This is a genomic window from Amycolatopsis alba DSM 44262 (assembly GCF_000384215.1).
Classification (GTDB): domain Bacteria; phylum Actinomycetota; class Actinomycetes; order Mycobacteriales; family Pseudonocardiaceae; genus Amycolatopsis; species Amycolatopsis alba.
The window spans coordinates 1,306,998-1,364,668 of sequence record NZ_KB913032.1 but is presented as its reverse complement, the minus strand read 5'-3'; the positions used below and the strand labels follow the sequence as shown (position 1 = coordinate 1,364,668).

At 67.6% G+C, this 57,671-nt stretch carries 39 protein-coding genes and 3 rRNA genes (2 of these 42 cut by a window edge); 22 read left to right on the top strand and 20 right to left on the bottom strand.

Features of this window, described 5'->3' with window-relative positions; genetic code table 11:
• From dnaE to rrf, 6 genes are all read left to right on the top strand, one after another.
• Positions 1-3,468 carry the 3' portion of a DNA polymerase III subunit alpha gene (gene dnaE, locus AMYAL_RS0106225; protein ID WP_020630450.1) on the top strand. Its footprint begins 117 nt before the window's first position, so 3,468 of the gene's 3,585 nt are visible here — the last part of the coding sequence; its start codon lies off the left edge, out of view; it ends in the stop codon at positions 3,466-3,468.
• The gene (locus AMYAL_RS0106220) at positions 3,468-4,940 is read left to right on the top strand and encodes an MFS transporter (RefSeq protein WP_020630449.1); all 1,473 of its coding nucleotides are present in this window, start codon (positions 3,468-3,470) and stop codon (positions 4,938-4,940) included. Before dnaE ends, AMYAL_RS0106220 begins: the two co-directional genes overlap by 1 nt.
• A 455-nt stretch (positions 4,941-5,395) precedes the next feature.
• A complete protein-coding gene (locus AMYAL_RS0106215) occupies positions 5,396-6,640 on the top strand; it encodes a low temperature requirement protein A (RefSeq protein WP_020630448.1) in 1,245 nt (414 codons plus the stop codon).
• Positions 6,641-6,993: 353 nt separating this feature from the next.
• Positions 6,994-8,508, top strand: a 16S ribosomal RNA gene (locus AMYAL_RS0106210).
• Positions 8,509-8,826: 318 nt separating this feature from the next.
• Positions 8,827-11,963: ribosomal RNA gene (locus tag AMYAL_RS0106205) — 23S ribosomal RNA — on the top strand.
• Between the two features lie 84 nt (positions 11,964-12,047).
• A 5S ribosomal RNA gene (gene rrf / locus AMYAL_RS0106200) occupies positions 12,048-12,164 on the top strand.
• Together the 16S, 23S and 5S rRNA genes form the textbook arrangement of a ribosomal RNA operon.
• Before the next feature lie 183 nt (positions 12,165-12,347).
• On the opposite strand, the gene AMYAL_RS0106195 is transcribed toward rrf, so the two are convergent.
• The 7 genes from AMYAL_RS0106195 to AMYAL_RS0106165 form a co-directional block, all read right to left on the bottom strand.
• Positions 12,348-13,100, bottom strand: coding sequence for an SIR2 family NAD-dependent protein deacylase (locus tag AMYAL_RS0106195; RefSeq protein ID WP_020630447.1), 753 nt, complete (start codon positions 13,098-13,100; stop codon positions 12,348-12,350).
• Positions 13,101-13,116: 16 nt separating this feature from the next.
• Entirely contained in the window at positions 13,117-14,316 is a 1,200-nt protein-coding gene (locus AMYAL_RS0106190) for a L,D-transpeptidase (RefSeq protein ID WP_020630446.1), read from the bottom strand.
• Positions 14,317-14,408: 92 nt separating this feature from the next.
• A complete protein-coding gene (locus tag AMYAL_RS0106185) occupies positions 14,409-15,275 on the bottom strand; it encodes a patatin-like phospholipase family protein (RefSeq protein WP_020630445.1) in 867 nt (288 codons plus the stop codon).
• 9 nt (positions 15,276-15,284) lie between these two features.
• Positions 15,285-15,947: a DedA family protein gene (locus tag AMYAL_RS0106180; protein WP_020630444.1), complete on the bottom strand. Its 663-nt coding sequence runs from the start codon at positions 15,945-15,947 to the stop codon at positions 15,285-15,287.
• Positions 15,948-16,008: 61 nt separating this feature from the next.
• Positions 16,009-17,010, bottom strand: a complete 1,002-nt coding sequence (lipA, locus tag AMYAL_RS0106175; RefSeq protein ID WP_026466791.1) for a lipoyl synthase — start codon at positions 17,008-17,010, stop codon at positions 16,009-16,011.
• Between the two features lie 37 nt (positions 17,011-17,047).
• Positions 17,048-18,004, bottom strand: a complete 957-nt coding sequence (locus AMYAL_RS0106170) for an oxidoreductase (RefSeq protein WP_020630442.1) — start codon at positions 18,002-18,004, stop codon at positions 17,048-17,050.
• A gap of 43 nt (positions 18,005-18,047) precedes the next feature.
• A complete protein-coding gene (locus AMYAL_RS0106165; protein WP_020630441.1) occupies positions 18,048-18,578 on the bottom strand; it encodes a hypothetical protein in 531 nt (176 codons plus the stop codon).
• A 132-nt stretch (positions 18,579-18,710) separates the two neighbouring features.
• On the opposite strand from AMYAL_RS0106165, the gene AMYAL_RS0106160 reads away from it, so the two are divergent.
• Both AMYAL_RS0106160 and AMYAL_RS0106155 read left to right on the top strand, forming a co-directional pair.
• Positions 18,711-19,328 (top strand): TetR/AcrR family transcriptional regulator, encoded by a 618-nt coding sequence (locus AMYAL_RS0106160; RefSeq protein ID WP_026466790.1) that lies wholly within the window; start codon positions 18,711-18,713, stop codon positions 19,326-19,328.
• 24 nt (positions 19,329-19,352) lie between these two features.
• Positions 19,353-20,288 carry an LLM class F420-dependent oxidoreductase gene (locus AMYAL_RS0106155; RefSeq protein WP_020630439.1) on the top strand — a complete coding sequence of 312 codons (936 nt, stop codon included), beginning with the start codon at positions 19,353-19,355 and terminating at the stop codon, positions 20,286-20,288.
• Between the two features lie 305 nt (positions 20,289-20,593).
• On the opposite strand, the gene AMYAL_RS0106150 is transcribed toward AMYAL_RS0106155, so the two are convergent.
• From AMYAL_RS0106150 to lpdA, 7 genes are all read right to left on the bottom strand, one after another.
• A complete protein-coding gene (locus AMYAL_RS0106150) occupies positions 20,594-20,890 on the bottom strand; it encodes a hypothetical protein (RefSeq protein WP_020630438.1) in 297 nt (98 codons plus the stop codon).
• Positions 20,891-20,960: 70 nt separating this feature from the next.
• Positions 20,961-21,242 carry a hypothetical protein gene (locus AMYAL_RS0106145; protein ID WP_020630437.1) on the bottom strand — a complete coding sequence of 94 codons (282 nt, stop codon included), beginning with the start codon at positions 21,240-21,242 and terminating at the stop codon, positions 20,961-20,963.
• A gap of 62 nt (positions 21,243-21,304) precedes the next feature.
• Positions 21,305-22,048, bottom strand: coding sequence for a lipoyl(octanoyl) transferase LipB (lipB, locus tag AMYAL_RS0106140; protein ID WP_020630436.1), 744 nt, complete (start codon positions 22,046-22,048; stop codon positions 21,305-21,307).
• Between the two features lie 10 nt (positions 22,049-22,058).
• Complete coding sequence (locus AMYAL_RS0106135; RefSeq protein ID WP_020630435.1) at positions 22,059-22,673, bottom strand: phosphatase PAP2 family protein; 615 nt, start codon at positions 22,671-22,673, stop codon at positions 22,059-22,061.
• On the bottom strand, positions 22,670-23,554 hold the full coding sequence (locus AMYAL_RS0106130; RefSeq protein WP_020630434.1) for a TIGR01777 family oxidoreductase: 885 nt from the start codon (positions 23,552-23,554) through the stop codon (positions 22,670-22,672). Before AMYAL_RS0106130 ends, AMYAL_RS0106135 begins: the two co-directional genes overlap by 4 nt.
• A 112-nt stretch (positions 23,555-23,666) precedes the next feature.
• Positions 23,667-25,427, bottom strand: a complete 1,761-nt coding sequence (gene sucB / locus AMYAL_RS0106125; protein WP_020630433.1) for a 2-oxoglutarate dehydrogenase, E2 component, dihydrolipoamide succinyltransferase — start codon at positions 25,425-25,427, stop codon at positions 23,667-23,669.
• Between the two features lie 59 nt (positions 25,428-25,486).
• Positions 25,487-26,860 carry a dihydrolipoyl dehydrogenase gene (gene lpdA, locus AMYAL_RS0106120; RefSeq protein WP_020630432.1) on the bottom strand — a complete coding sequence of 458 codons (1,374 nt, stop codon included), beginning with the start codon at positions 26,858-26,860 and terminating at the stop codon, positions 25,487-25,489.
• Positions 26,861-27,074: 214 nt separating this feature from the next.
• Between lpdA and AMYAL_RS0106115 the strand changes: the two genes are divergently transcribed.
• Positions 27,075-27,419 carry a hypothetical protein gene (locus AMYAL_RS0106115; RefSeq protein WP_020630431.1) on the top strand — a complete coding sequence of 115 codons (345 nt, stop codon included), beginning with the start codon at positions 27,075-27,077 and terminating at the stop codon, positions 27,417-27,419.
• 235 nt (positions 27,420-27,654) lie between these two features.
• On the opposite strand, the gene AMYAL_RS0106110 is transcribed toward AMYAL_RS0106115, so the two are convergent.
• Complete coding sequence (locus tag AMYAL_RS0106110) at positions 27,655-28,638, bottom strand: SMI1/KNR4 family protein (RefSeq protein WP_020630430.1); 984 nt, start codon at positions 28,636-28,638, stop codon at positions 27,655-27,657.
• Positions 28,639-28,824: 186 nt separating this feature from the next.
• On the opposite strand from AMYAL_RS0106110, the gene AMYAL_RS0106105 reads away from it, so the two are divergent.
• The 6 genes from AMYAL_RS0106105 to AMYAL_RS0106080 are packed head-to-tail and all read left to right on the top strand — an operon-like array spanning position 28,825 to position 47,009.
• A complete protein-coding gene (locus AMYAL_RS0106105; RefSeq protein WP_020630429.1) occupies positions 28,825-31,383 on the top strand; it encodes a M64 family metallopeptidase in 2,559 nt (852 codons plus the stop codon).
• Between the two features lies 1 nt (position 31,384).
• Positions 31,385-36,076, top strand: a complete 4,692-nt coding sequence (locus AMYAL_RS0106100) for a DUF6603 domain-containing protein (RefSeq protein ID WP_020630428.1) — start codon at positions 31,385-31,387, stop codon at positions 36,074-36,076.
• A 20-nt stretch (positions 36,077-36,096) separates the two neighbouring features.
• The gene (locus AMYAL_RS45720; protein ID WP_039795314.1) at positions 36,097-37,251 is read left to right on the top strand and encodes a Kelch repeat-containing protein; all 1,155 of its coding nucleotides are present in this window, start codon (positions 36,097-36,099) and stop codon (positions 37,249-37,251) included.
• Positions 37,248-40,253 (top strand): hypothetical protein, encoded by a 3,006-nt coding sequence (locus AMYAL_RS0106090; protein WP_020630426.1) that lies wholly within the window; start codon positions 37,248-37,250, stop codon positions 40,251-40,253. The genes AMYAL_RS45720 and AMYAL_RS0106090 overlap by 4 nt, the downstream gene beginning before the upstream one ends.
• Positions 40,246-45,207 carry a hypothetical protein gene (locus tag AMYAL_RS45715; RefSeq protein WP_020630425.1) on the top strand — a complete coding sequence of 1,654 codons (4,962 nt, stop codon included), beginning with the start codon at positions 40,246-40,248 and terminating at the stop codon, positions 45,205-45,207. The genes AMYAL_RS0106090 and AMYAL_RS45715 overlap by 8 nt, the downstream gene beginning before the upstream one ends.
• Positions 45,204-47,009, top strand: a complete 1,806-nt coding sequence (locus AMYAL_RS0106080; RefSeq protein WP_020630424.1) for a hypothetical protein — start codon at positions 45,204-45,206, stop codon at positions 47,007-47,009. The genes AMYAL_RS45715 and AMYAL_RS0106080 overlap by 4 nt, the downstream gene beginning before the upstream one ends.
• Positions 47,010-47,431: 422 nt before the next feature.
• Here the strand turns inward: AMYAL_RS0106080 and AMYAL_RS0106075 are convergent, their stop codons facing one another.
• Entirely contained in the window at positions 47,432-48,934 is a 1,503-nt protein-coding gene (locus AMYAL_RS0106075) for a leucyl aminopeptidase (RefSeq protein ID WP_020630423.1), read from the bottom strand.
• Between the two features lie 132 nt (positions 48,935-49,066).
• Between AMYAL_RS0106075 and AMYAL_RS0106070 the strand changes: the two genes are divergently transcribed.
• Together AMYAL_RS0106070 and AMYAL_RS0106065 are read left to right on the top strand one after the other, a co-directional pair.
• Entirely contained in the window at positions 49,067-49,921 is an 855-nt protein-coding gene (locus AMYAL_RS0106070; protein ID WP_026466789.1) for a hypothetical protein, read from the top strand.
• A complete protein-coding gene (locus tag AMYAL_RS0106065) occupies positions 49,914-50,540 on the top strand; it encodes a ribonuclease FAU-1 family protein (RefSeq protein ID WP_020630421.1) in 627 nt (208 codons plus the stop codon). The genes AMYAL_RS0106070 and AMYAL_RS0106065 overlap by 8 nt, the downstream gene beginning before the upstream one ends.
• Here AMYAL_RS0106065 and AMYAL_RS0106060 read toward each other — a convergent pair.
• Entirely contained in the window at positions 50,537-50,848 is a 312-nt protein-coding gene (locus AMYAL_RS0106060; protein ID WP_020630420.1) for a hypothetical protein, read from the bottom strand. The genes AMYAL_RS0106065 and AMYAL_RS0106060 overlap by 4 nt on opposite strands.
• A gap of 117 nt (positions 50,849-50,965) precedes the next feature.
• On the opposite strand from AMYAL_RS0106060, the gene AMYAL_RS0106055 reads away from it, so the two are divergent.
• Positions 50,966-52,069, top strand: a complete 1,104-nt coding sequence (locus tag AMYAL_RS0106055) for a branched-chain amino acid aminotransferase (RefSeq protein WP_020630419.1) — start codon at positions 50,966-50,968, stop codon at positions 52,067-52,069.
• A 99-nt stretch (positions 52,070-52,168) separates the two neighbouring features.
• Here AMYAL_RS0106055 and cobT read toward each other — a convergent pair whose 3' ends face one another.
• A complete protein-coding gene (gene cobT / locus AMYAL_RS0106050; protein WP_020630418.1) occupies positions 52,169-53,245 on the bottom strand; it encodes a nicotinate-nucleotide--dimethylbenzimidazole phosphoribosyltransferase in 1,077 nt (358 codons plus the stop codon).
• Between the two features lie 93 nt (positions 53,246-53,338).
• Between cobT and AMYAL_RS0106045 the strand changes: the two genes are divergently transcribed.
• A complete protein-coding gene (locus tag AMYAL_RS0106045) occupies positions 53,339-54,007 on the top strand; it encodes an IspD/TarI family cytidylyltransferase (RefSeq protein ID WP_020630417.1) in 669 nt (222 codons plus the stop codon).
• On the opposite strand, the gene AMYAL_RS0106040 is transcribed toward AMYAL_RS0106045, so the two are convergent.
• Positions 54,004-54,408, bottom strand: coding sequence for a hypothetical protein (locus AMYAL_RS0106040; protein WP_020630416.1), 405 nt, complete (start codon positions 54,406-54,408; stop codon positions 54,004-54,006). The genes AMYAL_RS0106045 and AMYAL_RS0106040 overlap by 4 nt on opposite strands.
• 170 nt (positions 54,409-54,578) lie before the next feature.
• Between AMYAL_RS0106040 and AMYAL_RS0106035 the strand changes: the two genes are divergently transcribed.
• The 3 genes from AMYAL_RS0106035 to AMYAL_RS0106025 are packed head-to-tail and all read left to right on the top strand — an operon-like array spanning position 54,579 to position 56,396.
• Positions 54,579-55,328 (top strand): GntR family transcriptional regulator, encoded by a 750-nt coding sequence (locus tag AMYAL_RS0106035; protein ID WP_020630415.1) that lies wholly within the window; start codon positions 54,579-54,581, stop codon positions 55,326-55,328.
• On the top strand, positions 55,325-56,176 hold the full coding sequence (locus AMYAL_RS0106030; RefSeq protein ID WP_020630414.1) for a phosphoribosylaminoimidazolesuccinocarboxamide synthase: 852 nt from the start codon (positions 55,325-55,327) through the stop codon (positions 56,174-56,176). The genes AMYAL_RS0106035 and AMYAL_RS0106030 overlap by 4 nt, the downstream gene beginning before the upstream one ends.
• Positions 56,169-56,396 carry a hypothetical protein gene (locus AMYAL_RS0106025; protein ID WP_039795309.1) on the top strand — a complete coding sequence of 76 codons (228 nt, stop codon included), beginning with the start codon at positions 56,169-56,171 and terminating at the stop codon, positions 56,394-56,396. Before AMYAL_RS0106030 ends, AMYAL_RS0106025 begins: the two co-directional genes overlap by 8 nt.
• Positions 56,397-56,728: 332 nt before the next feature.
• Here the strand turns inward: AMYAL_RS0106025 and AMYAL_RS0106020 are convergent, their stop codons facing one another.
• Positions 56,729-57,671, bottom strand: the 3' portion of a protein-coding gene (locus tag AMYAL_RS0106020) for an aldo/keto reductase family protein (RefSeq protein ID WP_020630412.1). The gene runs 47 nt beyond the window's last position; only the last 943 of its 990 coding nucleotides appear in the window; the start codon falls outside the window, past its right edge — the gene reads right to left on this strand; the stop codon is at positions 56,729-56,731.

Here is a 57,671-nt window from a genome sequence, read left to right as displayed (position 1 = left end):
GGCATGACCGACCACGGCAACATGTACGGCGCGGACGAGTTCTACCAGCAGGCGGTCAAGCACGAGCTCAAGCCGATCATCGGCATCGAGGCCTACATCGCGCCGGAGAGCCGGTTCCACAAGAAGCCGGTCTTCTGGGGACAGGCCAACCAGCGTGGCTCGGACGAGTTCGGTGAAGGCGGTGACGTCTCCGGTAGCGGTTCCTACACCCACATGACGATGCTCGCCGAGAACTCCACCGGCCTGCGCAACCTCTTCAAGCTCTCCTCGCTCGCGAGCATGCAGGGCTACTACCGCAAGCCCCGGATGGACCGCGAGCTGATCGCGGAGAACCACCACGGCATCATCGCGACCACCGGCTGCCCATCCGGCGAGGTGCAGACCCGGCTGCGGCTGGGGCAGCGCACCGAAGCGATCCAGGCCGCGTCGGACTACAAGGACATCTTCGGCGGGGACAACTTCTTCCTCGAACTGATGGACCACGGCCTGCCGATCGAGCGGTCGGTCCGTGAGGGCCTGCTCGAGATCGGCAAGCTGCTCGATCTCCGGCCGCTGGCCACCAACGACTCGCACTACGTCACCAAGGACCAGGCCGACACCCACTCCGCGCTGCTGTGCGTGCAGGCGGGCAAGACGCTGAACGACCCGAACCGGTTCAAGTTCGACGGTGACGGTTACTACCTGAAGTCGGCCGCCGACATGCGGGAGTACTGGGACAAGGAGGTCCCCGGCGCCGCCGACTCGACGCTGCTGATCGCCGAGCGCGTCGAGTCCTACAAGGACGTCTACACGCACAAGGACCGGCTGCCGTTCTTCGAGGTCCCCGACGGCTACGACCAGGGCACCTGGCTGCGGGAGGAGGTCGCGCGCGGCCTCAAGTGGCGTTACCCGGAAGGCGTCCCGGACGAGTACTACAACGAGCGCATCGAGATCGAGCTCGACGTCATCATCGGGAAGGGCTTCCCCGCCTACTTCCTCATCGTCGCCGACCTCATCAACTACGCCCGCAAGGTCGGCATCCGGGTCGGCCCCGGCCGTGGTTCCGCCGCCGGTTCGCTGGTCGCGTACGTGCTCGGTATCACCAACCTGGACCCGATCCCGCAGAAGCTGCTGTTCGAGCGGTTCCTGAACCCCGAGCGCGTCTCCATGCCCGATATCGACATCGACTTCGACGACCGCCGCCGCGGCGAAATGATCCGCTACGCCACCGACAAGTACGGCGTCGACAAGGTCGCGCAGGTCATCACCTTCGGCACCATTAAGACCAAGGCGGCCATCAAGGACTCCGCCCGCGTCCACTTCGGGCAGCCTGGGTACGCGATCGCGGACCGGATCTCGAAGGCGCTGCCGCCGCCGATCATGGCGAAGGACATCCCGCTGTCGGGCATCGTCGACTCGAAGCACGAGCGCTACGGCGAGGCCGCCGAGGTCCGCGCGCTCGTCGAGACCGACGAAGAGTGCAAGACGATCTTCGAGACCGCTCGCGGTCTCGAAGGGCTGATCCGCAACGCCGGTGTCCACGCCTGCGCGGTCATCATGTCCTGCGACCCGCTGACCGACGCCATCCCGCTGTGGCAGCGTGACGACGGCTCGATCATCACCGGCTGGGACTACCCGTCGTGCGAGAACATCGGCCTGCTGAAGATGGACTTCCTGGGCCTGCGGAACCTCACCGTCATCGGTGACGCGATCGACAACATCAAGACCAACCGCGGGGTCGACATCGACCTCGACACCCTCGGCGTCGAAGACCCGGAGACGTACAAGCTGCTCTCCCGCGGTGACACGCTCGGCGTGTTCCAGCTGGACGGCGGGCCCATGCGTGACCTGCTGCGCCGCATGCAGCCGACCGTGTTCGACGACATCGTGGCGGTGGGCGCGCTGTACCGCCCCGGCCCGATGGGCATGAACGCGCACAACGACTACGCCGACCGCAAAAACAACCGGCAAAAGGTCAAACCGATCCACCCCGAGCTCGAAGAGCCCCTGAAGGAGATCCTGGCCGACACCTACGGCCTGATCGTCTATCAGGAGCAGATCATGCACATCGGCCAGAAGGTGGCCGGGTACTCGATGGGCCGCGCGGACGTGCTCCGCCGCGCCATGGGCAAGAAGAAGGCGGAAGTCCTCGAGAAGGAGTTCGTCGGCTTCGAAGAGGGCATGAAGTCGAGCGACCTGCTCGAAGGCGGTTTCTCCTCCGAGTCGATCAAGGCGCTCTGGGACACGATCCTCCCGTTCGCCGGCTACGCGTTCAACAAGAGCCACGCGGCCGCGTACGGCCTGATCTCCTACTGGACCGCGTACCTGAAGGCGAACTTCACGCCGGAGTACATGGCCGCGCTGCTCACCTCGGTCGGTGACAACAAGGACAAGTCCGCGGTCTACCTCTCGGAATGCCGCCGCCTCGGGATCAAGGTGCTCCCGCCGGACGTCAACGAGTCGGCGCTGAGGTTCGCGGCCGTCGGGGAGGACATCCGCTTCGGCATGGGCGCCGTCCGCAACGTCGGCGCGAACGTCGTCGAGTCGATCATCAAGACCCGCGCGGAGAAGGGGAAGTACTCCTCCTTCACCGACTTCCTCGACAAGTCCGAACTGGTGGCCTGCAACAAGCGGGTCATCGAATCGCTGATCAAGGCGGGCGGGTTCGACTCGCTCGGCAACTCCCGGCTTTCGATGATCCAGGTGCACGAGGACGCGGTCGAGGCCGTGGTCCCGCTCAAGCGCCAGGAGGCGATGGGCCAGTTCGACCTCTTCGGTTTCGGCGGGGACGACGACGCGGAAGCCGCCGTGTCCTCTTCGCCGCTCGCGCACCTGAAGTTCGGCGAAGAGGAGTATCCGCGCAAGCAGCTCCTCGCCTACGAACGGGAGATGCTCGGCCTGTACGTCTCGGCGCACCCGCTGGACGGCGCCGAGCGCATCCTGCGCAAACACGCGCCGAGGCCGATCGCCGCGATCATCGCCGACCCGCCCAAGGAAGGCGAGCTGATCATCTCCGGGCTGATCACCTCGCTGGAACGCCGGGTCAACAAGAAGGGCGAGCCCTGGGCGATCTGCACCGTCGAGGACATGGACGCCTCGCTGGAGGTCCTGTACTTCCCGAAGTCGTACGCGATGTTCTCCGCCGACCTCATCGAGGACAACGCGGTCCTGGTCAAGGGCCGGGTGAACTGGCGCGAGGACAAGATGTCCATCTTCGGCGGCGGGCTCGTACCGCTCGACCTGTCCGAGGTCGGCAACGGCGACGACGACCTGCCCCTCGTCTTGCTGGCCGCGGCGGAGAAGATCGACCAGTCGGTGGTCAGCGAACTGAAACAGACACTGCTGGCGCACAAGGGCGAAACCCCGGTGCACCTCAAACTGGTCGGCAAGAACCAGACCGTCTTCGCGCTCTACGACTACCCGGTCAAGGTGACGTCGATGCTGATCGGTGAGCTCAAGGGCATCCCCGGAATCGCCGCCAGCACCTGATGAGCACCTACGAACCCGATCCACGGCGCTGGAAGGCGCTCGCCGTCTCCCTCGCCGCCGGGTTCATGGGGCTGCTCGACGTCAGCATCGTCAACACGGCGCTGCCCTCGATCCAGAAGGATCTCGGCGCGTCGAGCGGCGGGATCCAGTGGGTCGTTTCCGGCTACGCGCTGGCCTTCGGGCTGGTGCTGGTGACCGGCGGCAGGCTCGGCGACGCGCTCGGCCGCCGCCGCATGTTCCTGTTCGCGCTCGCCGCGTTCGTGCTGACCAGCGCGTTCGCCGGCGCGGCGCAGGACGAGACGATGCTGGTCGTCGCACGGCTTCTGCAGGGTGTCGCCTCGGGCATGATGACGCCGCAGAACAGCGGCATGATCCAGGACCTGTTCCGCGGCGCGGAACGAGGCCGCGCGTTCGGCATGTTCGGTGCCACCGTCGGGATCTCGACCGCCGTCGGGCCGGTGCTCGGCGGCGTGATCCTCGCCGTCTTCGGTGACCCGGAAGGCTGGCGCTGGGTCTTCTACGTGAACGTGCCCATCGGGATCCTGGCGTTCGCCCTGGCCTTGAGATGGCTTCCGAAGGCGGAGAGACCGGCGAAGGGCCTTCGAGGTGAGATCGACTTCGTCGGCATCATGCTGCTGGGGGTCGCCGTCCTCGGTGTCCTGCTCCCGCTGATCGAATCCGAGCAGGGCGGGCTCAGCGGGCTGTGGTGGCTGTTCGTCGTCGCGGTGCTCTTCGGCTTCGCGTTCGTGCGCTGGGAACGTTCGATGGTGCGGCGCGGCCGTCCGCCGCTGCTGGACACGCGTCTGTTCACCGGCACTCCCGGCTACGCGACGGGCGCGGCCGTCGGCGCGCTGTACTTCAGCGGGTTCACCGGCATGTGGCTGGTCTTCGCGATCTTCTTCCAGCAGGGCCTCGGCTACACGCCACTGCAGTCCGGACTCGCCGTCACCTCCTTCGCCCTCGGCTCGGCCGTGTCGGCGGCGATCGCGGGACGGCTGGTGGCGAAGTGGGGCCGCAGGCTCACCGTCACCGGTCTGGTCATGGTGATCACCGGGATGGTCACGGTCGCCGTTCTCGCCGGTCAGGACCCCGGCGACGCGGCGGGCTGGTGGTTCGCCCTGCCGTTGCTCGTCGCCGGTGTCGGCGGCGGCATGGTCATCTCGCCCAACACCACGCTGACCCTGGAATGCGTCCCGACGTCGATGGCGGGGGTCGCCGGCGGTGCGTTGCAGACCGGGCAGCGGATCGGCACCGCGATCGGCACGGTCGTGCTGGCCTCGGTCTTCCACGCGGTACTCGGCGCGAACGGCGGCTACCCGTCCGCGCTGACCGCGGCGATGCTGTGCGCCGCCGTCCTGACGAGCTCGGCGCTCTCACTCGCCGTGATCGAGCTCCGGGCGCGCCGAAAACGGCGTTCGCTCACTGAGCGGGAGGAAGCCGACCGGGCTGCCGCCGACAGTCAACGCGGCTGAGTCGTCCGCGCGCATCGGCGACTACGTTCGGCAAGACTCGATGCTCCATCCGAGTGACTGAGGCTGTCATCCTCTGGTGCTACTCAGAGCAACCGGGTAGACCTTACGGAGCCTTCACTGCTGTGTCATGGCTACCGACAGTGGTATTTCTGTCGATCGATCGGGGATGGATCGATCGGCGAAGCGATCGTGGCGAGTCCGGAGTTCTCAGGAATGGACACCCACGGTCACGAACCGGTGGACAGCCGTCGGCGTCCGCGGGGGACCGTTCGGCGGCAGCCGGCTCACCACCACTGACGAGCCGAGTCCCGGTGAGGCATTCGCGCGGGTGGGTCCGTGCGGGGTCGCCTGGGGAGGTGCACCCGGCCCGGACCCACCCGCCGCGCGTCTCTCCGAATGTGTGAACCGCTTCAGGCTGCGAAGATCTCCGCAGAGCGAGAGTGCGGGGAGCGAAGATGGCGGAGAGTTCGGCGCAGCGGAATCGGCTGCGGGTCTGGTACCGGCCGATGAAGATGCGCGATTCGGGTGAGGGACATCGGGTCGCGACCCCGTTGGAGCTGTTGTTCGACCTGTGTTTCGTGGTGGCCGTCGCGCAGGCCGCCGCCGGTCTGCACCACGCGATCGCCGAGAACCACATCGGGCACGGGGTGCTCAGCTTCGGCATGGTGTTCTTCGCGATCTGGTGGGGCTGGCTGAACTTCAGCTGGTTCGCGTCGTCGTTCGACACCGACGACGTCCTGTACCGGCTGGTGACGCTGGTGCAGATCGCCGGCGGGCTGACCGTCGCCGCCGGTGTCTCGTCGGCCTTCGAAGGCGACTTCGAGATCATGGTGGCCGGTTACGTCCTGATGCGGCTGGCGATGGTCGTGCAGTGGCTGCGCGCCGCGCGGACCGACCCGCAGTGCCGTCCGGCCGCGCTGCGGTACGCCGTCGGCATCACGATCGTCCAGATCCTGTGGGTCGTCCGGCTCGGCCTGCCCGATTCGCTGGGACTGCCGTCGTTCTTCGTGCTCCTGGTGGCCGAGCTCGCGGTCCCGGTGATCGCCGAACGCAAGCGCTGGACCGGCTGGCATCCGCATCATATCGCCGAGCGATACGGCCTGTTCACGATCATCGTGCTGGGTGAATCCATCCTCGGCGCGACCACCGCGGTCAAGGAAGGGCTGGACGAGGGCAAGCACACCGGCAGCCTGATCTCGCTCGCCGCCGCGGGGCTCGTGCTGGTCTTCTCGCTGTGGTGGCTGTACTTCGACCAGCCTGGCCACGCCCGGCTGGAGAAGGCGAAGAACCTGTTCACCGTCGCGAGCTGGGGCTACGGGCACTACCTGATCTTCGCTTCGGCGGCCGCGCTCGGCGCCGGTCTCGAAGTCGCCGTCGACTACGACACCCACACCGGGCACGTCGCCTCGCTGCCCGCCGCCATGGCGACGACCGTCCCCGTCGCGATCTATCTGCTGAGTGTCTGGCTGATGCACATCGGGCCCACCAACGAATGCCGTCCGATCGCGATCGGCTTCCCGGTGACCGCGGTGCTCGTACTGGCCGCATCGTTCACGCCCGTGCCCATCCACCTCACCGCCGGCCTCGCCGCCGCGCTCGTCGTGCTGACGGTGGTCGCCACGCACGGGGAGCCGATTCCGGGTGAACGCCGGATCGACGCAGGTCAGAGCGTCGGCGCGAAAAAAGGGACCCCCCTGTAAACGCCGGTTTCGGGCCGTGTAATGTTCTCTTCGTCGCCAGGGAAACCGAGCGGCCGCCGGGAACACGAACCAAGCTCCCACCGGATGGTGGTAGAGTGGGTGGTCCCGAACCGGAGAGGTAACCTTACCCCCGCTGAAACGGCAGTTTCGAGCAGGTGCTAGGGTGTGCTTCGGACAAAAGCCAAGAAATAACTGCTTCGGATAAGGCCGGGTTTTGCTCGGTGCGATTCGGGGTGTGTTGCTTGAGAACTCAACAGTGTGCTAGTGAACTAAGCCAGTAGAGCTTATGTATATGTAACCTCGTATGAGGTTCCTTTGAGAGCAAGTATTATTTGCCTCGATCAAATTTGACATTGTTGGAGAGTTTGATCCTGGCTCAGGACGAACGCTGGCGGCGTGCTTAACACATGCAAGTCGAACGATGAAGCCTTCGGGTGGATTAGTGGCGAACGGGTGAGTAACACGTGGGCAATCTGCCCTGTACTTTGGGATAAGCCTGGGAAACTGGGTCTAATACCGGATATCACCGACCTTCGCATGGGGGTTGGTTGAAAGTTCTGGCGGTACAGGATGAGCCCGCGGCCTATCAGCTTGTTGGTGGGGTAATGGCCTACCAAGGCGACGACGGGTAGCCGGCCTGAGAGGGTGACCGGCCACACTGGGACTGAGACACGGCCCAGACTCCTACGGGAGGCAGCAGTGGGGAATATTGCACAATGGGCGAAAGCCTGATGCAGCGACGCCGCGTGAGGGATGACGGCCTTCGGGTTGTAAACCTCTTTCGCCAGGGACGAAGCGCAAGTGACGGTACCTGGATAAGAAGCACCGGCTAACTACGTGCCAGCAGCCGCGGTAATACGTAGGGTGCGAGCGTTGTCCGGAATTATTGGGCGTAAAGAGCTCGTAGGCGGTTTGTCGCGTCGTTCGTGAAAACTCCACGCTTAACGTGGAGCGTGCGGGCGATACGGGCAGACTTGAGTTCGGTAGGGGAGACTGGAATTCCTGGTGTAGCGGTGAAATGCGCAGATATCAGGAGGAACACCGGTGGCGAAGGCGGGTCTCTGGGCCGATACTGACGCTGAGGAGCGAAAGCGTGGGGAGCGAACAGGATTAGATACCCTGGTAGTCCACGCTGTAAACGTTGGGCGCTAGGTGTGGGCGACATCCACGTTGTCCGTGCCGTAGCTAACGCATTAAGCGCCCCGCCTGGGGAGTACGGCCGCAAGGCTAAAACTCAAAGGAATTGACGGGGGCCCGCACAAGCGGCGGAGCATGTGGATTAATTCGATGCAACGCGAAGAACCTTACCTGGGCTTGACATGCGCCAGACATCCCCAGAGATGGGGCTTCCCTTGTGGTTGGTGTACAGGTGGTGCATGGCTGTCGTCAGCTCGTGTCGTGAGATGTTGGGTTAAGTCCCGCAACGAGCGCAACCCTTATCCTACGTTGCCAGCGCGTCATGGCGGGGACTCGTGGGAGACTGCCGGGGTCAACTCGGAGGAAGGTGGGGATGACGTCAAGTCATCATGCCCCTTATGTCCAGGGCTTCACACATGCTACAATGGCTGGTACAGAGGGCTGCGATACCGCGAGGTGGAGCGAATCCCTTAAAGCCGGTCTCAGTTCGGATCGCAGTCTGCAACTCGACTGCGTGAAGTCGGAGTCGCTAGTAATCGCAGATCAGCAACGCTGCGGTGAATACGTTCCCGGGCCTTGTACACACCGCCCGTCACGTCATGAAAGTCGGTAACACCCGAAGCCCATGGCCCAACCCGTAAGGGGGGGAGTGGTCGAAGGTGGGACTGGCGATTGGGACGAAGTCGTAACAAGGTAGCCGTACCGGAAGGTGCGGCTGGATCACCTCCTTTCTAAGGAGCAACACATCCACAGTCCTCGGGATACCCGAGACCAAGACTGTGGAGTGGCTCGGGCCTAGAAACCGAATGTGTTTCTGCCTGGGTTGCTCAAGGAATTGTGGAACTACTGGTCATGGTGTCGCCGGCTTTTGCCGGGACGCTCTAGTACTGCACTTTCGGGTGCGTGGAACGGGTGCTCCTGGGAGGTTGGAAGCATTGTTCGCTGGCATGCTGTTGGGTCCTGAGGCAACACGCCGAGGGGTTCACACCCTGGTTGTTTGTTTCTGGTGTGGTGTTTGAGAACTGTAGAGTGGATGCGAGCATCTTTGTGGTCAAGTTATTAAGGGCACATGGTGGATGTCTTGGCTTCAGGAGCCGATGAAGGACGTGGGAGGCTGCGATATGCCTCGGGGAGCTGTCAACCGAGCTGTGATCCGAGGATTTCCGAATGGGGAAACCCAGCACCAGTTATGTGGTGTTACCCGCATCTGAATATATAGGGTGTGTGGAGGGAACGCGGGGAAGTGAAACATCTCAGTACCCGTAGGAAGAGAAAACAACCGTGATTCCGTGAGTAGTGGCGAGCGAAAGCGGAAGAGGCTAAACCATGCACATGTCAAGCTGTCAGGCGTTGTGTGTGTGGTGTTGTGGGACCCAGCGTCGAGGATCTGACAGTCCTCGGAATGATTGCGCGTGTTAGTGGAACGCCTTGGGATGGGCGACCGGAGTGGGTGAGAGTCCCGTACGCGAAAACACGTTGTGGATTGTTTGTCTGGTGTTCCCGAGTAGCAGCGAGCTCGTGGAATTTGCTGTGAATCTGCCGGGACCACCCGGTAAGCCTAAATACTTCCTGAAGACCGATAGCGGACTAGTACCGTGAGGGAAAGATGAAAAGTACCCCGGGAGGGGAGTGAAAGAGTACCTGAAACCGTGTGCCTACAAGCCGTCAGAGCCCGAGCACATCCTTGTGATGTTGAGGTGATGGCGTGCCTTTTGAAGAATGAGCCTGCGAGTTAGTGCTGCGTGGCGAGGTTAACCCGTGTGGGGTAGCCGTAGCGAAAGCGAGTCTGAATAGGGCGAATATAGTCGCGTGGTCTAGACCCGAAGCGGAGTGATCTACCCATGGCCAGGCTGAAGCGTCGGTAAGACGACGTGGAGGGCCGAACCCACTTAGGTTGAAAACTGAGGGGATGAGCTGTGGGTAGGGGTGAAAGGCCAATCAAACTCCGTGATAGCTGGTTCTCCCCGAAATGCATTTAGGTGCAGCGTCACATGTTTCACCGCGGGGGTAGAGCTACTGGATGGTCTAGGGGCCTTACCGGGTTACCGAAATCAACCAAACTCCGAATACCGTGGTGTGAGAGTGTGGCAGTGAGACGGCGGGGGATAAGCTTCGTCGTCGAGAGGGAAACAGCCCAGAACACCAGCTAAGGCCCCTAAGTGTGTGCTCAGTGGGAAAGGATGTGGGATTGCCCAGACAACCAGGAGGTTGGCTTAGAAGCAGCCACCCTTGAAAGAGTGCGTAATAGCTCACTGGTCAAGTGGTCCTGCGCCGACAATGTAGCGGGGCTTAAGCACACCGCCGAAGCTGTGTCATTCACACATACAGATCGATGCTTCCCTTGAGGGAGTGTCCAGTCGTGTGGATGGGTAGGGGAGCGTCCTGCATCCAGGGAAGCGGCGGCGGAAGCCAGTCGTGGAGGGTGCGGGAGTGAGAATGCAGGCATGAGTAGCGAATGCAGAGTGAGAAACTCTGCCGCCGGATGACCAAGGGTTCCTGGGCCAGGCTAATCCGCCCAGGGTAAGTCGGGACCTAAGGCGAGGCCGACAGGCGTAGTCGATGGATAACGGGTTGATATTCCCGTACCCGAGCACGTGCGCCCAGGATGAGGCGGTTGATACTAACCACCCAAAGCCTCGTGTTGAAGCCTTCGGGTGAATGCGCGAGTGTGGAGCGTGGGATCTGATTCCGTAGTAGTCGAGTGATGGGGTGACGCAGGAAGGTAGCTCCGCCAGTGAGTGGTAGTACTGGTGTAAGCGTGTAGGCCGAATGGTAGGCAAATCCGCCATTCATTAAGGCTGAGACGTGATGCGTAGCCGATTGAGGTGAAGTAGAGTGATCCTATGCTGCCGAGAAAAGCCTCTAGCGAGTGCGTGCACGGCCCGTACCCCAAACCAACACAGGTGGTCAGGTAGAGAATACTAAGGCGATCGGGTGAACTGTGGTTAAGGAACTCGGCAAAATGCCCCCGTAACTTCGGGAGAAGGGGGGCCAAACACTCTGAAGCCCTTCGCGGGCTAGGGGTGGGTGGCCGCAGAGACCAGCGGAAAGCGACTGTTTACTAAAAACACAGGTCCATGCGAAGTCGCAAGACGATGTATATGGACTGACGCCTGCCCGGTGCTGGAACGTTAAGAGGACCGGTTAACCCTTCGGGGTGAAGCTGAGAATTTAAGCGCCAGTAAACGGCGGTGGTAACTATAACCATCCTAAGGTAGCGAAATTCCTTGTCGGGTAAGTTCCGACCTGCACGAATGGCGTAACGACTTTCCGGCTGTCTCAACCACAGGCCCGGCGAAATTGCACTACGAGTAAAGATGCTCGTTACGCGCGGCAGGACGGAAAGACCCCGGGACCTTTACTATAGTTTGGTATTGGTTTTCGGTTCGGCTTGTGTAGGATAGGTGGGAGACTGTGAAGCTGGCACGCTAGTGTTGGTGGAGTCGTTGTTGAAATACCACTCTGGTCGGATTGGGAATCTGAACCTCGGACCATGATCTGGTTCAGGGACAGTGCCTGATGGGTAGTTTAACTGGGGCGGTTGCCTCCTAAAGAGTAACGGAGGCGCCCAAAGGTTCCCTCAGCCTGGTTGGCAATCAGGTGTTGAGTGCAAGTGCACAAGGGAGCTTGACTGTGAGACAGACATGTCGAGCAGGGACGAAAGTCGGGACTAGTGATCCGGCACCACCTGGTGGAAGGGGTGTCGCTCAACGGATAAAAGGTACCCCGGGGATAACAGGCTGATCTTGCCCAAGAGTCCATATCGACGGCATGGTTTGGCACCTCGATGTCGGCTCGTCGCATCCTGGGGCCGGAGTAGGTCCCAAGGGTTGGGCTGTTCGCCCATTAAAGCGGCACGCGAGCTGGGTTTAGAACGTCGTGAGACAGTTCGGTCCCTATCCGCCGCGCGCGTAGGATACTTGAGGAAGGCTGTCCCTAGTACGAGAGGACCGGGACGGACGAACCTCTGGTATGCCAGTTGTCACGCCAGTGGCATGGCTGGTTGGCCACGTTCGGAAGGGATAACCGCTGAAGGCATCTAAGCGGGAAGCCTGTTCCAAGATGAGGTATCCCACCCCATGTGGGTTAAGGCCCCCAACAGACCATTGGGTTGATAGGCCAGAAATGGAAGCACAGTAATGTGTTGTCGAGTTGACTGGTACTAATAGGCCGAGGACTTGCCCACAAAGATGTTACGCATCCACTCTACAGCTCTGAAACACCACACAACCACCAATTTGTATTGGTGGAAGTGGTTGTTTCACAGTGTTTCGGTGGTTATAGCGTCAGGGAAACGCCCGGTCCCATTCCGAACCCGGAAGCTAAGCCTGACAGCGCCGATGGTACTGCAACCGAAGGGTTGTGGGAGAGTAGGACACCGCCGGACTAACATTGAAGAAGGCCCAGATCGGTCGAGAACCCCCGAGGTTCTCCCGATCTGGGCCTTTTTTCTATACCCCGCACCCCGTCACACACGTGACCAGAGCCCGAACACGCAAGTGACGCGCTTGGGCGGGACAGGCGGAGCGACGAGCAAGCCAGAGGACCGGCCGGCCCCGCATTCAGAGGACTAAATGCGGGGAGCGGTGAGGGTCGGGAGGGTTTCGCTGAGAGGACCGCGGACCACGGCGGTCGCCATGGAGTCGTAGGGCGTTTCGGTGCCGTTGCAGATCACCACGGCGGCCCCGGCCCGCGAGGCCACGCTCACCAGTGAGGCGGCAGGCTGCACGCTCAGCGAGGAACCGGCCACCAGCAGGAGATCGCTCGCGGCGACGGCTGCCCGTGCGGCCCGGAGCAGGTTCTGGTCCAGGTGCTGGCCGAACGAGACCGTGGCCGACTTCAGGATGCCGCCGCACAGCAGACAGGGCGGATCGGTCTCGCCCGCCCGGACGCGTTCCAGCGTCGAGCGCATGTCCCGGTGGTCGTCACAGGACAGGCAGACAGACTCGAACATCGTCCCGTGCAGTTCCAAGACCTGCTCCGGCGGAGAACCTGCTTTTTGATGCAGGCGGTCGATGTTCTGGGTGACGATGTGCGTCGGCGACAGGCGTTCGAGCGCGTAGTGCGCGGCATTCGGCGTTGCGTCCCAGCCGGGGTGCACCAGCCGAGCTTGCCAAGTCCGTTCCCGGACCTCGCGACTGCTTCGGTACGCCTGGAGGTTCGACATCTTTTCCGCTGTCGGATCGCGGGTCCACAGGCCCTGCGGGCCGCGGAAGTCGGGGATCCCCGAATCGGTGGAGATCCCGGCGCCGGTCAGTGCGACGATCCGGCCGGCGCCGGTGACGAGTGAACGGGCCTCGCCCAGTCCGGGAACGGTGGTCACCGTCCCATGATGACCGCTACTTGACCGCGCTGCCCGCCTGCCAGTCGGCCCACGACTTCGACCAGTCGCCGTAGAGGTCCCAGACCGGCAGCTGCGGGCCACCGGAGTTGGTCACCTCGACGACGTCGCCGAGCCCCATGTTCTGGTAGAACCACTGCGCGTTGGCGGCGTTCAGGTTGATGCAGCCGTGTGAAACGTTCGCACTGCCCTGCGAGCCGACGCTGTTCGGGTTCTCGTGGACGAACTCGCCGTCGTTGGAGATCCGCAGCGACCACTTCTCGTTCGACTTGTAGTACCCCGGCTGACCCTGGCAGACGCCGTAGGTACACGAGTCCATCGTGTAATTCTCGTGTTTGTCCGAAATGACGTGGGCGCCCAGATGTGTCGGCGTGGCGTCCTTGCCCATGGAAATCGGCATCGATTTCACCATCTGGCCGTTGTGGAAGATCTGCATCTGCTCGGTGTTGCCGTCGGCCTTCGCGACCCAGGAATCATGCACCTTGTACGTTTCGGTGCGGTCGGTCGCGCCGTAGACGCCATTGCCGAAATCGACGCCGTAGATCATCGCCGACACCTTGAGCGTCGTCCCGGCCTGCCAGTACGCCTTGGGGCGGTAATGGACGTTCTTGTCGTCGATCCAGTACCAGGAACCCTCTTGCTTCGGCGTGGACTCCACCGACAGCTTCTTCTCCACGTCGGCCTTGTTCTTCACCGGCTGGCCGAAGGAGAACACGATCGGCTGCCCGACGCCGACACCGCCGGCAGCGGCGGCCGACGGGGCGGGGATCAGGTTCGGGTTCGCCTGCTGCTTGGGGCTCAGGGTGGAGACCCTGCTCTGCTGTTCGACAGGTTTCCCGTTGGTGCCCTGGGCGTGCGCCACGATCTTGTACGTGCTGCCGTAACCGAGCGGCTCGGTGGTCTTCCAGCTGAGGCCGTCGCTCGCCAGCTCGCCCTTGACCTGGTTGCCCTTGTCGGCGTTGCTGACGGTGACGTCGGTCAGCTTGCCGTGCTCGGCCTTGACCACCACCGGGATCGCCGGATTGACGTTCGTCCCGCCCGCCGGATCAATGGTCACCGAAACCGGGGTCTCCTCCGATCCGGTGTTGCCGCCGGTCGAATTCGCGGGGTTGTTCTCGCCCGTGGACGAGCACGCCGAGATCAACAGTGCCGCGGCGAGTATTCCGGCCGTCGAAAGTAATGTCTTCTTGGGAAACATATAGTTCTCTTTTTACGTCGCTCGATCAGCGGAAAGTTCTCTTTCAAAAGTACGCGACCAAGAAGACGTGAACGATGTCGGATGGTTGCTTGTCACGCCACGACGAGACCGGGGGCACCGTAAAGACCAGGGCCATTGACGCTCAATTCACCCAAATAGGTCTTTGCGGCGTCGTAGGCCTCGGCGGTCAGTGCCGTGGTGTGGCTGAAGTCCAGCGGGCTGACCCGCACCGGCTTCGGTCCCGGCACGTAGACCACGGGCACCTCCGACGCGGCGATCGGCGCCTCCAGGACGGCCTGGTTCCGCATGCTGATCATCGCGGTGAACATCATCACCTCGGCGAAGGTCTGCGGCGTGCCGGGCATCTTGCCGGGAAAAGCACAGTCGAGGACGACGAGCGACTTCGCGCCCATCGCGAGTGCTTGGCGCATCGGCACGTTGGCGACCAGGCCGCCGTCGTAGAGCATCCGCTCCCCGAACGGCACCGGCGGATAGATCCCCGGAATCGCGCAGCTGGCCAGCAGGGGCGCCAGAACGGGTCCGGAGCGGATCAGCAGCGGCTCGGCGGTGTCGACGTCCGTCGCGACGACACCCAGCGGCAGCGCGAGATCCTCGAACCGGACGCCCTCGCCGATGTGCTCGTCGACGATCGCGGCGAGTCCCGTGTTGGGGAACAGGTTGGTCTTGCTGTGCCGCAGGGTCCGCACCTGGCTGAGCACGCCGCCGGGAAACGCCTCGTGCCGCGTCATCCGCGACCAGATCCGGTTCAGCCGGTCACCCGATTCGCCCCCGAGCGCGAGGACGGCCGCGTTGAGCGAACCCACCGACGTGCCGACGACGAGGTCGGGCCGGATCCCGGCTTCGGTGAGGGCTTGCAGCATCCCGACCTGCATGGCGCCGAGACTGCCGCCACCGCCGAGGACGAAACCGATCGGCTGGGGCAGGTTCAGGGCGGCCATGCCCGGAATCTAGTCGTCCGCGCCGATCTTCGCCGGGGTGGCTTCTTCGGCTGTGACGGCGAGCGCTTTCTTCTTCTTGTAGCGCAGCAGGAAGAACACCGCGACGCCGACGAGCACGCCGACGATGGCCAGGCCGCCGGTGTTCAGCACGCCTTCGACCTTCTTCGCGGCCTCACCGAGGGCCGCGCCGATACCGATGTGGATGGCCGACCAGCAGGCAGCGCCCGCCGCGGCGGCGGGAAGGAACTTGCGGAACGGCAGGCCCGAGGTCCCGGACGCCGCCGGGGTCAGCGTGCGGATCACCGGCAGGAATCGCGCGAAGAACACCGCCCACGCGCCTCGCCGTTCGAGGACGCCGGTCGCCTTGTCCCAGGCGTCGAGGCCGTACTTGCGGATCAGTTTCGTTTCGCGCAGCCGCGGGCCGAAGCGTTTGCCGATCGCGTAGCCGAGCGAGTCGCCCAGCGCGGCGCAGACCGTCACGACGGCCCACAGGGTCAGGAAACGGGAGACCGACGTCGCCGTCGTGGCCGCGATCAGCAGCCCCGATTCGCCGGGCGCGATGAAACCGAGCCCGATGGTGCATTCGGCGAACACCAGTCCGCCGGTCGCCGCGACCAGTCCCGGTTCCGGGAGTCCCTGCAGCCAAGTGAGTAGATCCGTTACCAACGCCACCAGGTCACTTTACTGATTCGTGACCTGGTGGGTGGCGATGTCGCGGTCAGGGTGACCGGTGTCACCGGGCCAGCAGCGAGCTGGCTTCCTGTGCCGCGGTTCCTTCGGCGGCGAGGTGTGCCAGGTTCTCCGACAGTGCTTCGCCGCGGCGGGCCTTCGTCTGCGCGAAGAGACGCCCGGCGCGGTACGACGAGCGTACGAGCGGTCCGGCCATCACTCCGGCGAAGCCCATGGCCTCGGCGGCGTTCGAGTGCTCGACGAACTCTTCGGGCTTGACCCAGCGGTCCACCGGATGGTGCCGCGGCGAAGGACGCAGGTACTGGGTGATCGTCAGGATCTCGCAGCCCGCGTCGACCAGGTCCTTCATCGCGGGCGCGACCTCGTCGGGGGTCTCGCCCATGCCGAGGATCAGGTTCGACTTCGTCACCAGACCAGCCTCACGAGCCTTCGTGATGACCTCCAGCGATCGCGCGTACCGGAAACCGGGGCGGATCCGCTTGAAGATCCGCGGCACCGTCTCGACGTTGTGCGCGAGCACCTCCGGCCTCGAACCGAAGACTTCGGCCAGCTGGTCGGGATCCGCGTTGAAGTCCGGGATCAGCAGCTCGACACCGGTACCGGGGTTCAGCGCGTGGATCTGACGGACAGTCTCCGCGTACAGCCACGCGCCACCGTCTTCGAGATCGTCACGCGCGACACCGGTCACCGTCGAGTAGCGCAGGCCCATCGCCTGGACGCTTTCGGCGACCTTGCGCGGCTCGGTGCGGTCCAGCTCGGCGGGTTTGCCGGTATCGATCTGGCAGAAGTCACAGCGCCGGGTGCACTGGTCGCCACCGATCAGGAAGGTGGCTTCACGGTCTTCCCAGCATTCATAGATGTTGGGACAGCCGGCTTCTTCACACACGGTGTGGAGGCCTTCGCGGCGCACCAGGCCTTTGAGTTCGGTGAACTCCGGACCCATCCGGGCGCGCGTCTTGATCCACGACGGCTTCTTTTCGATGGGAGTCTGGGAATTCCGGACCTCGAGCCGCAACAGCTTGCGGCCATCTGGGGCAGCACTCACACCGTCACCCTACGCCCGCCGGAGTAGTGGTCGCCGCTCACGCGGGGTCGGGGGTGACGCCCGTCAACTTGGTGGTCACGTCCCACAACGCGACGCCGAGCGATTCGCTCGTCGCGGGGGTCAGCGGCCGCACCTTGACAGGGGTGCCGCGAAGTCCGCCGAGTCCTCGAGGGCCGATGTAGTCGCCGCCATCGACCTCGGGGGACGTCGCCGCGAACAGCTGCGGAAGCGTGCCCTGGCGGGCGTTCTGCGCGATGAAGATCTCGCCGATCCGGTTGCCCCCGGCGACGAGCGCGCGCACCACCGGGTTGCGGTAGGAACGGGCCATCCCCGAACCGAGTCCGGTCCACGTGTAGCCGGGATGCGCCGCCACGCTGATGACGTCCTCGCCCGCGGCGCGCAGCCGACGGTCGAGTTCGAGCGCGAACACCTGGTTGGCGAGTTTCGACTGGCCGTAGGCCGAACCAGGGTTGTACATCCGGCGTTCGAAGTTCGGGTCGGCAATGTCGATGCGTGCGCCTGTCGCCGCGACGCTCGACAAGGTCACGACACGCGCTTTCGAGCCGCCACGCAGAGACGGCATCAGCAGCCAGGTCAGCACCGCGTGCCCGAGATGGTTCGTGCCGAACTGGGTCTCGAAGCCGTCCTTGGTGTGACCGCGCGGCGTCGCCATCACCCCCGCGTTGTTGACCAGGACGTCGAGCTTGCCGTCCGACAGCTCCTGGACCTTCTTCGCGGCTTCGCGCACCGACTCGAGGTCGGCGAGATCCAGCCGGACGAGTCCGGGCGGTTCCCCGGTCGCGGCCGCGCGCACCTGCTCAAGCGCCTCGGCGCCGCGCTCCGGTGACCGGCAGCCGAGAAGCACGCGGGCCCCCTTGCCCGCGAGTACCTCGGACATGCGCAGCCCGAGCCCCGAGTTCGCGCCGGTGACGAATACGGTCCGGCCGGTCTGATCCGGGATGTCGGCCTCGGTCCAGCGCGCGTGAGCAGCCATGCCGGTCACCTAACTACATCGTCGGCCGTGTCGCCATGGCAGGTCAGGCGCTCGGCGCGAGCAACCGGAGCAGGTGACCCATGGGACTGCGGCGGCGGGCGGGCTTCGCGTGACGGCCGTGCCGGAGCAGCGTGGCGAACGCGCTGCCGACCTTGGTGATCTCTTCGCTCGGCTCCTCACCGTCGGCCAGTCCCGCCGTCAGCGCGAGGGTACGCAGTTCGGCTTCGTGCGACGGGATCAGCGCCGGGCACCGCTCAAGGGCCGCGTCGAGAACGGCGCGGAGGGTCTCGTGTTCGGCCGTGGCGCTGTTCCAGGCGCGGGTGACGGCTTCGACGCGGTCGAGCGCGAGATCCTGGTCGGCGTAATCCGGATCGGTCATCTCGGCGCGGAGGCGACCGGCGAAAACCTGGTTCCACTTGTACCGGAGCGCGAGCAGAAGCTCGTCTTCGGTCGTGAAGTACTTGGTGGCGCCAGGGATGTCTTCGAGTGAGATCGCGTCGGACGGGTGGTGACCCGCCTGGCGCAGTGCGGCTTCGAGGATGTCGCGCCGCTGGTAGAAGTCGTTCCAGCTCATGATGTGGGCTCCCCTCCGTGACCCGGTTCATACCGCAGGTTTGCGGCATACTCCCGGTACGGACCTGACAGCAGTCAACATACCATGGGTATGGAGCGGGACCGGCGGCGTAAAGTTGTGAAGGTGGCGACAATGAGGTCAAGGCGGCTGGATTATTCCGAGTCCACCCGGTCGGCACTCGTCGAGAGTGCCGTGGAGCTGTTCACCAAACGCGGATACGCCGGCACGTCTCTCGACGAGATCGCCAAGCGGGCCAGGGTGACGAAAGGCGCGCTCTACCACCATTTCAGTGGGAAGCAGGCGCTCTTCGAAGCTGCCTTCGACACGGTCGAGAGCCAGGTGTTCGACAGGCTCGAAAAGATCATGAACGGCCCGGACTCGCCGTGGGAACGGGCGCTCGCCGGGCTGCGCGGGTTCCTGCAGAGCTGCCTCGACCCGGCGTACCAGCGGATCGCGATCCACGAGGCCCCGGTGGTGATGGGCTGGGAGCGCTGGCGCGAGGCGGAGGAACGGTGCAGCTTCGGCCTGGTCCGCACCGGGATCCAGTCGCTCATCGAGGTCGGCGAGGTCGACGACGTCCCGGTGGACGTCACCGCGCGGCTGCTGTTCGGCGCGCTGTCGAGCGCCGCGATCGAGATCGCTTCGTCTCCTGAGCCGAAGAAGGTCAGTGCCCAGGTCGAGGAGGTCCTGGTGCGGCTGCTCGTCGGCTTCCGCCGTGTTCCGGCTGCTGAGCACGGGAAAGCGAGCTGAACGCTCCGTCTATAGGGTGACGGCGTGGACCTCAGGATCTTTACCGAGCCCCAGCAGGGGGCCAGCTACGAAGACCTGCTCCGGGTGGCCAAGGCCACCGAGGACGCGGGTTACGACGCCTTCTTCCGCAGCGATCACTATCTGAAGATGGGGTCGGCGACCGGGCTGCCGGGACCGACCGACGCGTGGATCACCCTCGCGGGTCTCGCCCGTGAGACCAGCCGGGTGCGGCTGGGCACGCTCGTCACCGCCGCCACCTTCCGGCATCCGTCGGTGCTCGCGATCTCGGTCGCGCAGGTGGACCAGATGTCCGGCGGCCGCGTCGAACTCGGCCTCGGTTCGGGCTGGTACGACGACGAGCACACCGCCTACGGCCTCGACCTGCCGCCGCTCAAGGAGCGTTTCGACCGCTACGCCGAGCAACTCGCGGTGGTCACCGGGCTGTGGGAGACGCCGGAAGGGGAGACGTTCTCCTTCGACGGCGAGCACTACAAGCTGGTCGACTCGCCCGGCCTGCCCAAACCGGCGCAGCGGCCCCGGCCGCCGGTGATCATCGGCGGTGGCGGCAAGAAGCGCACCCCGGCGCTCGCCGCCCGCTACGCGGACGAGTTCAACCTGCCGTTCGCTTCGCCGGAGGCCGCCGCCGAGCAGTTCGGCCGCGTCGACGACGCTGCGCGCGAGATCGGCCGCGACCCCAAGGAGATCCTCCGCTCGGTCGCGCTCGTCGTCGCCGTGGGCCGTGATGACGCCGAGATCGCGAAGCGCGCTTCGGTGATCGGGCGCGAGGTGTCCGAGCTGCGGGAGAACGGGCTCGCGGGGACGCCGTCGGAGGTCGTCGAGAAGATCGGGCAGTGGCGGGAGAAGACCGGGATCACCCGGCTCTACCTGCAGCTGCTGGACCTCTCGGATCTGGACCAGGTCGAGCTGATCGCCTCCGAGGTCGCTCCTCAGCTGGACTGAAGTACGTGAAGGCCCCCTTCACGTACTGCGAGCTGTCGCGCTTTGAGGTGCAGGCGTTGCGAAAGCCACTTTCACAACCTTGAAGGTTGCGAAAGTGGCTTTCGCAACACCTCGGCTCAGCGCCGGACCAAGCGTCACGGCGGCAGCACCAACCACAGCGGAAATATGTGAAGGCCCTCTTCACGTACGAACTGTCGCGCTTTGACCTTGGGTGTCGCGAAAGCCACTTTCGGGACATCAGACGTCCCGAAAGTGGCTTTCGCGACACCTCTCGGCTCAGTGCCGGACCGCGAAAGCGTACTGGGTCACTGGATTTCGACGCCGATGTCCAGGATCTTCGCCGGCCAGGAGATGGTCAGGTGGGACTCCGCCCCGTTGGCGGCCCATTCGCCGAGGGCATTGCCGCAGACCGGGCTGCAGTTGTACGCGGTCACCCGGTACGGGTGGGTGCCGTACGCGGTGCAGCTCGCCCAGGCGTACTTCGCCCCGTCGTGGCCGCCGGTGCAGCCGGGCGGCGGCGTGGCCGACGCCGCCGCGGGCAGGCTCACCGAAGCGGCGACCGCGATACCGGCCGCCGCGAGAACACGCGAAAACTTGCGCATGACTTCCTCCCAGTACGGCCACCGGCGTTTCCGGCGGCCGTACTGGTGATCTTCGCAGGTCTCAGTACGTCTAGACGTACTCGACGTCCACGCTGGCGATGGAGCCGCCGGGGGTGAACGAGATTCCCGAGGGATTGCCGTTGACCGCCGGATAGCCCTCTTCCCGGTGGCAGTTCGGACGGCAGTACTGGACGACGACCTTGTAGGTGCCGCTCGGGCAGAAGCCGGCGGCCCAGGTCGAGCCGTTGGTCTCGGTCCAGCAGCTCGGGGGCACCGCCGAAGCGACGCCGGGTGCGGCCAGCAGTCCGCCCGCGGCGGCCGCGACCGCCAGGACGCGCGCGAATGTGCGCATGGATTCCTCCCAGTGGGGCCGTCGGTGTTTCCGTGGCCCTACTGGAAAGCGTGGCACAAAAACTAGTTCTGCAAAGCGAAAGTGACACCGGGGGCGGCAGGTGCCTCGGGCCGCGGCAGCCAGCGCTCGTCGCTCACCGGGAGTTCGCCTTCCAGCGCGGCGAGGACGGCTTCGCGCGCCATCGGCAGCACTGACGCGACGGTGACTTCGCGGTCCAGTTCGTAGGAGAGCGACGTGACGCCCGCGTCCCGGATGCCGCACGGGACGATCTTGTCGAAGGCGTCGAGGTCGGGGTCGCAGTTCAGCTCGAAACCGTGCATGGTCACGCCACGCTGCACGCGGATGCCGATCGCGGCGATCTTCCGCTCCACGCCGCGGTCGTCGGCGGGGATCCAGACGCCGCTGCGGCCCTCGACCCGGCCGGTGTGCACGCCGAGCTGGTCGCAGACGGTGATCAGGGCCTCTTCGAGACGCCGCACGTAGTGCACGACGTCGATCGGGTCGGCGAGTTTGATGATCGGGTAGCCGACCAGCTGGCCGGGCCCGTGCCAGGTGATCTTGCCGCCGCGGTCGACGTCGATCACCGTGGTGCCGTCGGTCGGCCTGTCCTCGGCTTCGGTGCGCTTGCCCGCGGTGTACACCGACGGGTGCTCCAGCAGGAGCATGGTGTCGGGGCCTTCGCCGTCGGCACGGGCTGTCACGTGCCGGCGCTGGAGTTCCCAGGCTTCGGTGTAGTCGATCGTCCCGATCTCGCGGACGTCGACGGGCTCGGTGGCGGCACGGCATGACGTGGTCGAAGAGCTCACCTGAGCGACACTACGCCGGGTCTTCCGGCCTGGGCAGCAGCCCCAGCCCGGCCGCCGAAATCAGGCCGACACCCCCCACCGCGAGTACGGATCCCGCGGTGTCGGTCAGCCAGTGCACACCCAGCACGATGCGGCAGAGCGCGGCCACGAGCGTCGCCGCGACGGCGATCGTGATCGCGAGACGCGCCAGACGCGGGCGTGTCCAAGCACACAGCAAGACCGCGACGAATCCGGTGCAGGCGACGGCGACGACGTGCCCGCTCGGGTAGCTCGGGTCGGGGAACTCGCGAGGCCGGTCCCGGTAGAACAGCGGTTTGGCGATCAGGCTGGTCAGGCGGCACAGCACCAGCACGACGGCCAGTTTGACGCACAACGCGGTCAGCTCCCGGCGGCGCAGGGCGATCACCACCAGCACCGTGCCCAGCACGAACGGCAGGACCGGGCCGAGGACGTTCGTGACCAGGTCGGCCACCTGGCCGGCGGGCCGGGTGTACTGCCCTCGGAACGTGTCGGCGAGGGCGACGTCCACCGGCGGAGGCCGCTTGTCCACGGACAGCCCGAGGATGACGAAGCCGATCAGCAGAAGGGTTCCGGCGAGGGTGTACAGACCGCGCCGCGCGGTCATGTCGCGGCGGCCAGCGCGTCCTCAAGGGTCGGGTGGCGGAACTCGTACCCCGCTTCCTCCAGTGCTTTGGGCATGGCGCGCTGCCCGAACAGCGCCATCTCCTCGGCCGCCTGGCCGAGGGCGATCTTCATGGCGAATCCGGGGACCTGCCAGATCGCCGGCCGGTGCACCGCCCGGCCCAAGGCCTTGGTGAAGGCCGTGTTCGTGGCGGGCTGCGGTCCGGAGAGGTTCACCGCGCCCGACAGCGAGTCGTTCTCCAGCGCGAAGACGATCGCGCCGACCTCGTCGTCGAGCGAGATCCACGGCATGTACTGCTTGCCGTCACCGAGTTTCCCGCCGAGTCCCAACCGGAACAGCGGCCGCAGGACGTCGAGGAGCCCGCCCTTGCGCGCGAGCACCAGCCCGGTGCGGATGCGCACGACACGGGCTCCCGAGGTGGCCGCGGTCTCGGTGGCGCCTTCCCACGCGCCACAGAGTTCGGCGAGGAAACCGCGCCCCACGGGACTTGTCTCGTCCACCAGTGACGGACCGGGGTCGCCGTAGTAGCCGACGGCGGAAGCGTTGACCAGTACGGGGATCCCGTGCTCGGCGACGGCTTCCGCGAGCACCTCCGTCGGCTCGACCCGGCTGTCGAGCAGGACCTGTTTGCGGGCCGCGCTCCAGCGTCCCGGCAGCAGCGGCGCCCCCGCGAGGTTCACCACGGCGTCGATCCCGTCGAGCGCGCCATCGGCGATCTCCCCGGCGGGGGGATCCCAGCGGCGCTCGTCGGCGGCCCGCTCCTCCCGGCGTACCAGGCGGACCACTTCGTGTCCGGACCCGCGCAACCGCTTCGTCAGGGAGGTGCCGATCAGTCCGCTCGCGCCCGCGATCAGAACTCGCATGAACCGATCGTTGCCTATCCACGGTCCGGTCGCACACTCAGGTTCCGAGGGAAAGGCGAAGGCCCCCGCCCCGCCGAAGCGGGACGAGGGCCTTCACGGACCACTGGGAGGATCAGAGACCGAGCTCGTCCTCGAAGTTGCCCTCTTCCAGACGCTGCTTGATCGTCGTGACGAAGCGGCCCGCGTCGGCCCCGTCCACCAGGCGGTGGTCGTAGGTCAGCGGCAGGAACGCCATCGACCGGACGGCGATCGTGTCGTTGCCGTCGGCGTCCGCGATCACGACCGGACGCTTCACGACCGCGCCGGTACCGAGCATGCCGGACTGCGGCTGCACGATGATCGGCGTGTCGAACAGGGCGCCGTTGGAGCCGATGTTCGTGATCGTGAAGGTGCCGCCCGAAAGCTCGTCCGGCTTGATCTGACCCGCCCGCGCGCGGCCCGCCAGGTCGGCGATGCGGTGCGCGAGACCGGCGAGGCTGAGCTCACCCGCGTCGTGGATGACCACCGACAGCAGACCCTTTTCGGTGTCCACCGCGATCCCCAGGTGCACCGCACCGTGGTAGGTGATCTCCTTCGTGTCCTCGTTGTAGGACGCGTTGACGTTCGGGTGCTGCTTGAGCGCCTCGACGGTGGCCTTCGCGAAGAACGGCAGGAACGTCAGGTTGACGCCCTCGCGCTCCTTGAAGGCCGCCTTCGCCCGCTGGCGGAGCTTGGCGATCTTCGTGACGTCCACCTCGTGGACCTGCGTGAGCTGCGCGGAAAGCTGCAGCGACTCGCGGGTCTTCACGGCGGTGATCTGACGGATCCGGCTGGCCTTCTGCACGGTGCCGCGCAGGGCCGCGAGCTCCGGCGAAACCGCGGCCTTGCGCGGAGCCGACGGGGCGGCGGCGGCCGGGGCGGCGGCAGCGGGCTGCGCGGCGGGAGCCGGGGCGGCCTTCTGCTTGGCCTCGGCGGCCGCGAGCACGTCCTGCTTGCGGATGCGGCCACCGACACCGCTGCCGGTCAGCGACGACAGGTCGATGCCGTGCTCCGAAGCGAGCTTGCGGACCAGCGGCGTCACGTACGGCGCGTTGTCCGAACCGTTGTCGCTGCTCGCCGCGGCGGGCTTCGGCGCGGGCTGAGCGACCGGCTTCGGCGCCTCGACGGGCTTCGGCGCGGGAGCGGCCTCGACCTTGGGCTCGGGCTTCGGTTCCGGCTTGGGCTCCGGCTTCGGCTCGGGCTTGGGTTCCGGCTTCGGCTCGGCCTTCGGGGCCGGGGCGGAACCGGCGGCACCGATCACCGCGAGGACGCCGCCGACCTCGACGGTCTCGTCCTCACCGGCGCGGATCTCCAGCACGGTGCCGGCGACCGGGGATGGGACCTCGGTGTCGACCTTGTCCGTGGAGATCTCGAGCAGCGGCTCGTCGACCTCGACGCTGTCGCCGACCTGCTTGAGCCACCGGGTGACGGTGCCCTCGGTGACGCTCTCGCCCAGTTCGGGCAGCTTCACCTCGGTGCCTTCACCGCCCGAAGCCGGCGCGGCGGCCGGCTGGGACGGCGCGGAAGCCTGTTCCTGCACGGGCTCCGGTTCCGGCTCGGGCTGCGCCTCTTCGGCGGCGGGCGCGGCGGAACCGGAGGACTCCGGCACCCCGCCGGTCCCGTCGTCGATGACGGCGAGCTCGCCGCCGACCTCGACGGTCTCGTCTTCCTGGGCGCTGATCTTCACGACCTTGCCGGCGACCGGGGACGGGACCTCGGTGTCGACCTTGTCCGTGGAGATCTCGAGCAACGGCTCGTCGACCTCGACGGTGTCGCCCTCCTGCTTCAACCACCGGGTGACGGTGCCCTCGGTGACGCTCTCACCGAGCTCCGGCAACGTGACGGAGTAGGCCATCGTTCGCTGACTCCCTTGATATGTCTTGCTTGGTCTTCTGGTTCTTCGACGGTGAGACGTCAGCTGTGGACGTGCAGCGGCTTGCCCGCCAGGGCGAGGAACGCTTCACCGAGGGCCTCGGTCTGCGTGGGGTGCGCGTGGATGAGCGGGGCCACGTCCTCGGGGAACGCCTCCCAGCTGTAGATCAGCTGCGCTTCGCCGATCAGCTCGCCGACGCGGTCGCCCACCATGTGCACGCCCACGACCGGCCCTTCCGGGGCCTTGATCAGCTTGACCCCGCCGGAGGTCTTGAGGATCTGGCTCTTGCCGTTGCCGCCGAGGTCGTAAGTGAAGGTGGTGACGTCGGAGCCGTACTTCTCCTTCGCCTGCGACTCGGTCAGACCGACCGAAGCGACCTCGGGGTGCGAGTAGGTGACGCGCGGGATGCCGCTCTCGTCGATCACGCGCGGCTCCTGGCCCGCGATCTCCTCCGCGACGAAGATGCCCTGCTGGAAGCCGCGGTGCGCGAGCTGCAGACCGGGGACGATGTCACCGACGGCGAACACGTTCGGCAGGTTGGTGCGCAGGCGGTCGTCGGTGAGGACGAAGCCGCGCTCCATCTTGACGCCGGCCTCCTCGTACCCGTGCCCGGCCGAGTTCGGGCCGCGGCCGACGGCGACCAGCAGCAGGTCGGCTTCGAGCGTCTCGCCGGACTCCAGCGAAACGCTGACGCCGTTGTCGTCCTGCTTGGCGCCGGTGAACCGGACGCCGGTCTTGAAGGCGATCTTGCGACGGCGGAAAGCGCGCTCGAGCTGCTTGGACGCGTACTCGTCCTCGTTCGGGACCAGGCGGGGCAGCGCCTCCACGATGGTGACGTCGACGCCGAAGGACGCCCAGACGGACGCGAATTCGACACCGATGACACCACCGCCGAGGACGATGACCTTCTTCGGGATGTAGTCCAGCGAAAGCGCCTGCTCGCTCGCGATGATGCGCCCGCCCAGCTCCAGGCCGGGCAGCGTCTTCGAGTACGAGCCGGTGGCGAGGATGACGTTCTTGCCGGTGTAGCGGGTGCCGTCGACCTCGACGGTGGTGCCGCCGACGAACGTTCCGGTGCCCTCGACGAGGTTCACCTTGTGCGCCTTGGCCAGGCCCTGGAGGCCCTTGTACAGGCGGGAGACGATCCCGTCCTTGTACTTGTTGACCCCGGCGATGTCGATGCCTTCCAGCACGGCCTTGACGCCGAAGGTCTCGGCGTCGCGGGTCTCGTCGGCGACCTCCGCCGCGTGCAGGAGGGCCTTGGTCGGGATGCAGCCTCGGTGGAGGCACGTCCCGCCAAGCTTGTCCTTTTCGATCAGGGTGACGGAAAGGCCCAGCTCGGCCGCGCGGAACGCGGCGGCGTAGCCGCCCGATCCGCCACCCAGGATCACAAGGTCGGCGGAGGTGTCGGTCACTTCAATAACTCCTCGGCAAGCGGTAGGGGTGGTGCTCTGGCGCCGCTTCGCGCGGTATACGCGCGCGCGGACACTTGCCATCTTGTCACTACGTGTGGAGAGCCTGCGACCTAGGCCGCGTCGTGTGACCCACGGGACACGCCCTACCAGGGTCACCACGGTGAGCACACGCCCGCGTCGGGATAATGGACATCGGACGCGAGTGGGAAGTGAGGTGGTCGGAGTGGGTCTGTTCGACTCGCTGCGCCGGCGCTCTAAAGGCGGGCAAAAGCCCGGTACGCTGCGGAAAGCCTCTTCAAACGACTTCAAGCATCTCGAAGAGTGGGCCTCTTCACGGACCGGTGTCGAGGCCTATGTGGAGCCGAAGACCAACGTCACGGAGACCACGGTCGTCCTCATCGCCCATGACGGTGAGTGGACACGGCGCCGGATCGAGAGCCTGGACGCGGCTCAGCAGTTCGGTCACAAACGGTCGATCCCCGTGTACGAGGTGGCGCGGGTCGGCTACCCGAAGCGGATGCGGGAGTACACCGAGCGGAAGAAGCGCGGCGAAGCCTGAGGGCTCGTGAGTGGCAAGGACGGTTCTGGTGGACCCGTGTTTGCGTACCCGCTGGTGCGACGGGCGGTCGAGTGTGGAGGATTTGGGACGTTGAACGTCCTGATTCCTCCACACTCGTGGACCTGCTTCGTCGAAAGCCCCAGCTGGGGCTTTCGTGTGATTGAGCGGACGGCACGTGTGATCAGATGGACGACACGCGTGACTGGCGGGACGACGTGGTCGCCGCCGGGTCCCGTCACGCGGACTGCGCAAGCAACAGCAGGTGCCGCTCCAGCAGCGAACGGAACGTCGGATGCACCGTCGTGCCCAGCGCCGGGTCGATCTCGACCGTCCGCCACCGCTCGCCCGCCGCGGTGAGCAGCACCACGGCCGGATCGGCGATCACGACGACCCCGCCTTCCGCGCGCAGTTCCGCCGTCCCGAGCAGCCGGGGGAAGACGACGTCGGCGGGCAGGCCGTCGCAGGTCTGGAGGAACTCGCGGTAGTCGTCGGGCAGCCGGAGCCCGAGCCGAGCCTCGGCCGCGCCGATGGTGCGCGGCGACGCCGCCGGGGGTGCGGTGCCGCCGCCGCGAAGCCGGAGGACGCCCGCGACCAGCTCGCGCCAGGAACCGGTGTCGGGCGGGTAGCGCTCGTACAGCGCCGCGACGAGCGCTCCGGCGCACAGCCCCGGCCATCCGCCGAGCCCGAGCGGGTCGGCTCCGGCGACGAGACGGGGCGCGAGCCGCCGTGTCGCGGCGAGGACGGCGACGTCCGGGCCGGCCTGCCGCGACGCGATCTCGGCCCAGGCGTCGAGGTCGCCTCGCGCGACGGCCTCGCGCAACCGATCCGGCCGCGACGGCCCGAGATGCGAGACGGCTTCGCCGATCGGTGAGCCGCTCAGCAGACCGTCGAGATCGGACACTCGCCGGCCGAGGTACTCGTCGTGGGCGCGTTCCTCGGCGTCGAGGTCGAGCGGGGTCATCGCCGCGGCCCATTCCGGCCACGTCCCCCGCGCTTCGAAGAGCATCGCCCACGCGCGGGCCCGCACGGTACCGGGGATCAGCGCCGTGACGGGACGTTCGGTGAGCGCGTGCCAATGTGTGATCAGCCTGTCGGCTTCCGCCATCGCTCCGGAAACGGCGAACAGCAGCGCCGCGTGCCCGATCCGGTCGTCGAGCGTCGCGTCGTCACCGCTGAGCACGTCCCTGATCGCGCCTTCGAGATACGCGTCCCTGTCCACGGAACCGACCTTGCCACACCGGGTTCCCCTCCGGCGCGCTGCCTCATGGGGCAGTTCATCGGGCCATGCGTTGACGGCTGATCCATTCGGCCGCCACGCTTGAGCACATCCGCATCGAATACGAATTCACCGGCCCGCACCGCTGTGCCGGTGGTTGTCCACGCGTGAAGGACAAAGGGGTGGGGAATGGCCGTCACGACCGTCGGCATGGTTCTTTTTCCGCACGGCGATCTGCACGTCGCGCGTACCGGGACACCGCCGCTCAAGGTTTCCTTCCACGCTCAGGAATTCGACGACACCAAACCCGATCGCTATCAGCTCAAGGAAGTCACCAAGGATTGCGTGTTCGACTTCTTCGCGCCGCACAAACCGGTCGGGCATCGCTTCGACGGATTGCCCTCGATCAACCCGGCAACGGGAATCGTCACGCCGGGAGATCCCGGCGTCTTCCTGTTCCAGGTCCGCTGGGGAGAGGTTTATCTGGTCGGCCGTCTCCAAGTCCACGAAGGAATCACCGCGTGGTGGTTCGGGAACGATTCGATCACGACGGTGCTCGACAGCGAATTCGGCCACGCCCAGCCGTCCCTCTACGCGAAATTCACCGACGACGCCACGGGCGCCGACCGGATCGGCGACATCACCGGACACGGGTACGTGACCTTGACGCCGGACGATCCGGCGAAGCTCAAGATCACGCCGCAGGGCAGGGTCCAGGGACTGGCCGAGACGACCGACTCCGCCCTGCCCACCGGGATCAAGGGAAACTTCCTCGGCGTCACCAATCCGCTGCCGGTCAGGGTGGTCGACTACGGGAAGGCCCGCCAGAACCTGGAGCCCGTACAGACTCCTGACGTCGCGCACGCCGACGACATGGCCAATATCCTGTTCATCCCGGAAGGGTTTCAGGACACCGACACGGACCGGAAGGCCTTCGACCTCATCGTCGCCAACACCGTCCGTGAGCTTTTCGACAAACCGAGGCACCAGCCGTACGCGATGCTGGAAGCCGGGTTCAACATCTTCAAGGCCTACCTGCCCTCGCGTGACCACTACCTCACGTGTGGGTTCAGGATCACCGACGACGACTTCAACAAAGCGAAACCCATTCCGTTCAACGGGCGGCTGGGCAGTGAGAAGACCAGCTACACCATGCAGGAACTCGTCGCCATCGTCGGTCTGCCGATGCACAACGAGAGCCGGTTCGACCTGGTGACGATCTGGCAGGGGCAGAGCCTCAAGGGCTTCGACCCGTCGCGTGTGGACCCGAAGCTGATCGCCGAGTGGCGGGCGCACGACGCCGTCGGGATCCTGCACGCGCGGGACACGGCGTTCGGGATGTACCTGGGACAGCGGCCCGGCGACCGTCCGTTCGGGAACTCGAAGCCGCCGGTGAAGCCGCCGGCGCTGGGAGACACGACGCATGTCGATCTGAGCGCTTTCATCGCGCGGTTGTACGAGTTCTACAGCCCGGACGCGACCAGGACCCTCGCGCCCGATCCTCGCCGGAATCCGCCGGAACGGTACTCGCCGCAACGGGAGAACCCTGGCGCGGCATTGCCGAGGTTCTTCAACGGATCGCAGTACGCCTTCGCCCCGTTCCACCCGATCGGCAAGAACTGGGTGCCCGACACGACGAAATTCAAACCGAGCCGGGGCCTGGTCGCGATGATCTGTTACGAGGACGTCGACGGCGGTACCACCTTCGACGGGACAGCCACCGCGCAGACCATGGCCGCCAAGCGCACGGTGGCCTTCACCTATGCCGACGTGGTCGACAAACGGGAAATGCGACGGCGTGATCCGCTGACCGGGGTCCCGCCCACCGCCGCCGCCCTGCTCGAGATCGCCAACACGGTGGCCCACGAGTTCGGGCACAGTTTCAACCTCGGCGACGAGTACGAGGACGCGAGTGGAGACGGTGACGCGGCCACCGCGACCGCGGATCTCACGGACGACAACCTTTCGGTACTGGGGTTCCTGCGCGATCCCGGCTCCCCGGCGCCGGGGAGGCTGATCGATCCGGGGAAGGTCAAGTGGCTCGATCTGCACCGGATGATCCTTTCCGCGAAGATCACGGCGCCCGCCCGGCCAGCCGGTGGCGCCATCACCGTGACGATCGATCCCCGCTACACCGGGAAATGGGTCCAGGCGCAGAAGGACGGCACCGAGGTCTGGTTGCGCAATTTCTCGATCACCAAGGACGGTGTCCAGCTGCCGCTGGCCAAGGGGCCGGGCGAACTGCTCACCGGGCTCAAGATCGGGACGATCGACGCGACGGCTGGCAAGATCACCCTGTCCGGAGTCGTGGCACCGCTGGCGGAATACCGGGCGGGCTCCTTCCTCTACATTCCGTTCAAGACCCCGGACGGGAGTCTCGTTTCCGTGGTGGACAAGAAGGTCAAGGAATTCCTTTTCCTCACGAAGACCCCGTTGAACCGGGACCTCGTCAACGACAAGGTGCGGAAAGAGGACGACGAACCGGTGGACATCGCCGGCTTCGCGCCGCCGTGCAACGCCAGTAAGACGGTCGGCGTGTTCGAGGGCGGCAATGCCTTCTCCGGCGGTCATTATCGCCCCGCCGGATCCTGCAAAATGCGGAATCACTACGGCACGGCGAACGTGTGGACCGAGATCAGCCAGGACGCCGGCGCCTTCTGCTACGTCTGCAAATGGTTGATCGTCAACCGGGTCGATCCGAGTTATCACGCGATTCTCAGCGCCGCTTTCTACCCAGGGGAGCTGTGAGATGGCCGGGACGGGTGCGTTCGAAAAGGTGCTCGCCGGGATCGGGCAGGCGGCGCTCCCGCTTCGTGAGGCGGTGCGTTCCCCCGGCGCCTGTGTCGCCCTCCTGCAGAAGATGGGCTGGCGGGTGGACGCTGTCCCGCCCGCCCTGTCGGCGTTGGGCGGCGCGCTGGAGACGTTGACCGAGTCCCTTCGCCGGTTGCTCGGGGACGGCGGCTTGACCGTGGGCGGGGGTTCTTCCGGCGGTGTCGACGTCGAGTTCTCCGCCGACGACGTGGCCCGCGTGCTCAGCGCGGTGCAAGCCTTCGTCGACGGCGTCAAAGGCATCGCCGCCGCACCGGACTCCGCCATCCCGGAAGCCCTGCGGGTGGACGGCTTCCGCGAGAAGTTCCCTCGCCAGCTGCTCGACTTCCTGATCGTCACCTACCTCCAGCGGCACCATCCCGCCGTCGGCTTCGGGTTGCGCAGCCTCGGTGTCGTCAAAGGGAAGTACACGCCGCGCTCCGGGAACCGCCCGTCGTACCTGCATCTCACGCTCGACCTCACGGACATCCCGCGGTTGATCGGTGATCCGGGTGAGGTGCTCAAGAAGGCCTTCGGCTGGGGCGGGCCGGACTTCGACTTCGCGTCGCTGGCGTCCCAGCTCGACAACCTGCTGATGAGCGTGGGGGTCGACGTCGACCTGCGATCGCTGCCGTCCCAGGCCGCGGCGGCCGTGCAGGGGACACCCGAAGACCTGACGGGTCCGTTGGTGAAAGCGATCCGGGGAACCGTGTTCGAACGATTCCTGCCGCAGGGCAAGCGGTTGGCTGCCGAAATCCGGCTGGTCGAACTGCCGTCGGTGGACGGCGCGCCGCCAGGGCTGGCGCTGCTGCCGTACTTCACCGGCTCGCTGGGCGCCAACCTGCCCTTGACCGACGACCTCACCCTCCTCATCCGCAGCGACCTCGACTTCGAAGGCGGCGTCGCGCTCAGGATCCGGCCCGGCCGGGGCATCGAAACCGTCGTCGGCTTCGAGAAAGGCTCACCCGGCAAGATCGACGGCGCCATCGAAGTGGTCGTCGAGCGGGGGAAGAAGGCGGCCGGGCCCACCGTGCTGATCGGCTCGAAAGACGGCACCAGGCTGCAGTTCCGCAAGATCGCCGCGACCGGCGGCGTGCGGATCGCCGACGGCGTGGACGTGTTCGCCGAGTTCGAGATCAAGGGGCTCGAATTCGTCTTCACCGGGGGTGGCGCCGACGGCTTCATCGGGAAGCTGCTCCCCGGCGGCGGGTTCACTGTCGGCGGCGACCTCGTCGTCGGGATCTCGCACGCGCACGGGATCTACTTCCGCGGTTCGGCCAACCTTGAAGCGAACATCGCGGCGCACGTCGAGCTGGGGCCGCTCGAAATCCAGGGGCTGACGATCTCCGCGTCGCCGTCGGGGGACGGGATCCCGATCGGGCTCGGGACGACGTTCAAGGCGGAGCTCGGGCCGATCACCGCGGTGGTGGAGCAGATCGGGCTCACCGCGGACCTCACGTTCAAGGACGGCAACCTCGGGCCCGCCGACCTGTCACTGGGGTTCAAACCGCCCAAGGGGGTCGGGCTGTCGGTCGACGCGGGGATCGTCTCCGGCGGCGGATACCTGTACTTCGACCCGGATCGCGGCGAGTACGCGGGTGCGCTGGAGCTGGAGTTCGCCGGGCTGGTCGAGCTCAAGGCCATCGGGCTGATCACCACGCGGATGCCGGACGGTTCCGAGGGATTCTCGCTGCTGATCGTGATCGCCACCGAATTCGGGGGCGGCGGCTTCCAGCTCGGGTTCGGGTTCACGCTGCTGGGGGTCGGCGGCGTCCTCGGGCTGAACCGGCGGATGGATTTCGCCGCGCTGCTCGACGGCGTGATCAACGGTGGCGTCGAATCGGTGATGTTCCCCAAGGACGTCATCGCGAACGCGCCGCGGATCATCAGCGACCTCAGGCGGTTCTTCCCGCCGGAGGACGGCCGGTTCCTGATCGGGCCGATGGCGAAGATCGGCTGGGGCACCCCGGCGCTGGTCACCGTCTCGCTCGGGGTGATCGTGGAGATCCCGCCCGGCAATGTCGCGATTCTCGGCGTGCTGAAATGCGTGCTGCCCAGCGAGGACGTCGCGCTGCTGAAACTGCAGGTCAACTTCATCGGCGCGCTCCAAGTCGACAAATCGAGACTGTGGTTCTACGCCCAGCTCTTCGACTCCCGGATCCTGACGATGACCATCGAGGGCGGGATGGGCCTGCTCGTCGACTGGAGCGACAACCCGGACTTCGTGCTCAGCGTCGGCGGCTTCCACCCGTCCTTCACACCGCCGCCCCTGCCGTTCCCCGTGCCGCCGCGGCTGTCCATCGACATCCTGAACTCGCCGGGACGGCTGATCCGCGTGTCCGGCTATTTCGCGGTCACCAGCAACACCGCCCAGTTCGGCGCCAAGGCCGAACTCCGGCTGGGTTTCGGCGGGTTCGGCGTCGAAGGACATCTCGCCTTCGACGCGCTGTTCCGGTTCTCGCCGTTCTCGTTCATCATCCAGATCTCCGCGGGTGTCTCGTTGAAGGCGTTCGGGGTCGGCGTGTTCGGCATCGATCTCGACTTCCAGCTGGAGGGGCCGACGCCGTGGCGCGCGCACGGCCGCGGGTCGATCTCCTTGCTGTTCTTCGAGATCTCGGCGGATTTCGACATCACCTGGGGCGAGGAACGCGACACGGCGCTGCCGCCGGTGGAGGTGCTCGGGCTGCTGGAGACCGAGGTCCGCAAGACCGAGGGCTGGCGCACCCGGCTGCCGGCCGGAGGGTTCAACCCGCTGGTCACCCTGCGGCAGCTGCCGGGCACCGGCGACCCGGTGCTGCACCCGCTCGGTTCGCTGTTCGTCCACCAGCGCGCCATCCCGCTCGATGTCCGGATCGACCGCGTCGGCGCGCAACGGCCCAGCGACGGCAAGCGGTTCGGTGTCGTCCCCATTCCCGGCGGCGGGATGGAACGGGCGTCGATCACCGGTGACAAATTCGCCATGGGCCAGTTCCAGGATTCCGACGACGCGGCGAAACTTTCCCGCGCCGCCTACGAGGATCAGAACGCCGGGCTGGAGCTGGTCGCGGAAAAGGGTGCCATCGCCTCGCCGAGGGCGGTGCGGCGCAGCGCGCGCTACGAACTGTACATAGTGGACAACGAGCCGCCGGAAACGGTGACCACGCTCGGCATGCGCCGTCGCCGGGTCCGGATGGCGGTCAAGGCGCCCGCCGTGCCGAAGCTGTACAGCCCGCCGCCCGCGGTGTTCGGCGCGTTGCTCAACGGCAGCAGTACCGCGCGTTCGCCGTTGTCCCAGCACGAAACCCGGTTGCGCCAGCCGTTCACCCCGGACGAGACGGTGCGCGTCACCGGTGACAGTTTCGTCGTCGCGTACCGCCGCAACAACCGGCAGGCGTTCCCGCCGTCGAAGGCCGGATCGACGCTGGCGAACTTCCGGAGCGAAGCGAGCGCGGCCGACGCGATGGCGGACTGGATCTCCGCCGACGGCAGCCTGGCCGGGCAGCTGCACATCCTGCGCCGCACCGAGGCCGGGGGCGCGGGGGTGGCCGAGCCGGGTACGTGGTCGCCCGCGGGGACGCCGCCGTCGGCGGTTTCCGGCACGGACGCGGTCCGGCTCGTCGCGGGCAAGGTGCTCGTCGCCGGCGGTGCCGACGCCTCCGGGAAGCCGGTGAACACCGCGACGCTGTTCGATCCGGTCTCGGTCACCTGGGAAGCAGGCGTCCTGCCGCTGAAGACCGCGAGACTGCGGCACAGCACGGCGAGGCTCGCCGACGGCAGGGTCGTGGCGGCGGGTGGTCTCGGCGCGGACGGCAAACCGCTGGCCTCGGCCGAGGTGTTCGACCCGGCCACCAAGGCCTGGGCGGACGCGGGGAATCTGGCCACCGCCCGGTCCGGGCACACCGCGACACCGGTCGGCGCGCAGCTGCTCGTCGCGGGTGGGGTTTCGGAGAGGGGTGCGGCACTGGCTTCGGCCGAGCTGCTGGATCCCCGGACGCTGCAATGGACTCCGCTCTCGCCGATGACCGACGCCCGCACCGGGCACCGGGCCGTCCTCCTCACCGACCAGAAGACCAAGAAGGTCACGGGGGTGCTGGTCGTCGGCGGCGCGGTGCCGACCGGGCGGGGCGAGCGGGCACTTGCCACCTGCGAGATCTACGACCTCGCGACGAAGACCTGGCTTCCGACCGGCGGTCTCGCCGTCCCCCGCAAGGGGCACCAGGCGACCGTGCTGCCGGACGGACGCGTGCTCGTCACCGGCGGCGACGCCGTCGGAGTGCTCCCGTACCGGCCGGAAAGTGTTGCCACGGCGGAGATCTACGACCCGGTCAAGGGAACGTGGACCCGCGTCGCCGATCTGCCCGGCGGTGGCCGGAGCGGGCACCGCTGCGTCGCCACGCCGATCGGCGCCGTCGTCGTCGGAGGGGTCGGCCGCCCCGGTGCGACCGCGGGCTACCGGGCCACGGTGGCCTTCGACCCCGGCTCCGGCACCTGGCGGGCGACCGGCGCGCCCGCCGACGGTCGCTGGGACTTCCCGGCCGTCGACCTGGCGGACGGCCGCGTGTTCGTCGTCGGCGGCCTGGTGCGCGCCGGGGCCTCCGCACCGGGGCCGGAGCCCGTCGAGCTCTCCGCGACGGCCGAGATCTACCTGTCATGACCAGCGAAGGGACCGCTTCCATGACCACACCGACGCTCGCGGCCGAACCGACCGCGCCCGACTATCTGACGGCCGTGACCTGGGCAGGCCAGCACGACGCCGCCGTCCTGCTCGAAGGCGGCAAGAAGGCACTCGTCGCCGGAGGCGCGGATGCGGTGTCCGTGAGTGTCAAGCAGAGCGCGGTCTTCGACTTCGACACGGCGAAGTGGTCGGACCCCATTCCTCTCGGCACCGCGCGGCAATTGCACACGCTGACCCTGTTGCCCGGCGGGAAAGTGCTCGCCACCGGCGGGATCGGCGCCGCGGGCGGTCCCGCGCTGGCCACGGCCGAGCTGTTCGATCCGGGTACGGGCAAGTGGACGCCGGTTGCGGCACCGATGAAGACGGCCCGCTGGGGTCACAGCGCGGTGCTCGTCGGTGGCAAGGTGCTGGTGGCCGGGGGCAGCGCGCTCCGGCCGGACGGGCGGGCCGTGGCGCTGCGGTCGGCCGAGCTGTTCGACCCGGCGGGCGCCGGGTCCTGGGCGGCGGCGGGGGAGATGACCGACGCGCGCACCGGGCACGCCGCCGTCGTCCTCGGCAAGAAAGTGCTGGTGTGCGGGGGAAGCGTGCCGGTCGGCACGATCGAAGACCCGGCGCTGGCCTTCTGCGAGCTCTACGATTCCGAAGCCGCGGCGGGAGCGTCGCCGTGGACACCCGCGGCGACCATGCGCCATCCCCGCAGCGGCCATACGGCGACGGCGTTGTCCGCCACCTCCGTGCTGGTCACCGGCGGCAAGGCGCCGGGGGTGACCGAAGACGGCGCGTTCGACCCGTTCGCCCGCTCCACCGCTGAGATCTTCGACCTGATCGGGGCGGCGGGAACGTGGAAGGACGCCAAACCCCTGCCGGGCGGCCGGGCCTTCCACCGGGCCGTCGCCGTCGACGCGGGGGCCGTCGTCGTCATCGGCGGCGCCGACGACGTCGTCAACGAGGCCGGGTACCGCAGCGCGTTGCGCTACGCGGCAGGCGAGTGGAAATCGTTGCCGGGACTGGTCGAAGGACGGTGGGGCTTCGCGGCCGTGGCCGCCGGGAACACCGTGCTCGTCGCCGGTGGCGTCGCGCGGACCGGGCAGGCGGCGGGCGGGCAGAAGACCGAGCTGACGAAGACCGCCGAGAAGGTCGGAGGCGGTGCGTGAGCGCGAACGCCTACTCCTTCCTCCCGTGGCTGCGCACCGGGCTGACCACCCGGATCAAGGGCGACGTCGCCGGGCCGCGCGCGACCATCCCGATCGGGCTGAGGCTGACCGGCGACGCGATCGAAGACGGAAAGCCCGCGCTGAACCGCGAATTCACCCAGCCGGTGCAGCTCTACGGCCCCGGTGACGTCGTCGGCGTCGACCCGCGCGCCGTCTCCCGGACCGAGCCGAAACCGGGCATCACCAATTTCGAACCGAACTACCTGGCCCACATCGAGTTCTACGACGAGGACTTCCCCTGGCGGTACAGCCCCGCGAAACCGGACGAGACGAAGAAACGGCTGGCTCCGTGGCTGGCGCTCGTCGTATTGTCCGAGACCCCGGTGGAGTTCGAGGACGGCCGCGTCCCGGAGAAGCCGTTGCCGTTCATCACCGTGAAGAACCCGCAGGCGCTCCAGCCGCCGGGCGAACTCGGGGCGTGGGCGCACGTCCACGTCAACGGGGAGCTCGACGGCAGGATCGCCGTCGACGGCGAGGACATGGCGCGAACGCTGGAAAACCTGAACCGGGTGCTGCGCGAGGCCCCGGACAGCGCCTGCTCGCGGGTGCTCTGCCCACGGCACCTGAAGCCCAGCACGACCTACCACGCCTTCCTGGTGCCCGCGTTCGAGGCCGGCAGGCTGGCGGGACTCGGTGAAGCGGTCCCCGAAACCCTCTCCGCGACGAAACCGAGCTGGGGCAGCGGAACCGGCGACGTCGTGCTCCCGTACTACCACCGCTGGTCCTTCACCACGAGCACGGTCGGCGACTTCGAATTCCTCGTGCGGCTGCTGAAACCCTACGAGGCGGACAACCCGGTCGGCAGGCGCGACATGGACGCGCACCGCAGGATCTACGGCCTGCCTCCGCTCACCACGCCGACCACCCCGGACGGGGTGCTGAAACTCGGCGGCGCGCTCCAGCTCCCCGACACCGACGATCACCCCGACGCCTACGAGAACTGGGACGGCTACCACACGAAACCGGTCTCGCCGTATCCGAACCAGTGGCAGCGGGCGATGGCGGGATTCGTCAACCTGGCAGGAGCGTACCGGCAGAAGCCCCCGCAGGCCGCGAACGCGGAAGCCGCCGGGGCCGGGGTCTCCGCGATGGAAGAAGAGCCCGATCCGGTGATCACGCCGCCGCTGTACGGCTGCTGGCCCGCGCTGACCCAGACCCTCCTGACCGAGAACGGGCAGCCGGTGCCGCCGGAGCAGCTGCGCAACTGGGTGCACCGGCTGAACCTCGACCCGCGCCACCGTGTCGCCGCCCAGTTCGGCACCAAGGTCGTCCAGGCGCGTCAAGAGGAGTTCATGGCGGCCGCGTGGAACCAGCTCGGGGACATCCAGCGGGCGAACGCGCTCATCCGGGCCGCGCAGCTGGGCCGTCAGGTCGGGAACGCCTTGCACGGCAAGCATGTCGAACCGTACGCCCCCAAGACGGCGGCCGTCGGCGACCAGCCGGTGCCCTCGAAGGCTCTGACGCTGACGGCGCCCGCGCACGGGCGGGTGCTCGAACGCGCCACGACCGCGTTCGCGCGCACCGCCGCCGGAGCCGGTGATCCGGAGCTGCTCGCCGTCGGGTACAAAGTGGACAGAAGCCGGGTGGCCGCCGCGCCGATGTCCGCGCCGATGCGCCGGATCACGCGGCCGGGTTCGCGGCTGCGCAAACGCCTGCTGAGCGACGGGAACCAGTTCGACCTGCTGGTCGACCGGATCGATCGCAAGGAGGTCTTCGCCGCCCGGCCCAAGGTCGCGCCGCCCGTCACCACCGCTTCGCTGGGCCTGGCGCCGCGCGCAGCTGCCGCCGATCCTGTCGACGAGACGCTCGGCGTGATCGAGACCATCGACGACATGCTCGACGGCCTGCGCGCGGAGAAGACCGTGCTGGAGAATCTGGCGGCGTCGATGGACCTGCCGGAGCGGCTGCGGCTCGCGATCGGGAAGAACCTGGTCGAGATCCTCGCCTATCCGGTGTTCGACATGCCGATGTACGAGGAGCTGCTGAAGTTCTCCGTCGAGACCTTCGTGCCGAACATCGGGCTCCTGCCGGAGAATTCGATCACCCTGCTGGAGAACAACCGCCAGTTCATCGAGTCCTATCTGATCGGGCTCAACCACGAGATGGCGCGCGAGATGCTCTGGCGCGAGTTCCCGACCGATCAGCGCGGGACCCCGTTCCGCCAGTTCTGGGACCCGCGTCCGGTGCCGCTGGAGCCGGGCGAGTCGCGGGAAGCCTGGCGGGAAAGGCTTTACGACATCCCGCCACTGCATCGCTGGGCCAAGACCGCGAAGCTCGGCGAGAACAACCATCGCCGTCTTCCGCCGGAGCCGGGTAAGAACCAGAAGAAGGATCTCGTCCTGGTGATCCGGGGTGAGCTGCTCAAGAAATATCCGAACGTGTCGATCTACGCGCACAAGGCGGTCTGGCCGCGGAAGAAGGACGGCACCCCGGACACCAGCGGCGAGCGCACCATCGCCCCCATCCCGGCGAACGTCCCGCTGAGCGACGAACTGGTACGGCTTCCGGTCTACGAAGCCAAGGTCTCCCCGGACCTCTATCTGCTCGGCTTCCCGCTGAGCGAGGACGAAGCCCGATCCGGCGGGGCGGACAAGCTCGGCTGGTTCTTCGTGCTCAAGGAACGGCCCGGCGATCCGCGGTTCGGCCTGGACGAACCGCCGCCCGGCCCGCTGCCCGAAGTCGAGGTGTGGAACGACGCCACCTGGGGACACCTCGACCCAGGGAACCCCGGCAGCGGATTCGTCCGGTTCGACCGCGGTGTCGTGGTCCACCTCGACGAGTTCCTCGAAAAGGAAGACCAGGAAAAGATCAGGCAGCGCCAGGACGACGAGTTCATCACCGAGTGGGCGCCCGGCGTCAGCGCCGCGGACGTCGCCTACATCCTTTTCCAGGCACCGGTCCTGGTGGCCGTGCACGCACAGGAGATGTTGCGGGATGCCTGATCTCAAACTGGATTTCCCCGTGCTGCTCGGGCCGGTGCGGGTCGAAACCCGCTATGTCGGGCGGGAACTGCTCGTGCGGGTGTTCCCCGACGAATGGTCGGTGGACAAGTTCGAAGCCAAACCGACCAAGGCCGAGATCGCCGCACTGGACGCGTACTGGACCACCCTGTGGGCCTCCGGGGGTGCTCCGGCCGGTGAGCAGGCCGCGTGGCGGCAGCTCGTCGCGCGGGTCCCCGGCGGACGGGCCGCCTGGCTGCTGCGGACGTACAAGCCCGCCAATCCGGCGGACCGGCCGACCGGAGTTCCCGCTGGTACTGCGGTTCTGGTGGTCGTCACGCCCCAGCCCGTCGCTGCGCCGGACCGCGGTCCGACGGTGACCTACTGGACCGCGGTCTGGCGCGCGCACGGCGACCAGGAGAAGCTGCGGGACGCCGACATCGCGTTGCTCGCCGCCGTCGGGGCCGTGCGGGCGAAAGCGATCCGCGACCGCCGTCCGTCCGGTGTGGACCGTGCGCCGTCGACGCCGGGCACCGCGGTGGTGGTGGCGTTCCTGCAGCTCACGCCGTTGCCTCCGGGTGAGATCGCGACGGAGTCGTGGACCGTGGCCGCGACGGCGAAGCTGCTGCCGGACAAGTTCACCGCCTACGGCTACGTCGGCGGCACCCGCGTGTTCGCGAAGAGCGGCGGGCCGGTCAAACCCGAACTCGCGGTCAGCCCCGACCCAGGCACGGAGAAGGACAAACAGCTCAAGGTCACCGAGGAGACCGGCGCGCTGCGGGTCCCGGACGCCCTGAAGTGGCTGACCGAGTTCAAGGCGGCCGAGGACGTCGGGATGGGCATCCGGATCGGCCTGGAAACAGCCTTCGAGGGAGGTCTCGACAGGCTCGTCGTGCTCGGCCTCCGGGAGCAGGCGACACCGGAGAAGTCGGCGGCAGACTGGAGCGGGCTGCTCGCCGACCAGATCCGCACGCCCGCCGGATTCGCCTTCCTGCCCCAGGGCACACCGACCAACAACTCCGAGCAGGCGCCCGCCGGCCAGGATCCGAAGGCCGAGGCCGCCTCCGTGCTCGCCACCGCGGCCGGGTTCACGGCGGCCGCAGGCGACAAGAACGACGGCGAGTGGTTCGCCGAACTGCTGGGCATCGATCCGGCGGTACTGGCCGGGGTCCCGAACGCCGACGGCTTCGACCGTCGCGACGCCCGTGCGGCGCACACCGCGCTGTGGCCCGCCACCTGGGGCTACTACCTTCCGGCGTTGCTCAACGGGGTGCTGACCGAGGACCAGATCGCGCAGACGCGGCAGTTCTTCCTGGAGCACGTCTCCGGACGCGGCCCGCTGCCGGTGGTCAAGATCGGCAGGCAGCCTTACGGGATCCTGCCGACGACGGTGTTCACCAAACTCGCCTTCCCCGCCACCGCTCCGCACCGGACGGCGCTGAACGAACTGCTGAAGCAGGCGGCGACGCACTGGCAGGCCGCGCTCGCGCGGGTCCAGTACCTCGATTCGGCCGGTGGGGACCCGCACCAGAAGCTGCTGGACATCCTCGCGCTGCACCCGACGTCGGCCGAGTACCACGTCCGCGAAGCCCAGAGCGTCGAAGAGCTGTTCGCCGAGCGGCTCGAAGCCGAGCTGAGCACGCCGCTGCGGGAGACGCTGGCGGCGTTCGGTCATCACGCCGAGGATCCAGGCCTGCTGCGGCAGGTGTTCGCCGAGGAGGCCCAGGCGCTGCGCCGGCCGGTCGTCGACGACCGGCCACTGTCCGAAGTGGACAAGATCCGGCCGTACGCGCCCGAAGGCAACTACCTGGCCTGGCTGGCGCACTACGGGAGGACCGGCCTGGAGACGGTCCGCAAGGAGGACGGCTTCACCGACAACGTCCTGCCGACGGCGCTGCTGTACCTGCTGGCGCGGCAGGCCGTGCTGCTCGGCGTCACCGGGGCGGGCCGGTCCGAGCAGCTCGACGCGGTCGAACTGCTCGCGGGCCTGCCGACGGCCCGGCTGGAGCGGGTGTTCGCCGAGCATCTCGACTGCGCCACCTACCGGCTCGACGCCTGGCGGCTCGGGCTGGTCAACGAACGCCTGGCGGAACTGCGGCGCGCCCCGGCGGGCGGCACCCCGAAACGAGGGCTGCACCTCGGCGCGTACGGCTGGCTGGAGAACATCTCCCGCGGTCCGGCTCCGGCCACGAAGAACCTGCCCGCGGGGCTGCCCGCGATCTTCGGCACCGAGCCGTTGCCGTACGACGAGAACAACGGCGGCTACGTCCACGCGCCGTCACCCGCGCACGCGCGCACGGCGGCGGTGCTGCGGGCGGGTTTTCTCGCCAACGGCAAGCAGCGGAAGGACAGCACGTTCGCGGTGAACCTGAGCTCGGACCGCGTCCGCGTCGCGGTGTCCCTTTTGGACGGTATGCGGCAGGGGCAATCCCCCGGCGCGCTGCTGGGGTACCGCTTCGAACGCGGGCTGCATGACCGGCGGATCGGGCTCGACAAGGTCATCGCCGGGCTCCGGCTGAAGTTCCCCTTGATGGCGAACAAGATCGCCGACACGGCGCCGCCGTCGAAAGGGGAGGGAGCGCCGACGAGCATCGAACAGATCGAAGCGGGCAACGTCATCGACGGGCTCGCCCTGATCCGTCACGTGGAGAAGCTGGGCAAGGACGACCGGGTCTACCCCTACAAACTCGACGGTGTCGAGAAGGTGACCGATCCTGGCGAGCTGAAGGACATCGGCATCGAGGTCGACGCCCTGCGGAACGCCTACGACGCGCTGGCCGACCTCGTCGTCGCCGAGGGCGCGCACCAGGTGCTGCAGGGCAACACCGAACGCGCGGCGGCCACGCTGGACTCCTACGCGAAGGGCGGTGTCCTGCCCGAGCCCGCGGTGGTCGAGACCCCGCGCAGCGGGACCACGCTCACCCACCGGCTGGGCCTGCAGTTCACCCCGGCCCTCGGCCCCGATCACGGCGCGCCGCTGCTGGGCCGGAACAACCCGAGGGCCAGGGCCGAACCGGCGGTGAACCACTGGCTCGGTGACGTGCTGCCACTGCCGTCCGAGGTGGCCGCGCTGGTCACCTGGAAAGACCCGGCCCATCCGGACGAGGTCGAGCCGCGCAGCCGCGTCGTGACCCAGGAGGAAGCGGGACTGCAGCGGATCGACCTGCTGTGGGCGGTGCCCCCGGCGGAGAACGCCGAGGCGACCAACCTCGACGACCGGATCCTCGGCGTGGTCATCGAGAAGTCGCGGCCCCGGCCGGACGCCAAGCTCGAGATCCATTACACGCGAAGGGTTCCGCGCAAGGTCAGCTTCTTCGAGCTGTCGCCGCTCATCGGTGCCCTGCGGTCGTTGCTGACCACAGCCCGGCCGCTGCGGCCGACCGATCTGATCCCCGCGTCCGGTGCCGCCAAGGTCGAGCAGGTGGCCGACGAGGCCGTGTCGCTGAGCCGGGAACGGCAGGTCGCCGTCCTGGAATCCCTGACGGATCTCGGCAACGGCGTCACCGGGTTCCTGGCAGACCTCGGCGCGCACTATCCCACGACCGGCGAACCGGCCCGCGCCGAAATCCTCGCCGAGATCGACGATTTCCTCGCCCGGTACGCGAAACTGGCCAAGGCCGCGGGTGATTTCGGTGTCGTGGTCAGCGGCTGGGGCGAGCTTTCGCTGTGGCGGGGCGGGGTTTTCGGCGCGGTCCTCGCCGCTGTCGCCGAGGTGGCGGGCCGGATGGGACGCGCGCTCGCCGCCGCGAACGTCCTGCTCGATCGGTACGAGGCGCTGCCTACGTCCACATCGGACGGTGAGCGGTTCAGGATACTGGACCAGGCGGAGCTTTTGCTCATCACCAAACCCGCTCCCCGTGAATCGACACCGTTCGCGATGCGCTCGCGGGTGCGTCAGGAGCGCACCCGGTTCAAGAACCGGCTCGACCGCTTGACCGAGTTCAAGGGAACGTCGGAACCGACCTTGGGCGAACTGCTCGCCGCCGTGGCGCGGCAACTGCCGTTGACCGACATCGACCCGGCAGGCCTTTCGCTGAAGCCGTTCGAGGACCAGGTCGTCGCCTACGGCCGGGAACTCCTGGCACGAGCGGGCAAGCTCAAGGCCGAACTCGTCGGCGAAGGCGGCCGGAAACAGTCGGCCGAGAAGCTGCTGGCACTGCGCGACAAGGCCGTGACCGGGCCGGACCGGGTGCGGACCGGGATCGACGTCCTCAAGGCCCTGCTCGGCGAGGACGTCCTGGTCGTCCCCGAATTCTCGCCGTCCGAAGACGTTCTCGACCGCTGGCGGGACGCGCGTGCCGACAGCCGGGAGCTCGTCGCCCATCTGAAACCCCGTGACCTCGACGACCCCCAGGGCCGCGACTTCCCGGTGGACGACTGGCTGCACGGAATGGCGCGGGTACGCGAAAAGCCCCGGCTGTGGGAGAAGACGGTGCAGCTGGCGGGCGCGCTGCTGGCTCCCGGCGGACTGCTCGGCACCGACATCCTCGGCTGGCAGGAACCGGAACTGACCCCGGTCCAGCTGCCGTACGTCGAGGACGACCATTGGCTGGCCATGGAGTTCTTCGATCCGGCCAAGGTGGACGACCAGCTCGACCAGGACAGGCTGCTGTACACCGCGCACTACAAGGCCTCGCTGAGCGGCGACAGCCAGTGCGGGCTCCTGCTCGACGAATGGACCGAGGTGATCCCCGCCGTCCGCGAGACCACCGGGATCGCGCTGCACTACGACGGACCGGATTCCGAACCGCCGCAGACCATGCTGCTCGTCGTCCCGCCGGTGCTGGAGCCGAACGGGAACTGGACGCCGGAACTGCTCGTCGAGGCGATCACGGAAACCTTCGGCCTGGCGAAGACCCGCGCTGTCGAACCCGATCACCTGGCGGGAACCGAGCTGGGGCACCTGCTCCCGGCGACGGTGCTGCCCGATGCTCCGAGCTGGAAGGCCACGTCATGACCGGAACGCCGTCGTTCACCAGGCTGGAGGGCAGGCCCCGCACCGTCGGCTTCGACCGGGCGCTGCGCGCGGAGCTCCGGGATCCACTGTGGATGCTCACGCGGCAGTGGCAGCTTGGCGAGTTCCACGGCGCGAACGCGGGGAGCCCGGTCACGGTGACCTACGCCGTCTCACCGTCGCGTCCCACCCGGTTCAAGCCGCCGCGAGGGCTGCCACAGGACCTGCCGCCCGACCGTCCACTTGAGACGCTCGCGGAACGGAGGCCGGTGCCGCTGGCGTACGGAACCCCCGGCAGTGAGACGGTCGCTTTCGACCTGAGGCTGGCGATCGGGCGCCAGTGGCTGAAACTGCTGGACAGCGCCGGCGGTCTGCTCGGGCAGGTGCTGGGGTTCAAGAAGTTCTACATCGAGCGGTACCCCATCGCGCTGCCCGATCCCGCGAAGGCCGACGACGTCGCCAAACTGGCGCATCCCGAGGTCTGGGCCACGATGCAGGCGATCTCCGGGCGCCGGATGGACGGCTACCTGTTCTACCGGCATCTCAAGGCCGGACGTGACGCCGACGAAGGACTCGGCCTCGGCGCGATCCTGCACCGCCAGACGCTGCGGAAACTGGGAAAGCGCCTGGTCGCCTGGTACGAAAGGCTCATCGACCAGCCGGCGCCCGCCGACGCGACCTGGGATCCGGGCAGGCTGGAGCACCGGTTCTCGGTGGCCGCGTCGGCACCGGGCGGCGAGAAGAAACTGACCGCTCCCGAGTACCCCGGCGGCACCCTGGAGTGGCACGCGTTCTCGGTGGACCCGAAGGAGCCGCTCGGCGGGACCAAACCGCCGGAGCCGACGCTCACGCGGACCGTCTTCCCCGCGCCGGTCCGCTATTCGGGCATGCCGTTGCCGCGCTGGTGGGCGCAGGAGGACGGGAAGACCAACTTCGCCGCCGTCCGCCCGGACAGCACCGACCTCGCCCGCCTGGTCTTCCTCGAATTCGCCCTGGTCTTCTCCAACGACTGGTACCAGGTGCCGTGCGATCTGCCCGCGGGCACGCTGTCGAAGATCCAGGGACTGGTCGTCACCGACGTGTTCGGGGAGAAGCAGTGGATCACCCCGGCCGGCGACGGGCGTGACGAGGAGTGGCGGCGGTGGGCGATGTTCACCCTGGACACCCTCGGCACCGAAGACGTCCGCGCGGACACGGATCTCTTCCTGCCGCCGAGCGTGCCGAAGGTGGCCGAGGGACCGGCGCTGGAAGAGGTCCTGCTGATCCGGGACGAAAACGCGAACCTCGTCTGGGGGATCGAGCAGACCGTGAGCACCCCGGTCGGCGAACCGCGCCGCGGGAGCGAGGCGGCCGCGGAGGTCACGACGTTCCGGCAACGGCTGCACGGCACGCCGCCCGACGAGGACCCGCCGCGCGCGCCGATCTCGTACTTCGCGATGAACTCCGTGCCAGGACACTGGATCCCGTTCATCGCGGTGCACGAACCGGGGGACAACCGCGAGATCCGGTTGCAGCGGGCGGCGATGCCGAGCGTGGTCGACGGGACCCCGGTGCGGCCGCGGACGAGCCTGCTCCGGGTGGGGCTCGACGAACGCCCGGCTGGCGAGAAGCCGCAGTACTTCGTCCACGAGGAGGAAGTGCCCCGCGCGGGCACACGGGTCACCGTCGCCTACAACCGGACGCGCTGGCACGACGGTCGCGCTGTCGTCTGGCTCAGCGCGCGGCGCGGGGTCGGCAGGGGAGAGGGTTCCAGCGGGCTGGCCTTCGACCTGCTGGTGGACACTCCGGTGCCGCCGAAGCCGTGATGTCCGTGAAGGCCTCCTTCCCTACCCTCAAGGTAGGGAAGGAGGCCTTCACGGACCGTTCTATTGAGGGGTAAGGCAAACGTGGCGGGTCTGTGGCTCTGTGCGACGCCGGGCTTGTGGCACTGACTGTGTGGATTTTGGTGCGTTGGATGCACAGAAATCCACACGGTCCCGCGTGACAGGTCCTGTCATGACGGGGTGTGGGAATAGGGACGTTCAATGTCCCTATTTCCACACACCCTTCACTTTCAGTGACCCTCGCGCCCCGTCCACGTGCAGTCTGTGAAGGAGGCCTTCACAGACTCGCCACCCGGCAGGACACGTTTGCCCTACCCCTCAATAACCACTCACGAGGTACGCGCACCTTCACGCGCCGGCGGGCGATCGACCCCGGTCAGAACGCGGTAGGTCCCGACCGGACGTCAGCCGTTGGCGGCGATGTCCGCGAGGACCGCGGCGATGGTGCGGACCGGGACACCGGTGCCGCCCTTGCCGGTGTAGCCCCACGGCCCGGCGGTGTTGAACGACGGGCCCGCGATGTCGATGTGCGCCCAGGGCAGGCCCTCGGTGACGAACTCGCGCAGGAAGATGCCCGCGGCGAGCATGCCGCCCCAGCGGTGCCCGGTGACGTTGGCCAGGTCGGCGAGGCGCGAGTCGAGGTCGGCGCGCAGCTCCTCCGGCAGCGGCATGGCCCAGCCGCCCTCACCGGTCGCCTGCGCGATCGACGCGATGCGGTCGCGGAACTCGTCCGAGCCCATGACGCCCGCGGTGCGGTTGCCGAGCGCGACGACCTGCGCGCCGGTCAGCGTCGAGGTCTCGATCAGGTAGTCGGGGTTCTCCTCGCCCGCGCGCACGATCGCGTCGGCCAGCACCAGACGGCCTTCGGCGTCGGTGTTGAGCACCTCGACGGTCTTGCCGCCGTACATGCTGAGCACGTCGCCCGGCCGGTACGAGGTGGCCGAGGGCAGGTTCTCTGCCAGCGGGATGTGCGCGACGACCTCGAGCGGGTACTTCAGCTTCGCGGCCAGCACCACGGAGGCGAGCACGGCGGCCGCGCCCGACATGTCCGAGGTCATGTGGTCCATGTTCGCGGCGGGCTTGATCGAGATACCGCCCGAGTCGAAGGTGATGCCCTTGCCGACCAGCGCGACCTTCTTCGACGCCTTCGCGGGCTTGTAGGCGACGCGCAGCAGGCGCGGCTGCCGCGACGAGCCGCCGCCGACACCGAGGATGCCGCCGAAGCCCTTGCGCTTGAGGGCCTTCTCGTCGAGGACCTCGAACTCGAGGTTGTTCGCCTCGGCCAGCGTCTTCGCGCGGTCGGCGAAGGAGGCCGGGAACAGGTCGTTCGGCGGGGTGTTGATCAGGTCGCGGGCGATGATGACCGACTCCGCGATGAGGGTGGCGGCCTTCAGCGTCGCCTTGTGGTCCTTGGCGGTGCCCTCTTCGGGGCTCACGAAGTCGACCTTGGCGACCGGGCCGTCGCCCTTCTCGGAGCGGTACTCGGTGAAGGAGTAGGCGCCGAGCGCGGTGCCCTCGACGGCGGCCTGCAGGTCGATCGCCGACAGCGTGACGAACGCGCGGTCGGTGCCGCTCAGCGCCCGCGCGGCGGCACCGGCGCCCCGGCGGACCTGCTCGGCGGTGATGCCGTCCGCGCCTGCCTTGCCGAGGCCGACGGCCAGGACGACACCTGCGGACAGCTTGCCCAGCGTCGGCACCTTGACGACCTCGTCGGCCTTGCCGGACGCGCCGAGCGTGCCGAGGACGTCGGCGAGCTTGCCGTCGAAGGCGGTGTCGGCAACGGAGGAGCCGGCGGCGAGCGCCAGGCCGTCCTCGCCCTGGATGGTGCCGATGACGACGACGTCGGCGCGCGTCTTGGCAAGCGCTGCTTCGGCGTTCTCGGTCAGGGCAAGCTTCGGCACGGTCACTTCTGGCTCCTCGCGCGTTCGCGGTGGTACCGGGCGTCCGCCCGGTTGGATCGTGAGCCATGCTAATGACAGCGGGACCTGGGGGAACAGCGGGGCCGACCGGGTCACTCGGTGTACAGGAAGGGAGACGGCGTGCGGCTGGCTGGCGGTCTGCTCATCGCACTGGCGGTGGGCACCTCCGGAGCGGACTACTGGGTACTTCTCGCCGCCGTGGTCGCGGCCGTGCTCGCCGTCGTGGCCGAGGCATTCCTGCCGCCGGTGGGGGACACCCGGCCTGAGCGGATCGCGAGCTCCGTTTCGCGGCTGGGCCTGGTCCTGGTCTTCGCGACGACGTTCGGGCAGTACCTCTTCCCGTCCGCGCCGGGCGTCGCCGCCGCGCTGTTCACCGTGGTGGTGGCCGTCGCGGATCTGGCGGGTGTCCGTCTCGGCGACTACGCCGCGCGCTGGATCACCGGCCTGCTCCTGGCCGCGGCCGCCGCCCTGATCGCGATCTGCGTCGGCATCCCGCCACTGGCGCAGTTCATCGCGCCGGATCCGCCGTCCGTGCCCGGTCTCGGCCTCGCCGTGCTGGTCCTGCTGCCGTTCCTGCTGCCCCGGCGCCCCGGCGCGGGCCGCGCGGCGGCGGTGGGTGCGGTGGCCGTGGCGATCATCGCCGTCGCCCTCTACCAGCTGGGACCGCTCCGGCTGGGACTTTCGGCGACGTCGTTCCGCGAACTCCTCGCCGCGGCCGACGGGGTCTCGCTGATTCCGGTGCTGACCGTGGTGGCCGCCGTGGCGACCGTGCCCGTCGCGGTGGACGCCTTCACCGACGGCCGGGAACGGCTTTCCCCGGAACGTCCGAAGACGACACTCGCTTGTGGACTGATCGTGGCCGTCGCGGCCGCCTTCGCTGGGCCGGTCGTGGCCCTCGGGCTCGCGGGAGTGGGAACGCTCGCCGAACTGGTTCTGCGGGTCCGCGCCCGTGGGTACCGTTCAGGGCGTGCGTGATCCTCTCTGGGCCCCTGGCGACACGGTCGTCGAGCGGTTCCTGCGACCGGACGGCTCGATCGGCCAGCATCACCCGCTGCGGGTCATCGCCGACGACGGCACCGTGCTGCTCGGCTGGCTTCCCGCGGACACCCCGATCGTCGGCAGCAGGCTCGCCGACGGGCGGCTCTTCCGCGAGGCGCCGCTCGAGGAGCGGTTCCGGGTGCCGCGGGTGCGCGTGGCCGACTTCTGGCGCGACACCTCGACACTGCGCCGGATCGCTGACGACGAATGGTCGTCGGTCTGGTGGTTCTTCGACGCCGGCGGGCACTTCCTGAACTGGTACGTCAACCTCGAGGTCCCGCTGGGGCGCACGCCGTCCGGGCCGGATCGGATCGACGGCATCCTCGACGTCGCCGTCGAGCCGGGCGGGCGCTGGCAGTGGAAGGACGAGGACGAGGCCGAAGAGGCCGTCCTGGCGGGACGTATCACCGCCGGTCAGCTGGAGCGGCTGCGCGCCGAGGGCGAGCGGATCGGGGCGCTCGCGACGGCCGGGCGGTTCCCCTTCGACGGGACGTGGACCGACTTCCGGCCGGAGCCGGACTGGGCGGCGCCCGGCCTGCCCGACGGGCTGCTCTAGCCCGCGACGAGGAACAGCAGCAGCGCGAGCGCGATGTTGATCACCGCGAGGATGACCACCGACTTGGTGGACAGCTCGCGCGGGAACACCTTGCCGTGGATGTGCCGCCACCAGAAGACGCCGAAGCCGCCGCCGACCAGGCCGAGGAACGCGCCGAAGCCACTGTCCAGCAGGGCCCAGCCGTCCATCATGAGCAGGCCGACGCCGAAGGTGAGCAGCACGGCCGTCACGAAGGTCTTGACGTCGGCCCCCGCGCCGGGGGTGGCGGGCTGGGCCGGGCTGGCGGGCTGCATCTGGTTGTACGTCACGCCGCCATCCTAGGGGCGCGAGCCCTCTCGTGTTCGTCCTAGCGGACAGTTCGACGGGGGTAAAGATATGCGGACGTCCGACTAACGTGGGTCCGACCAAGCGTTATCGTCTTAGGCATGACGACCACGACGCAGTTCGCCCACCTCCCGCACTCGAGCCCCGCGAGCCCGGAACGCGTCGCGGACGTATTGGCCGCACCCGGTTTCGGGCTGCACTTCACCGATCACATGGTGACCGTGAAGTGGAGCGCCGAGAAGGGCTGGCACGACGCGACCGTCGGGCCGTACGCGCCCTTGACGCTCGACCCGGCGACTTCCGTGCTGCACTACGGCCAGGCGATCTTCGAAGGACTCAAAGCCTACCGCCAGCCCGACGGCACGATCGCGGCGTTCCGGCCCGACGCGAACGCGATCCGGTTCCGCAACTCGGCCGAACGCCTCGCCATGCCGCAGCTGCCGGTCGAGATCTTCCTCGACTCGATCCGCGAGCTCCTCGCGGTCGACAGCCGCTGGGTCCCGACGAAACCGGGCGAGTCGCTGTACCTGCGGCCGTTCATGATCTCCACCGAAGCCGGGCTCGGCGTCAACCGGCCCGCGAACGAGTACCTCTACGCGCTGATCGGCTCGCCCGCGGGCTCGTATTTCTCGGGCGGCGTCAAGCCGGTCAAGGTGTGGCTCTCGACCGAGTACGTGCGGGCGGTCCCCGGCGGCACCGGCGAGGCGAAGTGCGCCGGCAACTACGCGGCGTCGTTCCTGGCACAGGCGCAGGCCGTGGAAAAGGGCTGCGACCAGGTCGTGTGGCTCGACGCGGTCGAGCGGCGCTGGATCGAGGAGATGGGCGGGATGAACCTGTTCTTCGTCTTCGGTTCCGGTGACGAGGCCAGGGTCGTGACCCCGGAACTGACCGGCTCGCTGCTGCCGGGCGTGACCCGCAAGTCGCTGCTGGAGCTGGCGAAGTCGTTCGGACACCAGGTCGAGGAGCGGCGCATCTCCACCGACGAGTGGGAGAAGTCGGCGGCTTCGGGTGAGCTGACCGAGGTGTTCGCCTGCGGGACCGCGGCGGTCATCACGCCGGTCGGGCACGTGAAGCACGCGGGCGGCGAGTTCTCCGTCGCCGGCGGGCAGCCGGGTGAGCTGACGATGAAGCTGCGCGGCGCGCTGACCGGCATCCAGGAGGGCACCCGGCCCGCTCCGGAAGGCTGGATGTACCCGCTGGGCTGAGGCTCACGCTCAAAGTCCGTGAAGGCCTCCTTCCCTACTCTCAAGGTAGGGAAGGAGGCCTTCACGGACTTTCGCATCCAGAGGACTAAATGCGGGATGTCAGGAGGCGGGGGCCTCGATCAGCGGCCCGCTCACCCCGGCCTGCTCGTGCGTCGCCATCTCCGCGAGCACCCGCGTCGCCATGAACACCAGCGGCAGCGCCGCGACCGCACCCGTTCCCTCCCCGAGGCGCACGTCCAGATCCAGGATCGGCTCCAGGTCGAGGTGCTCCAGCGCCAGCGAGTGCGCGGGTTCGCCGCCGCGCTGACCCGCTGTCCACCACTGCCGCGCGCCGGGGACGAGTTCCTCGGCGACCAGCGCGGCCGCGGCGGCGACCAGGCCGTCCAGGATCACCGGCGTCTTCCGGAGCGCGGCCTGCGCGAGGAAGCCCGCCATCGCGGCGATGTCGGCGCCCGCGGCGGTGCGCAGCAGTGCGACCGGGTCGGCCAGCACGGTCCTCGCCCGCCGCAGCGCGTCGCGGACCACCGCGGCCTTGCGCATCCAGGCGTTGTCGTCGATCCCTGAACCGCGTCCGACGACGGCCACCGGTTCGCTGCCGGTCAGTGCCGCGACCAGTACCGAGGCCGGGGTGCTGTTCCCGATCCCGAGGTCGCCCGCGATGAGCAGGTCGGCCCCGCCGTCGACCTCGGCGTCGGCGATCGCACGGCCCGCGCGGACGGCGGCCCGCGCCTCGTCGTCGGTCAGCGCGTCCTCGACGTCGATCGAGCCGGACCCGCGCCGCACCTTGAACTCGCCGATGGACTTCGTCGCGGGGGCGTCGCTGTCGACCGCCATGTCGACGACCCGGACGCTCGCGCCCGCCGAGGCCGCCAGCACGTTGATGGCCGCGCCTCCGGTCAGCATGCTGCCGACGAGCTGCGCGGTGACCTCGCCCGGATACGCCGAGACACCCTTCGCGGCGACGCCGTGGTCTCCGGCGAACACCACGACACGGGGCCGGGTGAACGGACGCGGTGGCGACTGGCCCTGACAGGCCGCGACCCATACGCCCAGCTCTTCGAGCCTGCCCAGTGAGCCCGCGGGTTTGATCAGTTTCGCGTGCAGCGCGATCGCCGCCGACCGCGCGTGTTCATCAGGCTGCTCGACTTCGGCGAACTCGAGGATTTCGTCGTCCAACGCCCTGCCCCTTCGGATCGCTTCGGTGGCCGGGCCCAACCTACCCACCCGCCTGTGCCAGAGTTGCCTGTGGCTCAGACGAAGGCCGCCGGGGTGGTGCTCGCGAGCGGAGCGGGCACCCGTGTCGGCGCGAAGCTCAACAAGGTCTACCTGCCGGTGGCGGGCAAACGGGTCGTCGCGTGGTCGCTCGACGCGTTCGCTCACGTGCCGGGGATCGACGTGCTTGTGCTGGTCATCCGGCCGCAGGACACCGGACTCGCGCACGAGGTGCTCGCCGCGCATCCGGGTGAGGTCGAACTCGTCCACGGCGGCGCGACACGTCAGGGTTCGGAGCTGAACGCCTTGCGCCACTTGGCTTCCCGCATCGAAAGCGGCGAGATCGACGCGGTCCTGCTGCACGACGCGGCCCGTCCGCTCGTCACCCCGCAACTGATCGCGGATGTCCTCGCCGACACGCGGCGGTACGGGGGAGCGGTGCCGGGGGTCGCGGCCGACGACATCGTGCGCGTGGACGGCGACGCTGTTTCCGGCGCGCTGCCCGGCGCGATCCGGGTGCAGACGCCGCAGGGTTTCCGCGCCGCCCCGTTGCTGGAGGCGTACGAAACGGCGGAACGTGAGGGTTTCGTCGGCACGGACACGTCTTCGTGCATGGAAAGGTTCTCCGCGCTGCCGGTGCGGTGGGTTCCTGGCAGCGCGGAGAACCTCAAGATCACCTACCCGCACGACCTCGTTGTCGCCGAGCAGGTGATCGGCCGAGGTTAGGGATCTCCCTGGTCGGCCTTGGTCCCGTTGGCGGGCAGGATGGTGACCGGCTGGCGCGCCTCCATCGGGATCACGCAGTCTGGATGTGGTTGCAGCAACTGGATCGGCGCGGCGGGGTCGCCGGGCGGCGGGATGGTGAGCACCGCGCGCAGGGTCCAGTCGGCCGTCGAGTGGTACTGCCACGAGACGAGTGCCGGCCGGAAGACGTCCGTGTCGGCGAGGGTGGTGACCCGGAAGGCGCTCGCCCGTTCCTCACCGCGGAGGATGAGGACGTCGGCGCAGGTGTCCCACTGGAACACCGCGGCGCAGACCTCCGGCTCCTCCCGCGGGCCGAAGATGTAGACGACCCACCGGCGTCTTCGAAGCTCTTCGAGCAGTTCGTCGATGCTCAGATGGTTCATCGAGCCCCCCAACGGGTTTCGGGAACTCTGCGGAGAGTAACAGGTGTACTAGAGCACCGTCCAGAATGTGTACTAGTACGTAATAATGGGGTGTGAGCAGGATCCTTGGTGCTCGCCCATTGGTGTGCTAGAACGCTTGTGCGCACCGCGCGACCTTGTGAGGAGTCACCTTGCCCGCCGTCGACCGACCCGAACCGCCGTATCTCCAGATCGCGGGAAACATTCGCGACGACATCGTTTCGGGCAGGCTCAAGGAAGGTGACACGGTCCCGTCCGCGCGGGAGATCGCCAGGAACTGGAACGTCGCGATGGCGACGGCGATGAAGGTGCTCTCCACGCTCCGGGCGGAAGGTCTGGTCCGCGCGGTCCGCGGGATCGGGACAGTGGTGCAGACCAGGGCACTGCACCGCTCCGCGCACGATCGGACGATCTCGATCGCGCGAACCGGCAAGGTCTATCCGCCGGGCCATTACGCGAAAATCCGTGAGGCCGGGCTCGTCCCGGCGCCGGAGCGGGTGGCGGGCGCCCTCGGCATCGACCAGGGCTCTCCCGCGATCAGGCGGCGGCGGACGACGTACGCCGGCCAGGACGTGCCGGTGTCGACGTCCGTCTCGTGGTTCGACGGCGCTGTCGCGTCGAAGGCGCCGTTGCTGTTCGAGCCGGTGCGGATCGTCGAAGGCACGGTCAAATATGTTGCAGACCGGACAGACCGGGTTCTGAAGTCGACCCATTCTCAGCACGCCGCGGGGCTGGCGGGTGCCGAGGAGGCGAAGGAACTCGGTGTGGCCGTAGGTTCGGCGCTTTTGTTGAGCCGTAACAGGTTCTTGTCCGCCGAGGGAGACGTACTCGAGTACGGCGAATCGGCGGCTTTGCCGGATCACTGGATTTTCTACGAATACGACATCGAGGACGGGGCATGAAGCACATTCACGCGGGTAAGGTCCGCGACCTTTACGAAATCGACGGCGACATTCTGCTCGTCGCGTCGGATCGCGTTTCGGTCTACGACGTCTCGCTGCCGACCCGTATCCCGGACAAGGGCGCGCTGCTGAACCAGCTTTCCGCGTGGTGGTTCGAAAAGATGGCCGACGTGGTGCCGAACCACGTCATTTCCACGACCGACGTCCCGGCGGAATTCGCCGGCCGCGCCACCCGCTGCAAGCCGCTGAAGATGATCCAGGTCGAATGCATCGCGCGCGGCTACCTCACCGGTCTCGGCATGCGCGAATACCAGCGTGACGGCAAGGTTTCCGGCGTCGAACTGCCCGGCGGCCTGGTCGAGGCGGACAAGCTGCCCGAGCCGATCTTCACGCCCACCACGAAGCTCTCCGACACCGGTCACGACGAGTTCATGACCTTCGCCGACGTCGTGAACGAGATCGGCCAGGAGACCGCGGACCGCATCCGCGACCTGACGCTCGAGGTCTACACCAAGGGTGCCGAGCACGCGGCGAAGAACGGCATCATCATCGCCGACACCAAGATCGAATTCGGTTTCGACGCCGACGGTGTGCTGACGCTCGGGGACGAGGTCCTCACGTCGGACTCGTCACGCTTCTGGCCCGCGGACGAGTACGAGCCGGGCCGGACGCAGCACGCGTTCGACAAGCAGTTCGTCCGCGATTGGTCCACGACCACCGGCTGGGACAAGACGCCACCCGGCCCCGCCATCCCGGACGACATCGTCGAAGCGACCCGCAAGCGCTACACCGAGGTCTACGAAAGGATCACCGGGAAGACCTGGGTATCCGGCGGTGGCCATGCCTGAACAGCAGGTCTACGACCCGTACCGGTTGATAGACGACGTCGAGGGCCTGCTGATCCAGCGGGGCCACCGGCCGGAGCGGCTCGACGGCCGGACGGGTGACCGCGTCGCCGGCGCGAGCAGATTGTTGCGGGGCCTGGGAATCGACCCCTTGCGTGCTCCTGGTGACGCCCTCGACCTCGACGGTCAGATCGCGTACCAGTCCCGCGTGCACGGCGACTGATGCATTCGGTCGACTGATTGCGGGAAAAGCGTCCGCGATCAGTCGACTGCTTGCGGAGTCGTGCGGCAACGCCTGTCCGGATGGTCGCTGCCGCCGCTGGGCACGGTGTCTCGCCAGGAGGCGTTGTGAAAGCCACTTTCGCAACCTTCAACGTTGCGAAAGTGGCTTTCACACCACCGCGTCTCACCAAACCGCACCAGGCCGGGGCTCCGAGGGTGACGATGCCCGGACTTCTCGGCTTCAGAGGGCGACAACCGAGCGGAGCCGGCTTCCCTCAGGTTGAGCACGGCACGGTCGCTTCGGTCCCCAACAGGGGAATGCGTGCAAGGGGATCAGGGCGAGCGGGTGAGGGTGGGGTCGGTCTCGGTGACGCCGTCGAGGGCCTCGTCGATCGCGGCGAGCAGATCCGCGTCCAGCTTCACGCCTGCCGCCTTCACGTTCTCGTGCACCTGCTCCGGCCGCGAAGCGCCGATGATCGCCGAGGCGACGTTCGGGTTCTGCAACACCCACGCCACGGCGAGCTGGGCCATCGTCAGGCCCGCCTTGTCCGCGAGCGGCTCAAGCCGCTGGACGCGCTCGAGGACGTCGTCGTTGAGGAAGCGGGCGACCATGTTGGCGCCGCCCTTCTCGTCCGTCGCGCGGGAGCCCTCGGGCAAGGCCTGACCGGGCTTGTACTTGCCGGTGAGCACACCCTGCGCGATCGGCGACCAGACGATCTGGCTGAGCCCTTCGCGTTCGGAAGCCGGGACGACCTGCGCCTCGATGACCCGCCACAGCGCGCTGTACTGCGGCTGGTTCGAGACCAGGGGCACCTTCAGTTCGCGCGCGATCGCCGCGCCCTGGGTGATCTGCTCGGCGGTCCACTCCGAGACACCGACGTAGAGAACCTTGCCCTGGCGGACGAGATCGGCGAAGGCGAGGAACGTCTCTTCGAGCGGGACGGTCCGGTCGAACCGGTGCGCCTGGTAGAGGTCGACGTAGTCGGTGCCGAGCCGCTTCAGCGAAGCGTGCGCCGACTCCATGATGTGCTTGCGGCCGAGGCCCTGGTCGTTGGGGCCCTTGGGGCCGGTCGGCCAGTAGACCTTGGTGAAGATCTCCAGGCTCTCGCGGCGCAGGCCCTTCAGCCCGCGGCCGAGCACCGATTCGGCGGCCGTGTTCGCGTACACGTCGGCGGTGTCGAACGTGGTGATGCCGACGTCGAGCGCCGCCTTGATGCAGGCCTGGGCCTGGTCCTCTTCCACCTGGGACCCGTGGGTGAGCCAGTTGCCGTACGAG

Bases quoted from the DNA above. Each gene is read 5' to 3' on its own strand.
- AMYAL_RS0106160 (WP_026466790.1), top strand. From the start codon at position 18,711: ATGAGGTCAAGGCGGCTGGATTATTCCGAGTCCACCCGGTCGGCACTC.
- AMYAL_RS0106040 (WP_020630416.1), bottom strand. From the start codon at position 54,408: ATGAACCATCTGAGCATCGACGAACTGCTCGAAGAGCTTCGAAGACGC.
- AMYAL_RS45715 (WP_020630425.1), top strand. From the start codon at position 40,246: ATGCCTGATCTCAAACTGGATTTCCCCGTGCTGCTCGGGCCGGTGCGG.
- AMYAL_RS0106100 (WP_020630428.1), top strand. From the start codon at position 31,385: ATGGCCGGGACGGGTGCGTTCGAAAAGGTGCTCGCCGGGATCGGGCAG.
- AMYAL_RS0106185 (WP_020630445.1), bottom strand. From the start codon at position 15,275: ATGGCCGCCCTGAACCTGCCCCAGCCGATCGGTTTCGTCCTCGGCGGT.
- AMYAL_RS0106135 (WP_020630435.1), bottom strand. From the start codon at position 22,673: ATGACCGCGCGGCGCGGTCTGTACACCCTCGCCGGAACCCTTCTGCTG.
- AMYAL_RS0106220 (WP_020630449.1), top strand. From the start codon at position 3,468: ATGAGCACCTACGAACCCGATCCACGGCGCTGGAAGGCGCTCGCCGTC.
- AMYAL_RS0106055 (WP_020630419.1), top strand. From the start codon at position 50,966: ATGACGACCACGACGCAGTTCGCCCACCTCCCGCACTCGAGCCCCGCG.
- sucB (WP_020630433.1), bottom strand. From the start codon at position 25,427: ATGGCCTACTCCGTCACGTTGCCGGAGCTCGGTGAGAGCGTCACCGAG.
- AMYAL_RS0106215 (WP_020630448.1), top strand. From the start codon at position 5,396: ATGGCGGAGAGTTCGGCGCAGCGGAATCGGCTGCGGGTCTGGTACCGG.
- AMYAL_RS0106150 (WP_020630438.1), bottom strand. From the start codon at position 20,890: ATGCGCAAGTTTTCGCGTGTTCTCGCGGCGGCCGGTATCGCGGTCGCC.
- AMYAL_RS0106080 (WP_020630424.1), top strand. From the start codon at position 45,204: ATGACCGGAACGCCGTCGTTCACCAGGCTGGAGGGCAGGCCCCGCACC.
- AMYAL_RS0106030 (WP_020630414.1), top strand. From the start codon at position 55,325: ATGAAGCACATTCACGCGGGTAAGGTCCGCGACCTTTACGAAATCGAC.
- AMYAL_RS0106145 (WP_020630437.1), bottom strand. From the start codon at position 21,242: ATGCGCACATTCGCGCGCGTCCTGGCGGTCGCGGCCGCCGCGGGCGGA.
- AMYAL_RS0106190 (WP_020630446.1), bottom strand. From the start codon at position 14,316: ATGTTTCCCAAGAAGACATTACTTTCGACGGCCGGAATACTCGCCGCG.
- AMYAL_RS0106165 (WP_020630441.1), bottom strand. From the start codon at position 18,578: ATGAGCTGGAACGACTTCTACCAGCGGCGCGACATCCTCGAAGCCGCA.
- AMYAL_RS0106105 (WP_020630429.1), top strand. From the start codon at position 28,825: ATGGCCGTCACGACCGTCGGCATGGTTCTTTTTCCGCACGGCGATCTG.
- AMYAL_RS0106130 (WP_020630434.1), bottom strand. From the start codon at position 23,554: ATGCGAGTTCTGATCGCGGGCGCGAGCGGACTGATCGGCACCTCCCTG.
- AMYAL_RS0106170 (WP_020630442.1), bottom strand. From the start codon at position 18,004: ATGGCTGCTCACGCGCGCTGGACCGAGGCCGACATCCCGGATCAGACC.
- AMYAL_RS0106025 (WP_039795309.1), top strand. From the start codon at position 56,169: ATGCCTGAACAGCAGGTCTACGACCCGTACCGGTTGATAGACGACGTC.
- AMYAL_RS45720 (WP_039795314.1), top strand. From the start codon at position 36,097: ATGACCACACCGACGCTCGCGGCCGAACCGACCGCGCCCGACTATCTG.